Origin of the sequence: Krasilnikoviella flava (assembly GCF_900167525.1) — a bacterium.
GTDB lineage: Bacteria > Actinomycetota > Actinomycetes > Actinomycetales > Cellulomonadaceae > Isoptericola > Isoptericola flavus.
In genome coordinates this window covers 965953-1021935 of sequence record NZ_FUZQ01000001.1, presented here as the reverse complement: position 1 = coordinate 1021935, position 55983 = coordinate 965953, and the positions used below count along the sequence as shown (strand labels likewise).

At 74.7% G+C, this 55983-nt stretch carries 52 protein-coding genes and 2 pseudogenes (2 of these 54 cut by a window edge); 24 read left to right on the top strand and 30 right to left on the bottom strand.

Annotation, left to right across the window (positions count from 1 at the left end):
• The 4 genes in view from B5Y66_RS04505 to B5Y66_RS04490 are tightly spaced (at most 5 nt apart) and all read left to right on the top strand, a layout consistent with a single transcriptional unit that may run on beyond the window.
• Window positions 1-1170, top strand: the 3' portion of a protein-coding gene (locus B5Y66_RS04505; protein ID WP_217700714.1) for an ABC transporter substrate-binding protein. The gene continues 159 nt to the left of window position 1, outside the view; 1170 of the gene's 1329 nt are visible here — the last part of the coding sequence; its start codon lies beyond the left edge, outside the window; the stop codon is at window positions 1168-1170.
• Window positions 1171-1175: 5 nt separating this feature from the next.
• Window positions 1176-2102, top strand: coding sequence for a carbohydrate ABC transporter permease (locus B5Y66_RS04500; RefSeq protein ID WP_079571846.1), 927 nt, complete (start codon window positions 1176-1178; stop codon window positions 2100-2102).
• Complete coding sequence (locus tag B5Y66_RS04495) at window positions 2099-2995, top strand: carbohydrate ABC transporter permease (RefSeq protein WP_079571447.1); 897 nt, start codon at window positions 2099-2101, stop codon at window positions 2993-2995. Before B5Y66_RS04500 ends, B5Y66_RS04495 begins: the two co-directional genes overlap by 4 nt.
• 5 nt (window positions 2996-3000) lie before the next feature.
• Window positions 3001-4329, top strand: coding sequence for a cellulase-like family protein (locus B5Y66_RS04490; RefSeq protein ID WP_245806912.1), 1329 nt, complete (start codon window positions 3001-3003; stop codon window positions 4327-4329).
• A gap of 17 nt (window positions 4330-4346) precedes the next feature.
• Here B5Y66_RS04490 and B5Y66_RS04485 read toward each other — a convergent pair whose 3' ends face one another.
• The gene (locus B5Y66_RS04485) at window positions 4347-4943 is read right to left on the bottom strand and encodes a TetR/AcrR family transcriptional regulator (protein WP_079571445.1); all 597 of its coding nucleotides are present in this window, start codon (window positions 4941-4943) and stop codon (window positions 4347-4349) included.
• 97 nt (window positions 4944-5040) lie between these two features.
• Between B5Y66_RS04485 and B5Y66_RS04480 the strand changes: the two genes are divergently transcribed.
• Both B5Y66_RS04480 and B5Y66_RS04475 read left to right on the top strand, forming a co-directional pair.
• Window positions 5041-6249 carry an MFS transporter gene (locus B5Y66_RS04480; RefSeq protein WP_079571442.1) on the top strand — a complete coding sequence of 403 codons (1209 nt, stop codon included), beginning with the start codon at window positions 5041-5043 and terminating at the stop codon, window positions 6247-6249.
• 39 nt (window positions 6250-6288) lie between these two features.
• Complete coding sequence (locus tag B5Y66_RS04475; protein WP_079571440.1) at window positions 6289-6717, top strand: GNAT family N-acetyltransferase; 429 nt, start codon at window positions 6289-6291, stop codon at window positions 6715-6717.
• A 64-nt stretch (window positions 6718-6781) separates the two neighbouring features.
• Here the strand turns inward: B5Y66_RS04475 and B5Y66_RS04470 are convergent, their stop codons facing one another.
• From B5Y66_RS04470 to B5Y66_RS04450, 6 genes and pseudogenes are all read right to left on the bottom strand, one after another.
• Window positions 6782-7765 carry an aldo/keto reductase gene (locus B5Y66_RS04470; protein WP_079571438.1) on the bottom strand — a complete coding sequence of 328 codons (984 nt, stop codon included), beginning with the start codon at window positions 7763-7765 and terminating at the stop codon, window positions 6782-6784.
• 61 nt (window positions 7766-7826) lie between these two features.
• A pseudogene (locus tag B5Y66_RS23255) lies at window positions 7827-7916 on the bottom strand (hypothetical protein); the annotation flags it as partial.
• A 38-nt stretch (window positions 7917-7954) separates the two neighbouring features.
• The gene (locus tag B5Y66_RS04465; protein ID WP_079571435.1) at window positions 7955-8320 is read right to left on the bottom strand and encodes a DUF2255 family protein; all 366 of its coding nucleotides are present in this window, start codon (window positions 8318-8320) and stop codon (window positions 7955-7957) included.
• A complete protein-coding gene (locus B5Y66_RS04460) occupies window positions 8317-9048 on the bottom strand; it encodes a carboxymuconolactone decarboxylase family protein (RefSeq protein WP_079571433.1) in 732 nt (243 codons plus the stop codon). Before B5Y66_RS04460 ends, B5Y66_RS04465 begins: the two co-directional genes overlap by 4 nt.
• A 3-nt stretch (window positions 9049-9051) precedes the next feature.
• On the bottom strand, window positions 9052-9942 hold the full coding sequence (locus B5Y66_RS04455; protein WP_079571430.1) for an aldo/keto reductase: 891 nt from the start codon (window positions 9940-9942) through the stop codon (window positions 9052-9054).
• Window positions 9943-10284: 342 nt separating this feature from the next.
• Complete coding sequence (locus B5Y66_RS04450; RefSeq protein WP_079571841.1) at window positions 10285-11694, bottom strand: MFS transporter; 1410 nt, start codon at window positions 11692-11694, stop codon at window positions 10285-10287.
• 102 nt (window positions 11695-11796) lie between these two features.
• Here B5Y66_RS04450 and B5Y66_RS04445 point away from each other — a divergent pair, with 102 nt between their 5' ends.
• From B5Y66_RS04445 to B5Y66_RS04430, 4 genes are all read left to right on the top strand, one after another.
• Complete coding sequence (locus B5Y66_RS04445) at window positions 11797-12717, top strand: helix-turn-helix transcriptional regulator (protein WP_079571428.1); 921 nt, start codon at window positions 11797-11799, stop codon at window positions 12715-12717.
• Window positions 12718-12927: 210 nt separating this feature from the next.
• The gene (locus B5Y66_RS04440; RefSeq protein ID WP_079571425.1) at window positions 12928-13629 is read left to right on the top strand and encodes a flavodoxin; all 702 of its coding nucleotides are present in this window, start codon (window positions 12928-12930) and stop codon (window positions 13627-13629) included.
• Between the two features lie 155 nt (window positions 13630-13784).
• Complete coding sequence (locus B5Y66_RS22665) at window positions 13785-13967, top strand: Rossmann-fold NAD(P)-binding domain-containing protein (protein ID WP_217700713.1); 183 nt, start codon at window positions 13785-13787, stop codon at window positions 13965-13967.
• A 17-nt stretch (window positions 13968-13984) separates the two neighbouring features.
• Window positions 13985-14401 carry a (R)-mandelonitrile lyase gene (locus B5Y66_RS04430; protein ID WP_079571423.1) on the top strand — a complete coding sequence of 139 codons (417 nt, stop codon included), beginning with the start codon at window positions 13985-13987 and terminating at the stop codon, window positions 14399-14401.
• Window positions 14402-14408: 7 nt separating this feature from the next.
• Here the strand turns inward: B5Y66_RS04430 and B5Y66_RS04425 are convergent, their stop codons facing one another.
• On the bottom strand, window positions 14409-15719 hold the full coding sequence (locus B5Y66_RS04425; protein ID WP_079571420.1) for an anaerobic C4-dicarboxylate transporter: 1311 nt from the start codon (window positions 15717-15719) through the stop codon (window positions 14409-14411).
• The gene (aspA, locus tag B5Y66_RS04420; RefSeq protein WP_079571417.1) at window positions 15716-17302 is read right to left on the bottom strand and encodes an aspartate ammonia-lyase; all 1587 of its coding nucleotides are present in this window, start codon (window positions 17300-17302) and stop codon (window positions 15716-15718) included. Before aspA ends, B5Y66_RS04425 begins: the two co-directional genes overlap by 4 nt.
• A 144-nt stretch (window positions 17303-17446) precedes the next feature.
• Here aspA and B5Y66_RS04415 point away from each other — a divergent pair, with 144 nt between their 5' ends.
• Together B5Y66_RS04415 and B5Y66_RS04410 are read left to right on the top strand one after the other, a co-directional pair.
• Entirely contained in the window at window positions 17447-18046 is a 600-nt protein-coding gene (locus B5Y66_RS04415; RefSeq protein WP_079571414.1) for an NADPH-dependent FMN reductase, read from the top strand.
• Window positions 18047-18084: 38 nt separating this feature from the next.
• Window positions 18085-18447 carry an RNA-binding S4 domain-containing protein gene (locus B5Y66_RS04410; protein ID WP_079571412.1) on the top strand — a complete coding sequence of 121 codons (363 nt, stop codon included), beginning with the start codon at window positions 18085-18087 and terminating at the stop codon, window positions 18445-18447.
• 30 nt (window positions 18448-18477) lie between these two features.
• Here the strand turns inward: B5Y66_RS04410 and B5Y66_RS23250 are convergent, their stop codons facing one another.
• Both B5Y66_RS23250 and B5Y66_RS23245 read right to left on the bottom strand, forming a co-directional pair.
• A complete protein-coding gene (locus B5Y66_RS23250; protein ID WP_407656368.1) occupies window positions 18478-19392 on the bottom strand; it encodes a hypothetical protein in 915 nt (304 codons plus the stop codon).
• A gap of 168 nt (window positions 19393-19560) precedes the next feature.
• A pseudogene (locus B5Y66_RS23245) lies at window positions 19561-20397 on the bottom strand (GTP-binding protein); the annotation flags it as partial.
• A gap of 161 nt (window positions 20398-20558) precedes the next feature.
• Here B5Y66_RS23245 and B5Y66_RS04400 point away from each other — a divergent pair.
• Together B5Y66_RS04400 and B5Y66_RS04395 are read left to right on the top strand one after the other, a co-directional pair.
• Window positions 20559-21764 carry a dipeptidase gene (locus B5Y66_RS04400; RefSeq protein ID WP_079571406.1) on the top strand — a complete coding sequence of 402 codons (1206 nt, stop codon included), beginning with the start codon at window positions 20559-20561 and terminating at the stop codon, window positions 21762-21764.
• A 51-nt stretch (window positions 21765-21815) separates the two neighbouring features.
• Complete coding sequence (locus B5Y66_RS04395; RefSeq protein ID WP_079571403.1) at window positions 21816-22496, top strand: response regulator; 681 nt, start codon at window positions 21816-21818, stop codon at window positions 22494-22496.
• A gap of 31 nt (window positions 22497-22527) precedes the next feature.
• Here B5Y66_RS04395 and B5Y66_RS04390 read toward each other — a convergent pair whose 3' ends face one another.
• Complete coding sequence (locus B5Y66_RS04390; RefSeq protein ID WP_245806911.1) at window positions 22528-24216, bottom strand: sensor histidine kinase; 1689 nt, start codon at window positions 24214-24216, stop codon at window positions 22528-22530.
• 176 nt (window positions 24217-24392) lie between these two features.
• Here B5Y66_RS04390 and B5Y66_RS04385 point away from each other — a divergent pair, with 176 nt between their 5' ends.
• Window positions 24393-25265 (top strand): universal stress protein, encoded by an 873-nt coding sequence (locus B5Y66_RS04385; RefSeq protein WP_176168774.1) that lies wholly within the window; start codon window positions 24393-24395, stop codon window positions 25263-25265.
• A 92-nt stretch (window positions 25266-25357) separates the two neighbouring features.
• Here B5Y66_RS04385 and B5Y66_RS04380 read toward each other — a convergent pair whose 3' ends face one another.
• A complete protein-coding gene (locus B5Y66_RS04380) occupies window positions 25358-25666 on the bottom strand; it encodes a hypothetical protein (protein WP_079571397.1) in 309 nt (102 codons plus the stop codon).
• Between the two features lie 107 nt (window positions 25667-25773).
• Here B5Y66_RS04380 and B5Y66_RS22160 point away from each other — a divergent pair, with 107 nt between their 5' ends.
• Entirely contained in the window at window positions 25774-27861 is a 2088-nt protein-coding gene (locus tag B5Y66_RS22160) for a gluzincin family metallopeptidase (protein WP_139820711.1), read from the top strand.
• Here B5Y66_RS22160 and B5Y66_RS04375 read toward each other — a convergent pair.
• On the bottom strand, window positions 27742-28245 hold the full coding sequence (locus tag B5Y66_RS04375) for a GNAT family N-acetyltransferase (protein WP_079571836.1): 504 nt from the start codon (window positions 28243-28245) through the stop codon (window positions 27742-27744). The two genes, B5Y66_RS22160 and B5Y66_RS04375, sit on opposite strands and share 120 nt — an antisense overlap.
• Before the next feature lie 75 nt (window positions 28246-28320).
• Window positions 28321-28902, bottom strand: coding sequence for a 1-acyl-sn-glycerol-3-phosphate acyltransferase (locus B5Y66_RS04370; RefSeq protein ID WP_176168773.1), 582 nt, complete (start codon window positions 28900-28902; stop codon window positions 28321-28323).
• Window positions 28903-28964: 62 nt separating this feature from the next.
• On the opposite strand from B5Y66_RS04370, the gene B5Y66_RS04365 reads away from it, so the two are divergent.
• A complete protein-coding gene (locus B5Y66_RS04365) occupies window positions 28965-29345 on the top strand; it encodes a VOC family protein (RefSeq protein ID WP_079571395.1) in 381 nt (126 codons plus the stop codon).
• A 28-nt stretch (window positions 29346-29373) separates the two neighbouring features.
• Complete coding sequence (locus tag B5Y66_RS04360; protein ID WP_217700712.1) at window positions 29374-29970, top strand: formyltransferase family protein; 597 nt, start codon at window positions 29374-29376, stop codon at window positions 29968-29970.
• A 9-nt stretch (window positions 29971-29979) separates the two neighbouring features.
• On the opposite strand, the gene B5Y66_RS04355 is transcribed toward B5Y66_RS04360, so the two are convergent.
• A complete protein-coding gene (locus tag B5Y66_RS04355) occupies window positions 29980-31170 on the bottom strand; it encodes an SLC13 family permease (RefSeq protein WP_245806910.1) in 1191 nt (396 codons plus the stop codon).
• 91 nt (window positions 31171-31261) lie between these two features.
• Here B5Y66_RS04355 and B5Y66_RS04350 point away from each other — a divergent pair, with 91 nt between their 5' ends.
• Entirely contained in the window at window positions 31262-31849 is a 588-nt protein-coding gene (locus B5Y66_RS04350) for a hypothetical protein (protein ID WP_176168738.1), read from the top strand.
• A 906-nt stretch (window positions 31850-32755) separates the two neighbouring features.
• Here the strand turns inward: B5Y66_RS04350 and B5Y66_RS04340 are convergent.
• The 9 genes from B5Y66_RS04340 to B5Y66_RS04300 all read right to left on the bottom strand — a co-directional run bounded on the left by B5Y66_RS04340 (window position 32756) and on the right by B5Y66_RS04300 (window position 47353).
• The gene (locus B5Y66_RS04340; RefSeq protein WP_079571389.1) at window positions 32756-36118 is read right to left on the bottom strand and encodes an ATP-binding protein; all 3363 of its coding nucleotides are present in this window, start codon (window positions 36116-36118) and stop codon (window positions 32756-32758) included.
• A gap of 79 nt (window positions 36119-36197) precedes the next feature.
• Window positions 36198-39134, bottom strand: a complete 2937-nt coding sequence (locus B5Y66_RS04335) for an FG-GAP repeat domain-containing protein (protein WP_079571386.1) — start codon at window positions 39132-39134, stop codon at window positions 36198-36200.
• Window positions 39135-39136: 2 nt separating this feature from the next.
• On the bottom strand, window positions 39137-41668 hold the full coding sequence (locus B5Y66_RS04330) for a S8 family serine peptidase (RefSeq protein WP_079571384.1): 2532 nt from the start codon (window positions 41666-41668) through the stop codon (window positions 39137-39139).
• Between the two features lie 100 nt (window positions 41669-41768).
• Window positions 41769-43127, bottom strand: coding sequence for a hypothetical protein (locus B5Y66_RS04325; RefSeq protein ID WP_079571381.1), 1359 nt, complete (start codon window positions 43125-43127; stop codon window positions 41769-41771).
• On the bottom strand, window positions 43124-43687 hold the full coding sequence (locus B5Y66_RS04320; RefSeq protein WP_079571378.1) for an RNA polymerase sigma factor: 564 nt from the start codon (window positions 43685-43687) through the stop codon (window positions 43124-43126). Before B5Y66_RS04320 ends, B5Y66_RS04325 begins: the two co-directional genes overlap by 4 nt.
• Window positions 43688-43775: 88 nt before the next feature.
• Entirely contained in the window at window positions 43776-44219 is a 444-nt protein-coding gene (locus B5Y66_RS04315) for a universal stress protein (RefSeq protein ID WP_079571375.1), read from the bottom strand.
• Window positions 44216-45787, bottom strand: coding sequence for a tripartite tricarboxylate transporter permease (locus tag B5Y66_RS04310; RefSeq protein WP_079571373.1), 1572 nt, complete (start codon window positions 45785-45787; stop codon window positions 44216-44218). The genes B5Y66_RS04315 and B5Y66_RS04310 overlap by 4 nt, the downstream gene beginning before the upstream one ends.
• Before the next feature lie 13 nt (window positions 45788-45800).
• Window positions 45801-46346 (bottom strand): tripartite tricarboxylate transporter TctB family protein, encoded by a 546-nt coding sequence (locus B5Y66_RS04305; RefSeq protein ID WP_245806909.1) that lies wholly within the window; start codon window positions 46344-46346, stop codon window positions 45801-45803.
• On the bottom strand, window positions 46343-47353 hold the full coding sequence (locus B5Y66_RS04300; protein ID WP_079571370.1) for a Bug family tripartite tricarboxylate transporter substrate binding protein: 1011 nt from the start codon (window positions 47351-47353) through the stop codon (window positions 46343-46345). The genes B5Y66_RS04305 and B5Y66_RS04300 overlap by 4 nt, the downstream gene beginning before the upstream one ends.
• 171 nt (window positions 47354-47524) lie before the next feature.
• Here B5Y66_RS04300 and B5Y66_RS04295 point away from each other — a divergent pair, with 171 nt between their 5' ends.
• Both B5Y66_RS04295 and B5Y66_RS22155 read left to right on the top strand, forming a co-directional pair.
• A complete protein-coding gene (locus tag B5Y66_RS04295) occupies window positions 47525-49210 on the top strand; it encodes a sensor histidine kinase (RefSeq protein WP_217700711.1) in 1686 nt (561 codons plus the stop codon).
• Window positions 49207-49896 carry a response regulator gene (locus B5Y66_RS22155; protein ID WP_245806907.1) on the top strand — a complete coding sequence of 230 codons (690 nt, stop codon included), beginning with the start codon at window positions 49207-49209 and terminating at the stop codon, window positions 49894-49896. Before B5Y66_RS04295 ends, B5Y66_RS22155 begins: the two co-directional genes overlap by 4 nt.
• A 33-nt stretch (window positions 49897-49929) precedes the next feature.
• Here B5Y66_RS22155 and B5Y66_RS04290 read toward each other — a convergent pair whose 3' ends face one another.
• Genes B5Y66_RS04290 through B5Y66_RS04280 form a run of 3 tightly spaced genes read right to left on the bottom strand, consistent with a single transcriptional unit; the run spans window position 49930 to window position 52455 of the window.
• Window positions 49930-50916, bottom strand: coding sequence for a hypothetical protein (locus tag B5Y66_RS04290; protein WP_079571368.1), 987 nt, complete (start codon window positions 50914-50916; stop codon window positions 49930-49932).
• On the bottom strand, window positions 50916-51512 hold the full coding sequence (locus B5Y66_RS04285; protein ID WP_079571365.1) for an RNA polymerase sigma factor: 597 nt from the start codon (window positions 51510-51512) through the stop codon (window positions 50916-50918). Before B5Y66_RS04285 ends, B5Y66_RS04290 begins: the two co-directional genes overlap by 1 nt.
• A gap of 52 nt (window positions 51513-51564) precedes the next feature.
• Window positions 51565-52455, bottom strand: coding sequence for a LysR family transcriptional regulator (locus tag B5Y66_RS04280; RefSeq protein WP_079571363.1), 891 nt, complete (start codon window positions 52453-52455; stop codon window positions 51565-51567).
• A gap of 73 nt (window positions 52456-52528) precedes the next feature.
• On the opposite strand from B5Y66_RS04280, the gene B5Y66_RS04275 reads away from it, so the two are divergent.
• From B5Y66_RS04275 to B5Y66_RS22150, 3 genes are all read left to right on the top strand, one after another.
• Window positions 52529-53791 (top strand): MFS transporter, encoded by a 1263-nt coding sequence (locus tag B5Y66_RS04275; RefSeq protein ID WP_079571361.1) that lies wholly within the window; start codon window positions 52529-52531, stop codon window positions 53789-53791.
• A gap of 4 nt (window positions 53792-53795) precedes the next feature.
• Complete coding sequence (locus B5Y66_RS04270) at window positions 53796-54458, top strand: histidine phosphatase family protein (RefSeq protein ID WP_079571358.1); 663 nt, start codon at window positions 53796-53798, stop codon at window positions 54456-54458.
• A gap of 443 nt (window positions 54459-54901) precedes the next feature.
• Window positions 54902-55123 (top strand): hypothetical protein, encoded by a 222-nt coding sequence (locus B5Y66_RS22150; protein ID WP_139820708.1) that lies wholly within the window; start codon window positions 54902-54904, stop codon window positions 55121-55123.
• Between the two features lie 35 nt (window positions 55124-55158).
• On the opposite strand, the gene B5Y66_RS04260 is transcribed toward B5Y66_RS22150, so the two are convergent.
• Both B5Y66_RS04260 and B5Y66_RS04255 read right to left on the bottom strand, forming a co-directional pair.
• Window positions 55159-55824: a hypothetical protein gene (locus B5Y66_RS04260; RefSeq protein ID WP_079571352.1), complete on the bottom strand. Its 666-nt coding sequence runs from the start codon at window positions 55822-55824 to the stop codon at window positions 55159-55161.
• A 64-nt stretch (window positions 55825-55888) separates the two neighbouring features.
• A protein-coding gene (locus B5Y66_RS04255; RefSeq protein ID WP_079571350.1) for a hypothetical protein crosses the window boundary here: on the bottom strand, window positions 55889-55983 show its 3' end. Its footprint extends 103 nt past the window's final position; only the last 95 of its 198 coding nucleotides appear in the window; its start codon lies off the right edge, out of view; it ends in the stop codon at window positions 55889-55891.

Genomic DNA, 55983 nt, shown 5'->3' with positions numbered 1-55983 from the left:
GCGAGCTACTTCACGCAGGCGGCGACGGACGCCGCCGTCGTGGGCGGCAGCGCGTGGACCTTCGGCGTCGACGTGACGTCCGTGGCGCCGGCCGACATCGTCTCGCGCCTGGTGACGCAGGCGGTCGCGCAGCGGCCGCTGCCGGACCTGGCCGGCCTGGTGATCGACCAGTTCCCGCGGGTCATGCGGGCGGGGATCGCGGAGAACCTGTTCGTCGACCTCACGGCGCTGACAGCGCCGCTGGGCGACCGGCTGCTGAAGACCCAGCCGTACACGGTGGACGGCAAGGTGTACGCGCTGGAGTCGGACAACTCCATCTCGGTGATGTTCTACCGGGCCGACCTCTTCGACGAGCTGGGGATCCCGGCGGACGTCGGCACCTGGGAGGAGCTGCTCGAGATCGGGGCCGAGGTGGCCGCGGACACCGGGCAGGCGATCGGCATGGTGGCCAACGGCGACAACGGGTCCATCGTCAACGGGTTCACGCAGCTGCTGCTGCAGCGGGGCGGGAACCTCTACGACGCCGAGGGGAACCTCGCCGTGCTGTCGGACGAGGCCGTCGAGGTGCTGGAGCTCATGGCCGAGGGCGTCCGGACCGGCGCGTTCGTCGCCCTGGCGGACCCGTACGGCGGCGCCGCCGCGGCGGCCCTCAAAGGGAGCCGGCTCGTCGCGACCGTCATGCCGAACTGGTACGAGGTGTACGGCCTCCAGGCCAACGCCCCCGACCAGGAGGGGCTGTGGCGGGCGCGCACGATCCCGCGGTTCGCGGGCGGCGGGCACGTCGCGTCCACGATGGGCGGCACCGCGTTCGCCGTGCTCAAGGACCAGCCGCTGACCGACGCGGCGACCGACTTCCTCCACCGGTCGTACCTCACCGAGGAGGGGCAGCTCGCCCGGTACTTCGCGGGCGCCTACATGCCCACCCTGGTCGACCTCTACGACGCGCCCGAGTTCCAGGAGATCACCGACCCCTACCTCGGCGGCCAGCGCGTCTTCGAGGTCTTCTCCGCCGCCGCGGCCGACATGCCGCTCTTCTACCAGTCCGCAGGCGCCTCGGTGCTGCGCGACAGCCTCGGCGGCCCCGTCCTTCGCGCCATCACCGGGCAGGTCGGCGCCGAGGAGGCGCTGCGGGCCGGGGTGCGTACGTACGAGAGGCAGGTGCAGCCGTGAGCACCATGACCAAACCGTCGCCGACGACGGACGCATTGCGCACCCCGGGCATTCCCCGACGACGTGACCAGCGGCAGTGGGCGCCGTACCTCTTCATCTCCCCGTTCTTCCTGCTGTTCACGGTCTTCATGGTCGTGCCGGTCGGCGCGGGGATCTACCTGAGCCTCACCGACTGGGCCGGCCTGGGCAGCCCGGAGTACGTGGGGCTGGCGAACTACTCCCGCCTGCTGCGCGACGCGAGCTTCGGCGCCGCCCTGGCGAACACCGCCTTCTACACCGTCTTCGCGATGGTCGTGGTGCTGCCGCTCGCGCTGCTGATCGCGCTGGCCCTCGACGCCAAGGGGCTGCGGCTGCGGGACTTCTTCCGGCTCACGTACTTCATGCCGGTGGTCCTGTCGCCGATCGTCATCGCCCTGATCTTCGGCCTGGTCTTCGACGGGGAGTATGGCCTGCTGAATGCCACGCTCGAGGCCCTCTTCGGCGTCGGCGGCGTCTCCTGGCTGACCGACCCGTGGTGGGCCCGCGTGGTCGTGGTCGTGCTGGTGCTGTGGCGCTGGACGGGGTATCTCACGATCTTCTTCCTCGCCGGCCTGCAGAACATCCCCCGCGAGCTGCACGAGGCCGCCGAGCTCGACGGCGCGGGCGTGGTGCGGCGCTTCTTCGCCGTCACCGTGCCGCAGCTCAAGCCGGTCACGGCCTTCATCGCCGTGACGATGCTCGTCAACACCGCACAGATCTTCGAGGAGCCGTTCCTGCTCACGCAGGGCGGCCCCGGCGAGGCGACCCTGTCGGTCTCGATGTTCGTCTACCGGGCCGGCTTCCAGCGCCAGGAGCTCGGCTATGCCGCGGCCGCCGGCGTCGTCATGTTCGTCATCGTCTTCGTGCTGGGCCGGCTCGGCACCCGCGCGTTCGGCGTCGGGAGGAACCGATGAGCACTCCGACCCTCGCGCGGGCGCCCCGCGCCGGCGGGCCCGCGACCGTCCCGGTGGCCCGCACGCACCGACGCCTCCGTCCCGGCCGCGTCGCGCTGTACGCGGTGCTCGGGCTCCTGACCGTGGTCTACGTGGCGCCGCTGCTGTGGGCGGTGTCGTCGTCGTTCAAGGACCGCAGCGACATCTTCGCGTTCCCGCCGGCGCTCGTCCCGGACCCGGCCACGCTGGACAACTACGTGAACCTGCTGGCCACGCAGCCGTTCTGGCGGTGGATGCTCATGAGCACGGTCGTCGCCGTGGTCAGTACCGTCGCGACCGTCTTCCTGTGCTCCCTGGCCGGCTTCGGGTTCGCCAAGTACGAGTTCCGCGGCAAGCGGGTGCTGTTCGACGTGATGTTCTCGTCGCTGGCCATCCCGTTCGCGGTGATCGTCGTGCCGCTGTTCGTCCTCGTCGCGAAGCTGGGGCTGGCGAACCCGTTCTTCGCGCTCGTGGTCCCGTGGGTGGCGCCGGCGTTCGGGATCTTCATGATGCGCCAGTACACCGAGCAGTCGGTGCCGGACGAGATCCTCGACGCGGCCCGCATCGACGGGTGCTCCGAGCTGCGGACGTTTCTGTCCGTCGTCATGCCGCTGCTGCGGCCGGCGGTCGGGGCGCTGGCGGTGTGGAGCTTCCTCAACTCGTACAACACGCTGCTGTGGCCGCTGGTGATCATCGCCGAGCCCGAGTTCTACACGGTGCCGCTCGGGCTCCAGGCGCTGTTCGGCGCGGAGGGACGGCAGTACGACCTCGTGATGGCAGGGTCGGTGCTCGCCGCGGTCCCCGCGCTGATCGTGTTCTTCGTGCTGCGCAAGCAGCTCGTCAACGGCCTGACGGCAGGAGCGGTGAAGGGATGAGACGCATGACGGACCCCCGGATGGTCACGGGAGCGGCGGCAACGACGGGCGGAGCCTCCGCGGGGGTGCCCGCGCACCTGCCACGCCGGCTGGCGATCACGCTGTGGGACTTCTCCTGGTACGTGCGCACCGGGCCGGGGGAGCCCTTCGAGGACCTCGACGCCGCGTTCGCCCGCGCCGCCGAGCTCGGGTACAACGCCGTGCGCGTCTGCGCGATGCCGTTCCTGCTGTTCCGCTCCGGGATCGACACGACGGCGCTGCGGCTGGGGCCGATCGGGGGCGGCTACGCGTCGCGGGTGCGCTGGTACGACGTGCGCGAGCCGACGACGATCGACGCCCGCGCCCACCTGCTGGAGCTGTTCCGCGGCGCCGACCGGCACGGGCTGACCGTGATCGCGTCGTCGTGGGAGTACCAGCAGAGCCCGGCCTTCGCGGTCGACCGCGCCTGGTACGACGCCCTGGACGCCGTGGACCCCGAGGAGCGGCTGACGGTGCTCGGCGAGGCGATGGCCGACCTCGTGGACCTGCTGCGGGACGAGGGTCTCGACCACGTCCTCGCGTACGTCGAGCCGCACAACGAGGTCCAGGCCGGGCATCTCACCGCCGGCCTGCCCGGCGTCGAGGACCCGGTGGTGGAGCTGCGAAACCGCCTCGAGCGCGGCATCGCCGCCTTCTCCGCGCGCCACCCGGACGTGCTCTGCGGCCCGAACTACGCCGCCGTCCCGGTCACCGCGATGCGCGGCCTGCCGCGCAACGCCCAGGTGCTCGGCGTCCACCCCTACGTGTACGGCGTGCTGGACGACCTCGTGCTCGAGTTCGCGCTGCGCGGCGAGGCCGCCGACTTTCCGCAGGAGCGGGCGGACGCCGAGCTGCTGCGGCCGGGCGCGCCCCGGCTCGGGGAGTGGGCCCCGCCGGCCGACGAGGAGTGGAAGCGGCACGCGTCGATCGTCGGCCACACCGAGATCTACGTGCACGACTGGTGCGACCCGGAGGCCGTGGACCGGTGGCTGTACGAGCGTTACGGCGCGCACCGCATCGCCATGGCGGAGCGGCTGCGCGAGTGGATCGGCGTCGCCGCCGACCATGCCGCACGGCTCGGGATCCCGCTGGTGCTCGGGGAGGGCTGGGTGGGCTACACCCCGCGAGACACCCGCTTCGAGGAAGGGCCGGTCGGGGCGCAGATCTGCCGCGATGCCGTGCGGCACGCCACCGACGTCGGGGCGTGGGGGTCCGTCGTGTGCTCCAACGCGGCGCCGCAGCACGCCATGTGGCTCGACGCGGACCTGCAGCGCGAGTGCACGGCGGTGCTGCGCGGGAGAGACGACCCTCGATGAGCCGCGACTGCGTCAGGTCACGCCGCACCACCGGAGGGTCCGCCGCCTCCTGACGTGCCGAGCCCCGTGACCACCGCGTGGACGGTCGCGGCGACCAGCGCCCGGTCCAGCGGGGCGTCGTCGAACGCGCGGTGCATGGGCCAGCCCTCGACGAGCGCGTCGAGGGCTCGGCACGTGGGCTCGGGGAAGTGCAGGCCGAGGCTCTCGCGGCTGCGCAGGAGCCAGGCGCGCATCGTCACGCCCACCTCGGGGTGGTGGTTGGCGTACGCGTACATCTCGAACAGGAGCGTCACCTCGCGCGTCGTGGCGTACGCGGGCCCGCAGATGAGCTCGACGACGGCGTCCTCTGCCTCGGCGGGCGACGCGGCGTCGGCCAGGGTGCGGCGGTAGAGGACGGACATGGTGTCGGCGAGGCGGCCGAACGCCTGGGCGAGCAGGTCGTCCATGCCGTTGAAGTAGTAGGTGACGGACCCGAGGGGCACCTCCGCGCGGGCGGCGATGCGGCGGTGCGTGGTGCGGTGCACGCCCACGTCGGCGACGACGTCCAGCGCGGCGTCGAGGATGCGCCCGGCGCGCCCGGGATCGTTGGGGACCTCTCGCCGCGTGCCGCTCACGCGCCCATGATCCCCGACGTCGGGCCCGCCACCAAGTGTGTACGCTTGTACAGCCCTGCATCGCCTTGCCCAGCACGTCCCCAGGAGCCCCACCCCCGTGACCGCCAGCCTTCGCGCGCGCCGCAACGCGCTGTTCGCGCTCTTCTTCCTCAACGGCATCGCCATCTCCTCCTGGGTCACGCGCACCCCGGACGTGCGCGACCTCGTCGGCGCCTCCACCGGGCAGATGGGGCTCATCCTGTTCGGCCTCTCCGTCGGGTCGATGATCGGCATCGTGGTGTCGGGGCCGTTCGTGTCGCGGTGGGGAACCCGGCCCGTCATGGGGGTCGGGGTCGCCACGATGGCGGTCGGCGTCGCCGTCGTCGGCGTGGGTGCGGCGCTCGGTTCAGGCCCGCTGGTCGCCCTGGGGCTCGGCCTCGTGGGCTGCGGCATGGGCGGCGGCGAGATCGCGCTGAACATCGAGGGCGCCGAGGTGGAACGGCTCCTGGGCCGCTCCGAGATGCCCGCGATGCACGGCTTCTTCAGCCTCGGCACCGTCGTCGGCGCCGTCGCGGGGATGGTGCTCACCGCCGTCGCTTTCCCGGTCGTCGCACACCTGCTGATCGCCGCCGTGGTGATGCTCGCCGGGCTGGCGGTCGCGATCCGGTCGGTCCCGGCGGGGGTCGGACGGCGCGTGGCGGCCGGCGGGGTCGCCGCCGGCCCGGCCGAGGTCGAGAAGGCGCCCGCGGTCTGGAAGGACACGCGGCTGCTGCTCATCGGCGGCATCATCCTGGCGCTCGCGATGGCGGAGGGCACGGCCAACGACTGGCTGCCGCTGGTCATGGTGGACGGGCACGGCTTCGACGCCGCCCTCGGCTCCGCCGTGTACGCGGTGTTCGCGGCCTCGATGACGATCGGCCGGTTCGTCGGCGGCCGGTTCGTGGACCGGTACGGGCGCGCCGCCGTGCTGTGCGCGAGCGCGCTCGTCAGCGCCGCGGGCCTCGCGCTCGTCATCTTCGTCGACCACCAGTGGGTGGCCGCGGGCGCCGCCGTGCTGTGGGGCCTGGGCGCCTCGCTCGGGTTCCCGGTCGCGATCTCGGCGGCGGGCGACTCGGGCGAGAACCCCGCCGCCCGCGTGTCCCTCGCCGCCACCCTCGGCTACGTCGCGTTCCTCGTGGGGCCGCCGGTGCTGGGCTTCCTCGGCGAGCACTACGGGCTCCGGTCCGCGCTGATCGTCGTCCTCGTGCTGGTCGCCGCCGCGGCGTTCCTGGCCCCCGCGGCCCGCACGCTCCCCAGGCCGGCGGAGAAGGTCGCCGAGCAGGTCTGAGCCCGCCGCGTCGCCGGGACGTCCTTCTAGGGTGGGGCCATGGCCGACGCGAACGAACCGTACGAGCTCGTCCCCACCGCGCCTGACGTCGACGCGTACCTGCGGCTGCGCCGCGACTCGGGCCTGAGCCCGAAGACGTCCGAGCAGGCCGGGTTCGCTGTCGCGAACAGCTGGGTGTTCACCCATGTGCGCCACCGGGAGTCCGGCGAGGCCGTCGCGATGGGACGGGTGCTCGGAGACGGCGGCTGGTACTTCCACCTCGCTGACATGGCGACGCTGCCGGCGCACCAGGGGCGGGGGCTGGGCCGTCGGGTGCTGGAATGGCTGCTCGCCCAGATCGACGAGCGGGCACCCGCCGACCCGTACGTCACGCTCATGGCCGACGCGCCCGGGCGGCCGCTGTACCGCAGCGTCGGCTTCGTCGAGTCCGCGCCGCAGAGCGTCGGGATGGTCCGGGCGGCCCGGTAGCGAGAGGATCGACGTCGGACGTCGTGGAGCGCTACCTCGAATGGTCACCCACCGGCCGGCCGGCTCAGCGCCCGACGAGCCCCAGGTGGTGCGCGTTGTAGCGGTCGCCGTGCACGCCCACGGTGGTGGCGAGCGCGTCGAGGTCGGCGCGCTCGTCCGCGGACAGGCCCACTGTGGTGGCGGCAGCGTTCTCCTCGACCCGCTCGATCCGGCGGGTGCCGGGAATGGGTACGACCCACGGGCGCTGCGCGAGCAGCCAGGCGAGCGCGACCTGCCCGGGCGTGACGCCCTTCCCTGCGGCGAGCTCCTTCACGTGGTCGACGAGGGCCTGGTTGGCGGCGAGGTTCTCCGCCTCGAAGCGGGGGACGCGACGCCGGATGTCGCCGTCGGCGAAGGTGGTGGAGGTGTCGACCGTGCCGGTGAGGAACCCCTTGCCCAGCGGGCTGAAGGCCACGAGGCCGATGCCGAGCTCGGCGAGGGCGGGCAGCACCTCCGCCTCGGGGTCGCGGGTCCACAACGAGTACTCGCTCTGCACGGCGGTCACGGGGTGCGCCGCGTGCGCGCGGCGGATCGTCGTCGCCGAGGCCTCCGAGAGGCCGAGGTGGCGCACCTTGCCCTCCGCGACCAGCTCGCCGACCGTGCCGGCGACGTCCTCGATCGGCACGTCGGGGTCCACGCGGTGCTGGTAGAACAGGTCGATCCTGTCGGTGCGCAGCCGCCGCAAGGACGCGTCGGCGACGCGGCGGATCTGCTCCGGCCGGCTGTCCAGACCGCCCTGGCCGCCGGCGATGTCGAACCCGAACTTGGTGGCGATCACCACCTGGTCGCGGACGGGCTCGAGGGCCTCGCCCACGAGCTCCTCGTTGACGTACGGGCCGTACACCTCGGCCGTGTCGACGAAGGTCACGCCGCGGTCGACGGCGCCGCGCAGGACGTCGATCATGTCGTCGCGGCTGCCGGGGTTGGGGCCGTAGGACTGGGACATGCCCATGGCCCCGAGGCCGATCGCCGAGACCTCGAGCCCCTGTCCGAGGGTGCGGGTGTGCATGGTGCTGTCTCCTGGTCTGCCGGTGGTCTGCCGGTGGTCTGCTGGTGGTCTGCCGGTGGTCGGCGTAGTCCGCCGCGAAGTCGGTGACCGCCACGTCGACGCGGTCGCTGTGGCCGAGATAGGCGGCGATGGCGACGCGGTCGCCGGAGCGGGCGTGCGCCCGCGGTCACGACCGATGACGCCGGAAGGTCAGCGCGGATCCACCCGCAGGGTGGTCGACGTCGCGGCGGGGGTGGTGATCGACCGCACGGCCGAGCCGTCGCCGTACTTGGCGTGGTACGCGAGGTCGATCGCGTCGTCGTGGGCGTCGTCGCGCGTGAACGTCACCTCGGTGTGGATGCCGCCGGCGTCGATCGTGCCGGTGCCGGTGCGCTGCACGCCTCGGTACCAGGCACCTTCCGCGCCCCGGACCGAGCGCACGTACAGGGCGCCGTCGACGACGACGTGCCACACGATGCGGGGCGTGCGCAGCGTGCCGTCGGGCCGGTGCGCGGCGACGCGCAGCTCGCCGTCGCCGTCGATCGCGGCGAGGTCGTCGGGGTTCCAGCCGGTCATGACTCCTCCTCGGGGGTGGGCGGCGCGACGTCGTCGAGGGCGCGCAGCGCGTTCAGCGTGCGCGGGTACCCGACGACAGGCAACAGCTGGGTGAGGACCGCGAGGAGCGTCGCGCGGTCGTTGCCGACGTTGAGGTTCGCCCGGACGTGGCCGGCGACCTGCGGGTCCGCACCGCCGAGCGCGACGAGCATCGCCAGGGTGAGCAGCTCGCGGGTCGGCACGTCCAGGCCGCCGCGGGTGTAGTGGTCGCCGAAGCAGTGCGCGGACAGGTAGCGCTGCACGTGCTGCTCGTCGGCCGGGGCGTTCGCGTACATCGCGTCGACGACGTCCGCGTCCACGATGCGCTTCTGGACGGCGAGCCCGTCGGTGGCCCGGGTCGCGCGGGTCACCGTCGCCTGCCCGGGCAGGGGCAGCTCGACCTCATGGTCGGCGAGGAGCTCGTTCGCCACGACCAGGACGTCGACCGCGCGCCCGAGCCCGACGTACGGCACAGCCTGGTACAGCAGCTCCTTCAGCTCGACGGGCGTCACCCCCGCCGCGAGCGCGTCGTCGAGCTCGACCCGCAGGGCGGCTGTGCCGCCCGTCGCGACGAGCGCGGCGAGGCGGACCAGCGCCCGGGGCCGGGCGTCGAGCGGCGCGTCGCGCGGCACGTCCTCGGCTGCGAAGCGGTCGACGACGGCGACGAGCTCGGGGTCGGTGGTGGCGAGCGTGGTGGCGCTGAGGGGCATCGGTCAGGCCTCCGGGATGTCGCGGCCGAAGGTCTCCAGCGTGATGTCCTCCGGCTCGGGGCCGCCGCGCACGCCGGTGTCGAGGCCGTCGATCGCGGTGAGCTCGTCGCCGGAGAGCTCGAAGTCGAGCACGTCGAAGTTCTCGGCGATGCGGTGCGGGGTGACGGACTTGGGGATCGCCGAGCGGCCCTGCTGCAGGTGCCAGCGCAGCATCACCTGGGCGGCGGTCTTGCCGTGCTTCTCGCCGATGCCGAGGATCGTGGGGTCCTGCAGGGTGCTGGTGTGCTCGCCGTCGCGGTAGAACGTGATGCCGCCGATGGGCGACCACGCCTGGGTGAGGATGCCGTGGGCGGCGTCGGCGGCGAGCACGTCGGGCTGGCGGAAGTAGGGGTGCACCTCGACCTGGTTGACGGCGGGCACGACGGTGGTCCTGGCCTGCAGCTCGTCCAGGTGCTCGGGCATGAAGTTGCTGACGCCGATCGCGCGGACCTTCCCGTCGGCCAGGAGGGTCTCGAGGGCCTTGTAGGCGTCGACGGTGAGGTCGAAGCGGCTGGGCAGGGCCTGGTGCAGGATCAGCAGGTCGATGGTCTCGACGCCGAGCTTGCCCGCGGACTTGTCGAACGCGTGCAGGGTGGCGTCGTAGCCGTAGTCGCTGATCCAGACCTTCGTCTCGAGGAAGACGTCGTCGCGCGGGACGCCGGAGCGGCGCAGCGCCTCGCCGACCTCGCGCTCGTTGCCGTACGCGGCGGCGGTGTCGATGTGCCGGTAGCCGACGCGCAGCGCCTCGGCGGTGGCCGCGACCGTCTCGTCCGGCGGGGTCTGGAAGACGCCGTACCCGAGGGCGGGCAGCTCGACGCCGTTGTTCAGGGTGAGGGTGGGGACGGAGTTCGTCATGCCCTCCACGCTACGAACGCGTCGCCGGTCCTGGGAGACCCTGCTGGTACCCCGCTGAATCCGCCCCCTGTCGACCGGGGGAAGGCGCTTCGGTGCGAGCAACGAGCCAGATGCTGCGAAACCACGAGAAAGGTGGTGCGTATCCACGGGAAGGACGTCGTCTCCTGGGCATGGCGAGGGTCTCCCGGAACGTGCAACCGTCAGCTGGGATGGTCCGGGCAGGCGGCACGGATCAGTCACTCACCGGGGGGGACGCGCGGACCGTTCGGCGACCGGGTCAGCGCCGTGCCCGTGGACGGGCTCTGGACGGCATGACCGCATCACGTCCGGCGACGAGCGGGCTCACGCACCTGAGCGTCGGCGTGCCGAGGGCAGCACGAGGAGGACGGCGGCGGCGAGCGCGGCCAGCAGCAGCACCGCGCCGGCGGTCATGGCTGCGGCGTACGTGCTGGTCAGCGCCAGCACCAGGCTCATGCCCAGCGCCCCGCCGAGCTGGTGCACGGAGTTCACGACGCCCGACGCGGCACCCGCCAGAGACGGCTCCACCCCGGCGATCCCGGACGCGGTGAGCGGACCGAAGGCGAGTCCCTGCCCGGCACCGATCAGCATCATGGGCAGGGCGATCCCGGCGACGTAGGAGGCCGACGCGTCGATCGACCCCAGCCACGCCATGCCGGCCACGGCGAGCACGAGCCCGGCCACGAGCAGCACCGGGCCGCTGGTGCGGCGCTGCAGCCGCGGGACGGCGAGCGCCACCACGAAGTTCACGGCCGTCATCGGGAAGTAGGCGAACCCGGCGGCCAGCGCACTGAACCCGCGCTCGTCCTGCAGGTACTGGCTGGTGAAGAGGAAGAAGCCCATCATCGCGCCGATGAACAGCAGCCGGGCGACGTAGGCGCCCACCCGCTCGCGGCTCGCGAAGAGGCCCAGCGGGAGCACGGGCTGGGCGGCCCGGCGCTCGACGACGACCAGCGTGACCAGGAGCCCGACGCCGAGGCCGAGCGCGGCCGCCGTCCCGGCGTCCGCCCACCCGGCCCCGCCCGCGCGGACGAACCCGTACACGAGCGCCGTCGGGCCGAGGGTCGCGAGCAGCGCCCCCGCGACGTCGAACCGGCCGGGGGTGCGCGGCGTCTCGGGCAGCACCCGCAGCCCGGCGACCAGCATGACGACGCCGACCGGCAGGTTGACGAGGAAGCCGGCCCGCCACGAGACCAGGTCGGCGAGGAGGCCGCCGACGACCAGCCCGACGCTCGCGCCGATGCCGGCGACGGCGCCGTAGGCGGCCGTCGCGCGGGTGCGCTCGGGGCCCTCCGGGAAGCTCGCCGTGAGCAGCGCGAGGGTCGACGGCGCGAGCACCGCCGCCCCCACGCCCTGCACCGCGCGGGCCGCGACCAGCAGCCCGCCCGTCGGCGCGAGGCCCACCGCGACGGAGGCGAGCGTGAACACCGCCAGGCCCGCGACGAACATGCGGCGCCGCCCCAGGACGTCGCCGGCGCGGGCGCCGAGCAGCAGCAGCCCGCCGAACGCGAGCAGGTACGCGTCCTGCACCCAGGCGAGCGCCGTCGACGTCATGCCGAGCTCGTCCTGGATGTGCGGCAGCCCGGTGATCACGATCGAGTTGTCCAGGATCACCATGAAGTAGCCGACGAGGATGATCGCCAGGATCGCGGTGGTGCTGCGACGCGCGGTCGGGGCCGGGGTCGGCGGCGCCGTGGTGGGCGTCGCCGCGGGAGCGAGGGGTGTGCTGGTCATGGGGACCATCAGACGGCGGCCCGCGCGGACGGGGGAGTCCTGGGCGTCCCCGGTAACGCCAGTACCTCCCGCGCCCGACGGCGCCGACGTACCGTCGGGGGCATGGACCTGAAAGCCGAGACGCGCGAGTTCCTGGCCACCCGCCGGGCGCGGATCACCCCGGACAAGGCCGGTCTGCCGGCGTACGGCGGCAACCGCCGGGTGCCGGGGCTGCGCCGTGAGGAGGTGGCGATGCTCGCCGGCGTGAGCGTCGACTACTACACGAGGCTGGAGCGCGGGAACCTCGGGGGCGTGTCCGAGGAGGTGCTCGAGGCGCTCGCGGAGGCGCTGCAGCTCGACGACGCCGAGCGTGCCCACCTGTTCGACCTCGCGCGGGCCGCGAACGCGTCCGGCGCGGCCCGTTCGCGCGCCCGCAGCGCCCCGGCGCCGGCGCTGCGCCCGGCGGTCCAGCGCGTCCTCGACGCGATGGAAGGGGTGCCCGCGTTCGTGCGCAACGGCCGTCTCGACGTGCTCGGCTCCAACCTGCTGGGCCGCGCGCTGTACGCGCCGCTGTACGACTCGCCCGAGCGGATCGCGAACCAGCCGGTCAACAGCGCGCGCTTCCACTTCCTCGACCCGGACGCGGCCCGGAGGTTCTGGGGCGAGCGGGCCGAGCGGATCGCGCACGACGCCGTCGCGATCCTGCGGGCCGAGGCCGGGAAGAACCCGTACGACAAGAAGCTCACCGCCCTGGTGGGCGAGCTCTCCACGCGCAGCGAGGACTTCCGGCGGATGTGGGCGTCGCACGACGTGCGGTTCCACCGCTCCGGCACCAAGGCCTTCCATCACCCCGGCGTCGGGTTCCTGGAGCTCGACTACGAGGCCTTCGAGCTTCCCGCGGACCCCGGCCTGCAGATGAACGTGTACACGGCCGTGCCCGGCTCGCCGTCCGACGACGGGCTCAAGCTGCTCGCGTCGTGGGCGGCCACGACGCTCGCCGCGGAGCCCGAGCGCAGCTCCGGCAGCGGGCGGACGAGCGGCTGAGACGGCGTCGAACAGCGCGGTGAGGATCAGCGCCAGCGCCGGGTTGAGGAACGCGTGCTGCAGGCCCCACAGCAGGGCGGGAGTGGAGACCAGGAGGTGCTGTCGCATCGCCGCGACGGGAGGACGGGCGGCGCGACCCCGGGAGGTACTGCCAGTACCCGGGACGTCCGTCACTCCCACGAACGGCGAGCCCGGTGTGGACTCGGAGGCATGACGACGACCAGCCCACCGAGCCGCAGGGCCCTGCTGCGAGCCGGGCTCGCCGGCGCCGCGGTCCTCACGGCGGCGTGCGCGAGCCCGGAGACGTCGAGCCCGGACAGATCCGTGGCGTCGACGCCCGAGACGTCGGAGGGCCGGACCCCGGCGAACGTGCTGCTGGTCTACTTCTCCCGGGCGGGGGAGAACTACTACCAGGGGGGCCGCCGGGACCTCGAGGTCGGCAACACCGCGGTCCTGGCCGGGATGATCGCCGACCGGATCGGATGCGACGTCGTCGAGATCGAGGCGGCGGACCCGTACCCGGAGGCCTACGACCCGACGGTCGAGCGCAACCGCCGCGAGCAGCAGGCCGACGCCCGCCCAGAGATCGCCGGCGAGCTGCCGGACGTGTCCGGCTACGACGTCGTGCTGCTCGGCAGCCCGGTGTGGAACGTGCGGGCGCCGATGATCATGTCCAGGCTCGTCGAGTCCGTGGATCTGCGCGGCAAGACCGTCCTGCCGTTCGTCACGTACGCCGTCTCGGGCCTGGCCGGCATCGACGAGGACTACCGCGACGCGCTGCGGGGCTCCGACGTCGGCACCGGGCTCGCGGTCCGGGGCGAGGACGTCGCGGACGCGGGCGCGGAGCTCGACGCCTGGCTGGCCGGCACCGGCCTGACCGGGACGAACACCCAGGACGAGGGAGCACGATGAACGAGAACACGTCACGCGTCGCGGTGTGATCACCGGGGCGTCGTCGACGTGCTGGTGAACAACGCCGGCACCATGCTGCTGGGCCCGTTCTCCGCCGAGCAGCGCGCCGACTACCGCGCCATGATCGAGGTGAACCTGCGATCGAGCCCGGGGTCGTGGACACCGAGCTGCCGTCCCACATCACCCACGAGGCCACCCGTGAGGCGGTGCAGCAGGGCTACGGCCAGGCCACCGTGCAGCCCGAGGAGGTCGCGGAGATCATCGCCTTCGCCCTCGCCCGCCCTCGCCACCTGGCGATCAACGAGATCCTGCTGCGCCCCGCCGACCAGCGGGGCTGAGCCGAGGAAGGACCACCATGAAGAAGCTCCCCCGCCCCGCGACCACCAAGAACCCGCCGGAGATGTTTGCCGGCGACGTGTGGCTCGACCCCATCGCCGCCCCGCAGGATCCCGGCCAGCGCATGGTCGTCGCGCTCGTGCGGTTCGCGCCCGCCGCCCGCACCGCCTGGCACTCGCACGCCCGCGGCCAGACGCTGCACGTGGTCTCCGGGGTGGCGCTGGTCGGCACGCGCGACGGCGTCGTCGTCGAGGCCCGTCCGGGCGAGACGGTGTACTGCCCGCCGGGGGAGGAGCACTGGCACGGTGCCTCGCCGGACGACTTCATGGAGCACCTGGCGATGCTGGAGAACGCCGACGACCCGGCCACCACCACCACCTGGCTGGAGCACGTCACGGACGCGGAGTACGCCGCCGCGCCGTGGCTGGACGTCTGAGACCCGCTCAGATCAGCAGCGGCGCCAGCCCGAAGCCGACGGCGACGGCGGTCGCGACGGACACCAGCCCCGGCACCATGAACGAGTGGTTGAACAGGTACTTCCCGATGCGGGTGGTGCCGGTGTCGTCGAGCTCGATGGCGGCGACGACGGTGGTGTAGGTGGGCAGCAGGAACAGGCCGGTGACGGCGGGGAACGACGCGACCAGCGTCGTCGCGGCCACGCCCATGCCGGCGGCGACGGGCATGAGGGCGATCGTCGTCGCGGCCTGCGAGTAGAGGAGCGCGGAGGCGAGCAGCAGCACGACGGCGAGCATCCACGGGTAGCGCTGGATGATGTCGCCGCCCAGCTCCTCGATCTGGGCGGTGTGCCCCTGCACGAACGTGTTGCCGAGCCATGCGACGCCGATAATGCAGACGGCGGCGCTCATGCCGCTGCGGAACGTCTGCTGCGTGATGACCGTGCTGACGTCGATCTTGCAGAAGACGGCGATGAGCAGGCCCGCCAGCAGCATGAACGTCATGATGGCGCCGCTGCGGGTGATGGTCGGGTCCTCGATGAGGCCCACCGAGTCGGACACCGCGGTCGAGTAGAGCACGACGACGAGCAGCGCAGCGGCGAAGATGACCAGCGACAGCAGCGCCCGCGGCTTCGCGACGAACCCGGCGCGCTCCTCGCGCCGCTTGACCAGCCCCTTGGCGAGCCGCTCCTGGTACACCGGGTCGTCCTGCAGTTCCACGCCCTGCCGGGACGCGACGACCGCGCCGACCATGCAGCCCACCAGCGTCGAGACGCCGGCCACGGTGAGCAGCGTGAGGTAGTCGACGCCCAGCGGCTCCACGACGGCCGCCATCGCCACGACGGCCGCGGAGATGGGCGACGCGGCGATCGCCATCTGCGACGCGACCACCGCGATGGACAGCGGCCGTGACGGCCGCACGTCCGACTCCTTCGCCACCTCCGCGATCACCGGCAGGGTGGAGAACGCGACCTGGCCCGTGCCGGCGAACACGGTCATGAAGTACGTGACCAGCGGCGCGAGGAACGTGATGTTGCGGGGGCGCGCGCGCAGCACCACCTCCGTCTTCGCCACGAGGTAGTCCAGACCGCCGGCGGCCTGCATCGCGGCGATGGCCGCGATGACGCACATGATGATGCCCAGCACGTCCCACGGGACGCCCGTCGCCGGGTCGACCTCCAGGCCCAGCAGCCCGAGGACGATGACGCCGGCGCCGCCCGCCAGCCCGATCCCGATCCCGCCGAGACGAGCACCGATGAAGACGAAGACCAGGACGACGACGAACTGGACGACGATCACCGGGCGGCCTCACCCGGTCCGTCGTCGTGCTCGTCGACGTGGTCGTCGTCGTGCTCGTGCTGCGGGTCCGACGGCGCCCCGGTCGCGTCGTCGGACTCCACGACGTGCGACGACCCGCCCTCCTCGCCCAGCGGGGGGATGCCGCGCTCGTCCGGCGGGTAGAAGCGGCCGCTGTAGCGCGGGTGCAGGAAGTTCTCCGTGGTGAGGATGGTGTCCACCTCCTCGGCGGTGAGCAGGCCGCGCGCGACGACGACGTCCCGCACCGACGCGCCGGTGCGGGCGGCCTCCTTGCCCACGAGGTCGCCGTTGTGGTGGCCGATCACCTCGTTGAGGTACGTGACGATGCCGATGGAGCCGAGCACGTGCTGCCGCATCACCTCGGCGTTCGCGGTGATCCCGACGACGCACTTGGTGCGCAGCGCGTCGCACGCGTTGGTCAGCAGGCGGATCGACTCGAACATCGACTCCGCCAGCACGGGCTCCATGACGTTGAGCTGCAGCTGCCCCGCCTCGGCGGCGTGCGTGATGGTCACGTCGTTGCCCATCACCTTGAAGCAGACCTGGTTCACCACCTCGGGGATCACCGGGTTCACCTTGGCGGGCATGATCGACGAGCCGGCCTGCAGCTCGGGCAGGTTGATCTCGTTGAGCCCCGCGCGCGGCCCCGAGGACAGCAGGCGCAGGTCGTTGCAGATCTTCGACAGCTTGGCCGCCAGCCGCTTCACCGCGGAGTGCACGGCCAGGTAGGCGCCGTTGTCGTACGTGGCCTCGACGAGGTTCTCCGCCGGCACGGTGGCGAGCCCGGACACCTCCGCGAGCCGCCGTGCCGCCACCTTCGGGTAGCCCGGCGGGGTGTTGAGGCCCGTGCCGATCGCCGTCGCGCCCAGGTTCACCTCGAGCAGCAGGTCGGCCGCGATGCGGAGGCGCTTGACCTCCTCGGCGACGTTCACGGAGAAGCCCGCGAACTCCTGGCCCAGGCTCATCGGCACCGCGTCCTGCAGCTGGGTGCGACCCATCTTGGGCAGGTTCGCGAACTCCGACGCCTTCTCGTCCAGCGACCGCGACAGGCGGCGCACGGCGACGACCAGCGCGTCGACGAGGGCGTGCACGGCCAGGCGGAAGCCCGTGGGGTAGGCGTCGTTGGTGGACTGCGACTTGTTGACGTGGTCGTTCGGGTTGATGACGTCGTAACGGCCCTTGGGGAAGCCGGACAGCTCCAGCGCGAGGTTCGCCACCACCTCGTTGGTGTTCATGTTGACGCTGGTGCCGGCACCGCCCTGGAACACGTCGATGGGGAACTGGTCGAGGCACCGGCCCTTGACCAGCACCTCGTCGCACGCACCGATGATGGCGTCCGCGACGTCCCGCTGGATGGCGCGCAGCTCCCGGTTCGCGAGCGCCGCCGCCTTCTTCACCATCACCATGCCGCGGATCATCTCCGGCACGTCGTTGATGGTCGTCCCGGAGATCGGGAAGTTCGCGATCGCCCGGACGGTGTGGATCCCGTAGTACGCCTGCGCAGGGACTTCTTGCGGTCCGAGCAGGTCTTCCTCGACGCGCACGTCGGCCTGGGGTTCAGCCATGGGGCAGACGCTAGCAACGGGGCCGCCCCGACACCTGCCGGGCGTCCCCAGCGCGCGCCTGCGCCGACCTGCCCGCGCAGAATGGGAGAGGCCTGCCGACGTCCGCCGTCGGGCCTTCGGTCACCGAAGGAGCAGGGAGTCACCATGACGCACCAGATCGGCTACATCGTCGGGAGCCTCGCCAGGGGGTCGATCAACCGGACGCTGTCGCAGGCGCTCGTCCGGCTGGCACCGGCGGACCTCGAGTTCACGGAGATCCCCATCGGCAACCTCCCGCTCTACAGCTGGGACTATGACGCCGACTACCCGCCCGAGGGCCGGAGCTTCAAGGCGGCGGTCGAGGCGTCCGACGGGCTGCTCATCGTCTCCCCGGAGTACAACCGGTCCATCCCGGGGGCACTGAAGAACGCGATCGACTGGGGCTCGCGGCCCTGGGGACAGAACTCCTTCGCGCGCAAGCCCGTCGGCATCATCGGCGCCTCGCCGGGCGGCATCGGCACCGCGGTGATGCAGTCGTCGATGCGCGCCGTCCTCAGCTTCCTCGACGCCCCGCAGCTCAACTCCCCGGAGGCGTACATCACCTACGTCGCCGACGACTTCGGCGTGGACGGCGAGGTCAGCAACGACAGCACCGCCGGGTTCCTGCGGCACTACATGGACGAGTACTGCGCGTTCGTGCAGCGCGTGCTCGCCGTCACCGCGCCCGGGCACATCGGCGACAGCGACCCGGCGTCGGCCAAGTAGCCGGTCGGAGCCGGGGCGCCCCGTGAGAGGCTGACGTCGTGCGCGTGGACGTGTGGCTGTGGGCGGTGCGGCTCTTCAAGAGCCGGTCGTCGTCCGCCGCGCTGCTCCGGGCGGGGCGGGTGCGGGTGAACGGCACGGTCGCGAAGCCCGCGACGTCGGTCGCGGTGGGCGACACGATCACCTGGCGCGACCCGCTGCGTGACCGCAAGGTGGTCGTCGTCGAGCTGCTGCCCAAGCGTGTGGGCGCGCCGCTGGCGGTGAAGGCGTACCGCGACGAGAGCCCGCCCGCGCCCACGCGGCAGGAGCGGGAGGCCGTGGGCGTCCGCGACCGCGGGGCCGGCCGGCCCACCAAGCGCGAGCGGCGCGAGATCGACCGGTTGCGCGGCGACCGCCGCGGCTGACGGGCGCGCTGCCCGGCGGGCGGCGGGAGGTCAGGCCTGGCGGCCGACGGACCGCAGGTACTCCTCGCGGTGCAGCGGGTCGGCGCCACGGCGCCGCCGGACGGGCGCCTCGCCCCGCACGGGGCGGTAGCGGGCGAACACCGAGTCGAGCACGCCCTCGCCGCGCGTGGCCCCCGGCAGCTGCTGGTGCAGGCGGTGCAGGCGCGCCGCCGGTACGTCGCCCTCCACCACGGCGCGGTCGCCGCGCGTCACGGTCGACAGGGGGACGGCGTCGGACCGGGCCAGCAGGGGCAGCACCGCGGTGAGGGTGTCGTGCGGGACGTCCAGCGTGAACCCGTGGACCGGCTCGAGCACCGTGGTGCGGGCGCGGCGGAGCGCCGTCAGGAGCACCAGCGGCGTCAGGCGGCGGAAGTCGCTCGCCGAGCTCGAGTACACGCTCCACCCGTACGGGGGCGGCGGCACGTACCCGGACTCGGTGAGGACGACCGTGCAGTCCGCGACCTGCCACCCGCGCAGCCCTTGCTGCAGCGTGCAGAGCACGGTCTCCTCGACCGCGCGCCGGAACGCCAGCGTCAGCGAGCCGGGCTCGATGCCGAGCCGGAAGCGCACGCCCGACCCGACCGGGGCCGGCTCCACGCGCAGGCCGACGGTGGCGTTGAACGGGTTGACGTCGTCGCCCATGCGCTCGACCGCGGACCCGACGCCGACCGGCCGTTCCACGTGGAACGTCGTCGTCTCCCGGAACGACACGGCGACGCCGAACTCCTCGGCGAGCGTCGCCCCGACCACCTCCTTCTGCACCTCACCGTAGAGCGAGAGGGCCGCGTCGCCGGTGTCGTCGAGCCGCAGCCCGATGAGCGGGTCCTGCTCGGCGAGCTGCGTGAGCGCGGCGTGCAGCGCGCCCCGTTCGGTCGGCTCGTCCGGCACGACGACCGTCTCCAGCACGGGCGGGGAGAACCGGAACCGGTCGCCGTCGTGCGGCTCGCCCAGGTCGTCGCCGACCCGGACGCCCGCGAGCCCCCACAGCTGCGCGACCTGGCCGGCGCGCGCCTCCGTGCGCTCCACCGCGCTCCCGCGACGCACGACGCGCACCGCGGTGACCTTGTCCGCGCCCACCTGGTCCCGCTCGCGCAGCGTGCCGGACCAGAGCCGCGCGTACGCGACGCGCTCGCCGGCGGGGCCGCGCTCCACCTTGAACACCCGGCCCGACAGCGGCCCGTCGGGGTCGCCGTCGGCCGCGGGCAGCAGCTCGGGCAGCGCCGCGAGCAGCTGGTCCACCCCGGCACCGGTGATCGCCGAGCCGCCCAGCACGGGGAGCACGAGCCCGCGCCGCGACAGGTCCGCGACGGACGCACGCAGGCGCTCGGCACCCACGGCGCCGGTGCGGACGTATTCGGCGAGCACGCCGTCGTCGTGGTCGGCGACGACGTCGAGCGCGCGGTCGGCGTCGAGCCGCGGCCGCCAGGCGGCTGCCGGAGTGCCTGCGGCCTCGACGACTCCCAGCGGGACCAGGGGGAGGCCGTCGAGCTCCAGGTCGGCGCGGGCCCCCGGCCGGTCGATCTTGTTGACGAACACCACCGTGGGGATGCGCGACCGGCGCAGGGCGCGCACGAGGACGCGGGTCTGTGCCTGGACGCCCTCGACGGCGGAGACCACGAGGACCGCACCGTCGAGCACGCCGAGGGCGCGCTCGACCTCGGCGACGAAGTCGGGGTGACCGGGTGTGTCGACGACGTTGACGGTGGTGTCGCCCACCGCGAACGAGGCGACCGCCGAGCGGATGGTGATGCCGCGGCGTCGCTCCAGGGCGAGGGTGTCGGTCTGGGTGCTGCCGGCGTCGACGCTGCCGACGGCGTCGATGGCTCCGGCGGTGTGCAGGAGCCGCTCCGTGAGGCTGGTCTTACCGGCGTCGACGTGCGCGAGGATCCCGAGGTTGAGCGTGCGTGCCAAGCGTCCTGTCCTTTGCGTGGGTGGGTGCGTCGATGTGCGGGGACATGACGGCTGCACGCATCGGAGGGCTCCTTCGCTCGGTCTGCTCGGACGGGGTCGACACCCATTGCACCAGGGCAGCGCCAGGGCGCCAAGGGTTTTCCGGTCGGTAGGGTCGCGACATGACGACCGAGCAGACCGACAGGATCGCCGCCCTCCTGCGCGAGCACCCCGTCTGGGACGGGCACAACGACCTCCCGTGGGAGGCGCGCGACCAGGTCGCGTACGACTGGTCGCGACTGGACGTCGAGGCCGGTACCGAGGGCCGCACGCACACCGACGTGCCGCGCCTGCGGGCCGGGGGAGTGGGCGCCCAGTTCTGGTCGGTCTACGTGCCGTCCAACCTGCCGGGCAGCGCTGCGGTCACGGCGACCCTGGAGCAGGTGGACGCCGTGCGCCGCATGGTGGCGCGCTGGCCGGAGCACTTCCGGCTCGCGCTGACCGCGGACGACGTCGTCGCCGCGTGGGCCGAGGGTCGGATCGCGTCGCTCATGGGTGCGGAGGGCGGGCAGTCGATCGACTCGTCGATGGGCGCGCTGCGCATGCTCCACGAGGTCGGTGTGCGCTACATGACGCTCACGCACAACCACCACAACCCCTGGGCGGAGTCCGCGACCGACGCCCCGGCCGCCGACGGCCGGTTCGAACGGGGCGGGCTGACCGCGTTCGGGCGCGAGGTGGTGCGCGAGATGAACCGGCTCGGCATGCTCGTCGACCTGTCGCACGTCTCGGCGGGCACGATGCGCGCGGCGCTCGACGTCTCCGAGGCGCCGGTGATCTTCTCGCACAGCTCCGCGCGCGCCGTCTGCGACGTGCCGCGCAACGTGCCCGACGACGTCCTCGCCCGCCTCGCCGACAACGGCGGCGTCTGCATGGTGACGTTCGTGCCGAGCTTCGTCACCCCGGCGATCGGGGAGTGGCGCGCGCAGACCGGTGAGGCCGCGAAGGCGGCCGGGATCGCGCCGAACGACCATGCCGAGTTCGACCGGTTCGCCACCGCCTGGGCCGAGACACACCCCAAGCCCCCCACGACGCTCGACGACGTCGTCGCGCACGTCGAGCACGTGCGGGAGGTCGCGGGGGCGGCGCACGTCGGGCTCGGGGGCGACTACGACGGGGCCGGCGGCTTCGCCGACGAGCTGCGCGACGTCTCCGGCTACCCGAGCCTGCTCGCGGCGCTCGCGGACCGCGGTTGGTCCGACGCCGACCTGGGCGGCCTCACCAGCGGCAACGTGCTGCGCACGATCCGCGCGGCCGAGGACGTCGCCGCGCGGCTGCAGTCCGAGCGGGAGCCGAGCGTCGCGCGCCTCCGGGACCTGGACGGCTGATCACCGCGCCGTCACCGCTCACGACGCGCCCCGGGGGTCTAGCGTGAGGTCATGACCGGCGCGCCCGTGCGGGTGTTCCTCGTCGACGACCACGAGGTGGTGCGCCGCGGCGTCGCCGACCTGCTCGGGATGGAGGACGACCTCGAGGTCGTCGGCACGGCAGCGACGGCGGCCGAGGCCCTCGCCCGGGTGCCTTCCGTGCGGCCGGACGTCGTCGTCCTCGACGTGCGCCTGCCCGACGGCGACGGCGTCACGGTGTGCCGGGAGCTGCGGTCGCGCACGGATGCCGCGGTCCTCATGCTCACGTCGTTCGACGACGACGAGTCGCTGTTCGACGCGATCCTCGCCGGCGCGTCGGGCTACGTGCTCAAGCAGGTGCGCGGCAGCGACCTCGTGTCCGGGATCCGGACGGTGGCGGCGGGCGGATCCATGCTCGACCCGCGCGCCGCGAGCCGGGTGATGGCGCGCCTGCGCCACCAGGGCGAGGACCACGACCCGCTCGGCGACCTCACACCGCAGGAGCGGCGCATCCTCGGGCTGGTCGGCGAGGGCATGACGAACCGGCAGATCGGGACCGAGCTGATCCTGGCGGAGAAGACCGTGAAGAACTACGTGTCGAGCCTGCTGGCGAAGCTCGGGCTCGAGCGTCGGGTGCAGGCCGCCGTGCTCGCCGCGCGGCTCGAGCAGACCGCCCGGCCCGGCGAGGCGGACCACTCGTCGCCCCCGTCCTGACCCACCGCTCTGACACGCCGGGACGGCACCGTCAGGACATCTTCGGCAGCGGCACCCGCCAGTGCACCGTGGTGCCCCCGGCGGGGCCCGGGCCGACCTCGAACGAGCCGCCGAGCTCCGTGGCCCGTCGGGAGAGGTTGGCGAGCCCGCTGCGCGGCGCGTCGGGGGAGGTCCCCGAGCCGTCGTCCGTCACGGTGAGCACCAGGTCGTCGGCAACACGCAGCCGCACGTGGACCCGCTTGGCCCGCGCGTGCCGTGCGGTGTTCGACAACGTCTCGCGCAGCACCGCGACGAGGTGCGCCGTCGTCGTCGAGGGCACCTGGGCGTCGATCGGCCCCTCGAACCGGACGGTCGGGGTGAAGCCGAGGGAGTGCGCCGCCGCCTCCACCTCGGCGAGCAGCAGCGAACGGGTGGCGACCCGGCGCGGGGCGTCGCTCCCCGGGTCGCGGAGATCGCGGATGGTGGTGCGGATCAGGACGATCGTCTCGTCGATCTGGTCGATCGCCTCGCTCACGCGCGACCCCAGGTCCTGCCGCCCGTCCGGGTCGAGGGGCCGAGGGTCCGCGAGGCGGCGGTCGATCGACTGCAGGGACAGACCCGTCGCATACAGCCGCTGGACGGCCAGGTCGTGCAGGTCGCGAGCGATGCGGTCCCGGTCGCGCACCACGGCCAGCCGGGCTGCGTCCGCGCGCCGCTCTGCCAGCTCGAGCGCCACCGCGGCCTGGTTGGCGAACGCGCCGAGCGCCTCGATCACGACGTCGCGGAACGGTTCGGCACCCCGGACCCTCCCGACGGCCAGGACGCCGAGCACGCGGCGTCCTCGCCCGACGAGCGGGAAGACGGCGAGCGGGCCGACGGTGCCGTCAGGGTGCATGACGAGCTGTGCCCGGTCGTCCGCCGACGCGTCCGGGGAGACGATGGGCCGACCCTCGACGAACGCCCTCGCGAGGAAGGACCCGGCGCTGCGCAGCGCCCTGCCGCGCAGCGCCTCCGCCCGGATCCCGACCGCCGCCCGGATGGTGAGGGTCGGGACACCACCGGCCGGGCCGTCGTCCGAGGGGACCGCGATCCCTGCGGTGTCGGCTGCCGCGACGGTGGTCGCCCCCGTGGTGACGAGGTCGAGCACCGCGTCGGGTTCCTCCCCGGCGAGCAACCGGCGGGCGATCTCGTCGTCCGCCCGCGACCATCGTTCGCGCAGCCGCGCCTCCTCGTACAGGCGGGCGTTCTCGACGGCCACGCTCGCGGCCGACGCGAACGCCTCCAGGAGCCGCTGGTCGTCCTCCGTGAACTCTCCGCCGCCGCGCTTCTCGGTGAGGTAGAGGTTGCCGAAGGGCTTCCCGTGGACCTGGAGCGGCATGCCCAGGAAGCTGTGCATCGGGGGATGGTTCGGCGGGTAGCCGACGGAGCGGGGATGGGCGGCGACGTCCGGCAGGCGCAACGGTCGCCGGTGGCGGATGACGTCGCCCAGGATCCCGTGCCCGGTCGGGCGGGGTCCCACCGCCTCGACCTCGGCCGCCGTCATCCCGACGGTGAGGAAGCGGGCGATGCGCTCGTCGTCGCCGAGGATGCCCAGGGCCGCGTAGCGGGCGTCGACGACCGTGGCGGCGGCCCGCACGACCTGCTGCAGCGTCGTCTCCAGCTCGAGGCCCCGGCCCACCGACACGACCGCGTCCAGCAGGACGTCGATGTCCTGGTCCGCGCGTGGCCGCCGCGAGCTCACCCTCTCACCGTAGTCCTCGACGGCCCCGAAGGTCCCGATCGGGACCTTCGGCCCGGGGGCGAGGGCCGACCGGACCGCGGCAGGAGGCGTTCGGCACTTCCGAGCGCGAGGGGTGCGGTGGCTCACTGTTGTCCTCGGGAAGGAGCGCGATGGATCTCAGCAGCAGGAGCGGGCGCGTGAGGACCGTGGTGGTCGGCGTGGACGGCTCGGAGGGTGGCAACCACGCCATGATGTGGGCGGCCGGCGAGGCGGCCCGGCTGGCGGCCGCGCTCGTCGTGATTCACGCGTACGCGGTCCCCGTCGGCGTGGGTGCCTGGGCGACCGCGTCGTGGTCTCCCGACCCGCGGGCCGACGCGGAGGACCTGCTCGCGCGGGCGCGGGCGCGGTTCGACCGCACGGCGCGGGTCGGCGCGCACTCGGCGGACAGCGCGGACGTCGGATTCGCGACGGTGCGCGGGGACGCGAGCGCCGTCCTCGTGCACGAGGCCCGCCACGGGGCGGTCGTCGTCGTGGGAAGACGTGGCGTCGGCACGTTCGACCGGGTCCACATGGGTTCGGTCTCGTCCTCGGTGGCGGGGGTGGCCCCGGGGACCGTGGTCGTCGTCCCGCGCGCAGCCCGCGTCCAGCCCCCGCGCCGCGTGGTCGTCGCCGTCGACCCGCGCGACGCGTCGGAGCGCGTGCTCGAGACCGGGTTCGACGCGGCCGACCGGGCCGGCGTCCCGTTGGTGGCGGCGCACGCGGTCGACGAGGGGATGTTCGTGGGCGTCACCGAGGGCGACCTGGCATGGCTCGGACGGCTCCGGGCCGAGGCCCGGGCCGACCTGGAGGCGCAGGCCTCGCGCTGGGGGGAGAAGTACCCCGCGGTCCGCTGGTCGGTCGAGTCGCGCGGCGGAGCCGTCCCCGGCGCCCTGCTGTCGGTGCTGCGCTCGGACGACCTCGTGGTGACGGGCGGGCACGAGCGCGCGCGCCGGGTCGGCCGGGTCCGCGGCTCCGTGCCCGACCGTCTCGTGCGGCACGCGCCGTGCGCCGTGACGGTGGTGCACGAGTAGGACTTGCGGCCGCGTGCCCGTCGACTCCCCCGGCGGGCGCGCGGCCTCAGGACACGCGCGCGGCCTCAGGACACGGTCGAGGCGGCCCGGCGTCAAGCGCTGAGGGATCGCTGCGACCAGCTCGCCCCGAGGGCGCGCAGCACGGCCTGCGGGTCGCGCCGGGTGGCGTCGGTGTACGCGCGCAGGGACATCACCGACGCGGTCAGCATGGTGGTGATGACCTCGCGCGCGAGGCGCGGGTCGCCGCTGGCCTCGTCGAGCAGCTCCTGCACCACCCGCGCGCGGATGCCGAGGTCGGGCTCGGAGCACGCGGTCAGCAGGGCGATCGTCATCGACCCGGCGTCCGTGACCTGACGGACGCCGCCGCCGGTGCCCTCGTCAGTGCTCTCGTCAGTGCTCATGGCGTCCCCCTCCGCGGCCCGACGGTCACCGGTCTACCGCACGCGGCGGCGTCGCGCACGCGGACGGGCGCTTGCGACGCCCGGACGGCGCACGCAAAGATGCGCGCGTGACCCCCCTGCCTGCGCGCCGCCGTCGCGCCGCGCCCACCGCCGCGCTGCCCACCGTGCTGGGCGCCGGCCTCGTCGCGGCGCTGCTGCTCGCAGGCCCGGCCGCCGTCGCCGACGAAGGGCTCACGGAGGAGTCGCACAGCCGCTACGTGCTGCGGGCGAAGGACACCGAGGTGCGGGCGACCATGACCACCACCATCGGCAACGTCACGCCCGACCGCGGGCTGACGTACTACTACTACACGAGCTACGCGGTGCCGGTCCCGGCCGGAGCCCAGGACGTGCGCGCCACCAGCGGCGGGGCGTCGCTGCCCGTGCGGCTGGAGGGGACCGACGACCCGAGCACCCGGTACGCCGTGGCGACGTTCGCGCCGCTGCGGTACGGGAGCACCCGCACCATCGAGTGGAGCTTCGTCGTCCCGGGCGAGCCGGTGCGGTCGGAGGACTACACGCGGGTGGGGGACGGGTTCGCGACGTTCGCGACGCCGGGCGTGGGCGACGCCGGGCGCACGACGGTCGAGGTGGTGCTGCCTGCGTCGATGACGTTCGACGCGACGTCCGACGTGTTCACGCACGAGCGGTCCGGCAAGACCGTCACGTACACGGCCACGGAGAACACCGACAAGGACGGCATCTGGGCGGTCGTGTCGGCGCGCGACCCGAAGAAGGCGGACGAGAAGGCCGTCGAGGTGGGGGACACCACCCTCACGCTGCAGAGCTTCCCGGGGGACGAGCGGTGGACCCGGTTCGTCGCGAAGCGCCTGACCACGGGGCTGCCCGTGCTGGAGGACCTCGTGGGGCGGCCGTGGCCCGGCGGCCTCGACACGATTCGCGAGGACGTGTCGCCCAAGGTGCTCGGCTACGCGTGGTTCGACCCGGACAACGACGAGATCGTCATCCCGGAGGACCTGGACGAGGCCACGCTGTACCACGAGCTCGGGCACGCCTGGCTGAACCCGGACCGCCTGAAGGAGCGCTGGCTGTCCGAGGGGATGACGGAGGTGGTCGCGCACCGTGTCGTGGCCCTGACGGGCGGGAAGTCCGACCCGTGGGACGCGCCCGACCGCGACGCCGACGTGGCCGTGCCCCTGTCGGCGTGGGACGCGAGGCCCGGGGAGCTCGACGAGGACGCCGAGGCGTACGGGTACGCGGCGTCGTACACGGTGGTGCAGAAGCTGCTGGGCAACCTGGACGACGACACGTTCACCGCGGTGGTCTCGGCGGCCCAGGCGGGCCAGAGCGCGTACGAGCGGCCCGGGTCGACGGACGAGAACTGGGGCCGCACCGACTGGCGCCGGTTCCTCGACCTGGTCGAGACGCGCGGCGAGGTCGCCGGCGCGCCGAAGGTGCTGCGCACGTGGGTGCTCGATGCCGACCAGCGGTCCGCGCTGAAGCCCCGGGCCGCCGCGCGCGACGCCTACGCGGCCCTCGACGACGCCGACGGTGCGTGGTCCCCGCCGCTCGGGCTGCGCACCGCCATGACCGACTGGGAGTTCGGCGACGCGAAGGACGTGCGGGGCGCGCTCGACGGCGCCGCGCAGGACGCCGGCGCCGTGCAGGCCGCGGCCGAGGCCGCCGGGCTCGACGTGCCGGCGCCGGTGCGCGCGGCGTACGAAGGGGCGTCCGGCGCGGACGACTACGCGGGGCTCGCCACCCTGCTGCCCCGGGCGGCCGCCGTCATGACCCGGGTCGGCGAGGCCGGCCGCGCCGCGGCGGCCGACCGCGACCCCGTGTCCGGGCTCGGGGCGCTCGTCCTCGGCGTCGACCGGGCGTCGGCGCGGGCGCAGGCCGACCTCGCCGCGGGCGACCTGGACGCGGCCGCCTCCCGGGCCGACGCCGCCGCGGGGCGCGCGGACGCGGCGCCCTGGGTGGGCGCCGGGCTCGTCGTGCTGGTGCTCGGCGCCGCCGGCGGGGTGGCCGCGCTCGTCGTGCGGAGGCGACGGCGGGCCGGGTCGGCCGCCGGCGCGTCAGTCGTCGTGGAGGATGCGCTGGAAGAGGGCGTGGTCCTGCCAGCGGCCGGCGATCCGGAGGTACCGCGGAGCGGTGCCGATGCGGTCGAACCCGGTCCGCGCCAGCACCTTCTGTGACGCCCCGTTGTGCAGCAGCGTCGCCGCTTGGACGCGGTGCAGCCCCAGGTCGTCGCGGGCGTGCGCGCACGCGGCCGCCACGGCTGCGGTCATGACGCCCCGCCCTGCGAGCTCGCCGTCCACCCAGTAGCCCAGGTGGGTGTTGCAGAACGCCCCGCGCACGATGTCGGAGAGGTTCGCGCGCCCGACGATCGCGCTGTCGCGCTCCAGGACCAGGGGCACGGACCGGCCGGCCTCGTGCGAGCTCAGCTCCGTGGCGGCCAGCTGGGTCTGCCGCTCCGCCTCGTAGAACTCCGCCGGCCGCACGGGCTCCCACGGCTCCAGGTGGGCGCGGTTGCGGGCGTACGCGGCGGCGAGCGCTGGGCCGTCGTCGTGGCGCAGCATGCGCAGCGCGACCCCGTCGGGCAGTGCGGTGGTGGGGGGCGTGGTCTCCGGCACGACGGCGAGCCTAGCGGCGGGTCAGGCCGGCCGGTCCTCGTCGCGCAGGCGCGGCTCGGTGCGCAGGGCGGGTCGCAGGCCCGCCTTGTCGGCGTAGAACGCGCGGATGACGTCCATGTCGGCGCGCACGTCGCCGGTGAGGTGGACCGTCGGCCCGAGCCCGGTGGTCATGGTGGTGCGGTCCACGTACCCGAGCGTCACGGGCAGGTCCGCGGCCCGGGCGATGCGGTAGAACCCCGACTTCCACCCGTCGCCCGAGCGCGTGCCCTCGGGCGTGACGACGAGGTGGAACACCTCGCCGGCGCGGACGTGCGCGAGGACGTCCTCGACCACGCGGCTGGGGTCGCGCCGGTCGACGGGGATGCCGCCGAGGGCGCGCATGATCGGGCCGCGCCAGCCGGAGAACAGGGTGTGCTTGCCGAGCCACCGCACGTCCAGGCCGAGCTGCCACGAGATGGCGAGCATGAGCACGAAGTCCCAGTTGGACGTGTGCGGTGCGCCGACCAGCACGCCCGCCTGCGGCGGGACGGGCTCGCTCCGGAGGGACCAGCGGCTGAGCCGCCAGTACGTGCCGGCGAGCGCTCGCCGCAGGTTCTTGAGCATCGGGCGAGCCTACCGGCCCCGCTGGTCAGGAGGCTGTCGGAGGGCCGCGGGATGCTGCCGGGATGAGCGAGCACGCGCACGGCGTCCACCACACCATCGACTACCTCGAGCTGCCGGTGACCGACCTCGCGGCGGCGCAGGAGTTCTACGCCGCGGCCTTCGGCTGGGAGTTCGTCCCGTACGGCCCCGCGTACGCGGGCATCCGCACGGCGGCGGAGCAGGCGCCTGCCGAGGCGGGCGGCCTGCGCCTCGCCGAGGCCTCCGACATCTCCCGCGGCGGCCCGTTCGTCCTGCTGTACTCGGACGACCTCGACGCGACGCGCGACGCGGTCACCGCAGCGGGCGGGCGCGTCGTCGACGGGCCGTACGAGTTCCCCGGCGGCCGCCGCTTCCACTTCCTCGACCCGAGCGGGAACGAGCTGGGGGTGTGGGCCACGGCCTGACGGTGCCCGGGTCTGGCAGGCTCACGTCGTGACCGCAGCGCAGCCCCCTCGTGCCCCCGGCCCGCTGCGCATCGCCCTGCTGGGTTCCGGCGCGGGCAGCACGGCCGCGCACGTCCTCGCGTCCGGCGCCGTCGACGTGCGCGCGGTGGTCGGCAACAACAGCCGGTCGGGGATCTTCGACGTCGCGCGACGCCACGGCGTCCCCACGGCCCACCTGAGCGGCGCGACACATCCCGACCCGGGAGCCCTCGACGCCGCGATCCTGGACGCGCTCGTCGTCGCTGACGTCGACGTCGTGGTCCTCGCCGGGTACATGAAGAGGCTCGGCCCGCGGGTCCTCGCCAGGTACGACGGCCGGGTCGTCAACACCCATCCCGCCCTGCTGCCGGAGTTCGGCGGCGTCGGCATGTTCGGGGACCACGTCCATGCCGCGGTCCTGGCGGCGGGCCGGACGGCGTCAGGAGCGACGGCGCACGTCGTGACCGCGGACTACGACGAGGGACCCGTCCTCGCCCAGGTCCAGGTCCCGGTGCTCCCGGACGACGACGTCCCCGCCCTGCGCGCGCGGGTGCAGGCGGCAGAGAAGGAGCTGCTGGTCGACGTGCTCCGGACCTGGCGGCCATGAGGCCGGGCGTCAGCCTCCGACCACGAGCGCGAGGATGCCGGCGCCGACCGCGAGCGGGGCGACCACGACGCCCTGCACGACGGCCCGGCGCACCAGGCCGCCCGGCGCGGAGAACGTGTGGCGGCGGTACTGCTGCAGCCACAGCAGCGTGGCGAGCGACGCCCAGGGCGTGACCAGCGGCCCGGCGTCGACGCCGACGAGCAGCGCCGCCAGGCGCGTGTCGTCGCCTGCCACGGTCGGGGCGAGCGCCAGGTAGGCGGGCAGGTTGTTGACCGCGTTCGCCGACGCGGCACCCACGGCCGCCACCTGGGCGAGGCTGCCGGCGTCGTCGCCCGTGCCCACGAGCGGGGCGAGGACGTCGGTGAGCCCGTGCGCGTGCCAGGTCCCGACGACGGCGAACAGGCCCGCGGTCACCACGACCGTGCGCCACGGCACCATCTCCCGCACCGGGACGAGCAGCGGCGCGCGGCGCCACGCCGTCGCCGTGCCGAGGGCGACGACGGCGGCCAGGGCCACGAGCAGCACCGGGAGCCCGGCGGCGAAGCCGGCGCCCATGAGGACCACGACGACCGCCGCCACCCGCAGGAGCACCGGGTCGGCGGCCCGGCGGCGCTCCGGCACGGCGTACGCGCCGCGCAACGCCGGCGCGTGCAGGACGGCGAGCGCGGCGACCACGACGACGACCACCGCGGCGGCGGGCGCGGCCATCACGCCGAGATAGCCGCCGTCGAACGAGGGCGCCGCCATGAGGTTGGTGAGGTTGGAGACGGGCAGCAGGAGCGACGCCGTGTTGGCGAGCGCGAGCACGGTGAGCGCCAGGGGGAGCGGGTCGCGGCCCACGCGGCGCGCGACCGCCACGACGGCTGGGGTGAGCAGCACCGCGGTCGTGTCGAGGGACAGCACCACGGTGCACGCCGTCGCGACGGCGGCGACGAGGAACCACAGCGCCACCGCTCGCCCGCGCGCGAGCCGGGCGGCGCCGTCCGCGACGGCGTCGAACAGTCCCGCGCCGGCGCAGAGCTCCGCGACCACGGTGAGCAGCACGACGAACCCGAGCACCGGGGCGGTCAGCGCGGCGAGGGATCGTGCCTCGTCCGCGGGCAGTGCGCCCGTGAGCGGCAGGATCACGACGAGCAGCAGCGCAGGGACCCACAGGGGCGGCAGCAAGGCCTTCGCCGGACGGCGGCCCGAGCCGGTCACGGCCGGCTCGCGGGGCGTGTCACGGTGCGAGCGTAGACGGCGGGTCGCGGGTCGGAGGTAGCGATCGGGACGCTGCCGGCAACTCAGAGGTATGAGCACTCGACGTCGGCGTCCCGGGGACGCCTCAGCGGCCGTGATCTTCGCCCTCGTGGCGCTCGGCTGCATGAGCACGTGGGGGGTGTGGGCCGCCGTGCTCGTGCTCGTGGACCCCGAGGGCTCGCGGGCTGTCGGCTGGGCCTGGACGGTGACGGCGCTCGCGGTGCTGGTCGCCGTCGCGCTGCTGGTGGCGTCGCTGCTGCGGGGCCCGACGCGCATCGTGGCGCACGACGCCTCCGGCGCGCGCTGGTCGCTGCGCGCGGCCCCGCTGCCGCTGCGGCTGGCGAGCTCGGCGCCCCTGGCGCCGGGCTCGCGGGGCGAGGCCCTCGCCGCCCAGGTGGTGCGGGCCGCCACCCGAGCCGGGACCGCGCACCGCGTCGACCAGGCGCGGGCGGTGCTGGTGCTGCAGCAGATCCTCGAGACCGAGCAGGGCCCGTCGGGCGGGCCGGGCTCGTCCGGCGGGGACGCCGAGTGGGCCCGGGTGCGCGCGGCAGTCGTCGACCTGACGCTGCGGGCGTCCGACCACCCGCCGCACCCCGTGACGCTGCTGCCGTGGGAGGAGCACCTCGCCGCCCCGCGGTGAGCTATCCGCGGGCGTCGGCCAGCACCTCCGCGACTCGGCGGTGTCCTTCCGCCTCGAACGCCTCGTCGCCCACCTGGTACGCCCACACCGCGGTGCCGATCGCCTCGCGCACCCGGGAGCGGAACCAGGCCTCCGCTCGCGCGGGTCGTGCCCGTACCCGGCGAGGAACGCCTCCTCCGTCCCCGGGTACCGGCGGAACTCCCGCGCGGCGAGCCGGTCGAGGTCGCTCATGGCCGGCCGCAGCTCGGCGCGACCCAGGTCGATCACGCGCACCGTGCCGGCGTCGTCCACGAGCCAGTTGCGCCCCTGCCAGTCGCCGTGCGTCGGGACGAGCACGGCCGGCGGCGCGGGCCAGGAGCGGATCAGGGCGCGCAGCCGCTCGACGTCACCGGCGGCGATGCGGTGCTCCTGCGCCAGGCGTCGTTCCGCGTTCGCGTCGGCGCGGGCCTCGTGCCCGGCGTCCTCGACGGCGAGCTGCGCGTGCAGGGCGGCGAGCAGGCGGCCGGCCTGCTCGTACGTGGCCGGGTCCGCCGCCGCGGGGTCGTCCTGCACCAGGCGGCCCGGCTGGTAGGTCGTGACCAGCACCCGGGCGTCGACGTCCGCGTGCACGAGGCGCCCGACCCGGTCCTCGTCGGGCCCGGCGGCGGGCGCGCCCGCGAGCCACGGCGCCGTCCACTCCCGGTGCGCCCGCACCTCCCGCGCGATGTGGTGGTCGCGTGCGCCCCCGGCCTTGACGACGAACGTCCGGCCGCCCGACGCGACCTTCAGCACCGTCGTCTCGACCAGCCCCCAGCTCATGTCCGCGTCCACGGCCAGGTCCGGGAACCACGAGGTCAGCACGTCGCGCTGGCGGTCGGAGAGCGAGCCGGGGCCCGGGGCGTGGTCAGGCATCCGGGCAGGGTAGCGCTACGCGGAACGTCCCCAGCGGGTGCGGGCCTCCGCCACCGCGGTGACGCCGGCCGGGTAGGGGAGGTCCCGGGCGAGGTCGCCCGCCTCGTCGAGCACCGCGTCGCCGCGCGCCGGTTCGCCCGTGCCGTGCAGGGCGGCCGCGTGCGCGACCTGCGCGTCGACCTCCGCGAGGCGCTCCCCGGCCGCACGGGCGCGCGCGACCCCGGCCGCAGAGACCTCGAGCGCGCGCCCGGGGTCGCCGGCGCCCAGCGCGCACCAGGCGGTCAGGGCCGGTGCGCCGGCACCGGCGTCCTCCAGCGCGCGCAGCGCGTCCGCGGGCCGGCCGGCGCGCAGGACGGCCTCGGCCAGCGCGATGCTCGCCTCCTGCTGGGCCTGTCGGTCGGCGAGCCGGGCTGCGGACTCGACGGCGCGGTGGAGCAGGTGCTCGGCGTCCTCGACCTCGCCGGTCGCGGTCTGCACCCGCCCGAGCGCGGCGAGGGCGTAGGGCAGGACCCAGGTCGCCTCGCCCTCCGCGCCGGCCGCCGCCTCCTGCGCCAGTCCGCGGGCCTCGTCGACCTCGCCCAGCAGCAGGTGGATCTCGGCGAGGTTGGCGCGCTCGAACGCCGTCAGGACAGGGTCGCCGGACTGCGCGACGAGGTCGAGCGCGCGGCGGCCGATGCCGACCGCTTCCCGCAGCCGCCCGCCGCGCCGGGCGTTCTCGCGCTGGGTCGACAGGATGCTGCCCAGCAGGGTCGGGTCCCCGTAGGCCTCGGCGTGGGGGAGCGCGGCGGCCGCCGCCGCGGCCGCCTCGCCGATGCGGCCCGCCATCCCGAAGTGGGTCGCGCGCAGCGCGTGCGCGCGGGCGACAAGGCCCTGCCCCGTCGCCCCGCCCACGCGGCCCGCCTCGGCCAGGGCTCGGTCCGCGGCCGCGAGCCCGTCGTCGTGCCGACCCTGCATTCTGAGCAGCGCGGACCAGGCCACGTGGTGGGCGGCGGCCTGCTCTGGCGACGTGCTGTCGTCGGGCGGGTGTGCGCGCAGCAGCTCGGCGCCGCGGCCGGGGTCACCGGTGCGTACCAGCATCTCGGCGAGGCGGGCGGCGGCGAGCACGGCGTGTTCGTGGTCCCCCCGGCGGACGAACTCGCCGAGCGCAGGCCGCAGCACGGCGGCCGCCTCCTCGAACTGGCCCATGCGGCGCAGCACCTGGCCGTGGTCGAGCCTGGCCCGCGCCGCGTCCACGTCGAGCCGGGCGACGAGGTCGCGGTAGTACTGGTCGGCGGAGTCGTTGGCGTACAGGGCGGCGGCGCGCTCGGCGGCCCGGCGCAGGTACTCCGCGGCGCGCGGGTCGTCGGTGCGGGCGAAGTGGGAGGCAAGCACGTCCACGGCCTCGGGCCGGCGGCGCAGCACGGTCTGCGCGAATGCGACATGCAGCCGGCCGCGGCGGACGCCGCTCAGCCGGTCGTAGCAGGTGAGGCGCACCAGCGGGTGCCGGAAGGCCAGCCCCGTCTCGGCGCGTCCGTCGACCACGACGGTGCGTTCCTCGACGAGCGACGCCGCGAGCGCGCGCTCGACGGCGTCGGCGGCTTCCGCCCCCGCGAGCGGCGGGTTCAGGCCGGTCGCGGCGACGTCGAGCAGCTCGGTCAGCGGGGCTTCCCCGCCGGCGGCCGAGAGCGCCTCGATGACGCGGCGCGTGTCGTCGTCGAGCCGCCCCAGGCGCTCCGCGACGAGCTGGCGCACGCCGTGAGGCGCGACGTCGCCGCCGCGCAGGACGTCGGGACGACCGGGCTCGTCGGGGCTCCCGGCGTCGGCGGGGGCGTCGCCGAGGCCGCGGGCGAGCTCGGCGGCGAACAGCGGGTTGCCGAGGGAGAGCTCCCAGACCCGCCGGAGCCGGTCGGCGCCGGCGGCGTCCCCGGCGGCGTCCGCCGCGACGGCGAGACAGGCGTCGCGGTCGAGGCGTTCCACCTCCTCGCGGACGGCGAGCCCGCCGCGCTCCAGCGACGTCAGCCCGACCCGGCGGGGGTCCCCCTCGGGCAGCTCCTCCGGTCGCAGCGTCACGAGGAACCGGAGCGGTACGCCGGCGCGGGCGGTACGGCGCGCCAGGTGGCCGAGCAGCTGGAACGACCCGGCGTCGGCCGCATGCAGGTCGTCGAGCACGAGGACGACGGGGCGGGCCGCGGCGAGGTCCCCGAGCAGCGCGGCCGTGGCACGGAAGAGCCGGTCCCGCTCCTCCTCGGGGCTGCGTCCGTGGGTGTCCGCCCGCCCGAGCGAGGGCAGGAACGCGACCAGGTCGGGGTGCTCCGCGCCGACGCGCGCCCGGGAGTCGGCGTCCTGCTCCGCCAGCCAGCCGTCGAGGGCCTCGGCGAACGCGCCGTACGGGGTGTGGCCCTCGGCATCGTGCCCGCCGCCCCACAGCACCGCGGCGCCGTCGGCCGCGGCCCGCCACGCGACCTCCGCGACCAGCCGCGTCTTGCCGATGCCCGCCTCGCCGGTGAGCAGGTGCACCGGCGGGCCGCCGTCCGACCCGATGCCGCCGAGGAGCCGCCCCAGCTCGGCGTCCCGGCCGCGCAGCGGCGTGGCCGCCGGGATGCGCAGCGGTGCCGGGAGGGCGGCCCCGGTGGGCGTGCTGCCCGAGGAGACGTCCAGCGCGAGCTGATGCAGGCGTTCGGTCTCGTGGCCGGGCCGGACGCCGAGCTCGGTGTCGAGCGCCTCGCGGCACGCGTGGTACTGGTACACGGCACGCCGCCGCAGGCCCTGGCGGAGGAACGCCTCGATGAGGACGCGGTGCGCGAGCTCCTCCGCGGGGCTGTCGGCGAGCACGTCCTCGGCCGTGGCGACGGCGTCCGCGACGTCGCCCGCCGCGAGATGGGCCGCCGCGAGCGCGAGCCGCACGCGGTCGCGCAGGGCGCCCGTCCGCTCCCGGCGGGACTGCGCCCAGGCGGCGAAGCGGTCCTCGGGCAGGAGCTCGCCCGTGAACAGGCCGAGGGCGGCGGCGAGGTCGGACCGTGCGCCCGAGGCGAGCGCTTCCCGTGCGGCGGCCTCGGCGTGGTCGGCGTCGATCCACACGGTCGCCGGGTCGAGCTGCAGCATGGCGCCGTCCGACACGAGGTACGACGACGCCGCCCGCGACGGGAGCTCCGGTTCGAGGGCGTGGCGGGCGGCGTGCAGCGCCACCCGCAGGCTGCCGACCGCGGCGGAGGGATCGGCGTCGGGCCAGCAGACGTCCGTCGCCTGCTCGCGGTGCAGCCGGTGGTCGCCCGCGACGGCGAGCAGCTTCACGAGCGTGCGGGCGCTGGGACGCGGCCAGCGCTCGGGGAGCTCGGGACCGCCGTCGCGGGTCACCCGGAACCCGCCGAGGAGATGCAGCCGCAGCAGGGGTGCGGTCATGGGGTCGAACTGTAATCGAGGGACGACGAAGGACCCCCCGACCCGGGGAGTGGGTCGAGGGGTCCGGTTCAGTGGCGCCTCAGGAGAGCTTGAACGTGGTCATCTGGTGGGTGTCGTCGTCCAGCGACAGCACCCGGCTGCCCAGCTCCTGGGCCATGCGGTCGTACCCGTGGTGGTCGAAGCCGAGCGAGATCATCTCCTCCGCGCCGTCCCCGTCCAGGTCGACGGCGAGGTAGTTCCGCCCGCCGAGGGAGGAACCGCTGCCGACGCCGTACTGGAACGCCCAGCCGGTGGTCAGCACCGACGGGTCCCAGGCGCCGACGCCGCCCTCGGTCCCGCCGGCCAGCAGCCGGCGACCCCCCGGTCCGGTGATGAACTGCACGCCGCGCAGCGGCTGGATCACCGAGCTGGAGGTGTCGGCGCCGTCGGCGCCGAAGCCCCGGAAGGTGCCGAAGCTGAGCGCGTACAGCGGGTCGCCCGGGCCGTCGATGAAGAAGTTGTCGTGCGACCACGGGCCGCCGGTCGGCTGCTGGAGCAGCAGCTCGCCCGTCCGCCCGTCGCGGATCTCGACGACGACCCTCGGGGTGGCGACGGCCGACTCGTCGGCCGTGTTCGGCGCGATGCTCGCGATCCAGGTGTAGGCGACGGCGTGACCGTCGGCGTACGGGATGTTCGGCGACGCGAACACGGCGTTGCGCAGCAGCGCGCCGTGCAGCTTGCCATCGGCGGCGCCGGCCGGCGCGACGGGGTCGGCGGTCCAGTTCTCGGCACCGGTCCTCCCGTCCAGGGCGACGCCGTTCTCCACGGCGTCCGGGAGGCTGAGCGCGCCGGCGCTCGCGTACTGGGCGTACACCTGGCCGTCGCCGGTGACCGCGTCGGAGAAGACCACGTCGCCGGCGGCCGCGGGCGCCGCGTAGGCCCACACCTCCCGGCCGCGAGCGTCGTACGCGCGCAGCGCGTCGGTCGGGACGACGACCTCGTCCTTGCCGTCGCCGTTCACGTCGGCCACGGTGACGGAACGGATGTACTGCCCGCCACCGTCGATGGTCGTGAGGACGGTGCCGGTGGCCCCGTCGAGGACGACCGTCGCGGTGTCCGCCGCGACGATCACCTCGGGCTTGCCGTCGCCGTTCACGTCACCGGTCTCGACGTCGTGCACCTCACCGGGGACGGTCGCGCGCCACAGCTCCTTCGGCGTGCCCGTGACCAGGGAGCGCCCGGTCCAGGCCCACACGCCGTGCGAGCTGCCGCCGGCGACGACGTCGTCCTTCCCGTCGCCGTCGAGGTCCGCCGCCTGGGCGAAGCTGAGGTCGCCCTGCAGCGGCGTGAGGCCCTTCTCCTTGCCCCTGGCCACCGTGTAGGTGCGGACGTTCTGCCCCTGGTCGACCACCCGGACGTAGTCCGTGCCGCCCGACCGGTAGACCTGCTGGAACATGGGCGACGCGGCGACGCCGTCCCGGCGCCACGTCGTCTTGCCGGCGCTCGTGTACGCGGTGAGCGCGCCGTAGCGCAGCCCGCCCGGGTTGTCGGCCGTCGATATACCGGCGTCGTCCTGGGCCGACGCGACCAGCAGGCCGCCCGCGACGTCGAGGGTCCAGACGCTCGGGGCGTCGCCGTGGTTGTCGGCGTCGCGCTTGGTCGTCGACGTCCAGCGGACGGTGGTGCCGTCCTTGCCGCTCAGCACCCGGATCGTGGCGGCGTTGACGTAGCGGTTCGCGTCGAGCGTGGACTCGCTGACCACGTACTCGGTCCCGCCGCCGGCCGCGGCGTCACCCACGGTCATCGCCGTCGCCAGCGCGTTGACCCGCGTGCCGAGCACGGTGCGCTCGCCCGTGGCGAGGTCGTACGACACGACCGAGTACGACACGGCGTCGGAGGTGTCGGGCTGCTCGAGGGCGACCAGCCGGCCGCGCGCGGCGTCCAGGTGCAGCTGGCGGCCGTAGAGGTCGCCGTCCGCCTGCCACGCCACGGACCCGTCGGCGGCGCCCAGCACGAGGGTGTGACCCCGCGGGGCGGCCGCGTCCGTCTTGCGCTGGTTCCACGAGACGGCGACGCGCCCGTCGCCCAGGTCGGCGATCCCTCCCCAGGTGGCGGCCGCCGTCTGCGCCGTGTCGAAGGTCCATGTCTCCGACGGCGTGAGCACGCCGTCCGCGGCGGTGAAGCGGATTCCGGTCAGCGTCGCCGTCTCGGCCGCGGGGGCGTACTGGTTGTTCCGGGGCGCGTTCGCGACGAGCAGCGTGCCGTCGACGACCTCGACCATCGAGGCGTACGAGTACACCGACGACCATGCCGTGGCACCGGTCGCGCCGTCCAGCACGGTGACCAGCGTGCCGGCCTTCATCGTCGTGCCGGGGATGGTGGCCCCGACCGGCGGGTTCATGCCGACCGCCGCCGAGAAGACCAGGTCGGGGGTCCCGTCGCCGGTCAGGTCGGCGGTGTCGTATCCCGCGTCGGAGGCCGGCGAGAACGGGCTCACGGCGTTGTAGCCCATGAGCACGTTCGGCGGGTACATGGTCTTCTCCCACACCCGCGCGGGCTTGACGCCCCAGTCCGCGTACAGCGACGCGTTGGTGCGCTGCCAGACCGTGCTGCCGTCCGGCTGGTGGAGCTGGACGTTGCCCAGGCTGTGCAGCGTGAAGTACTGCTGCCCCTTCGCGGGGAGGGTGACGCCGAGGCCGCGCACGCCCTCGAGCGACGACGTGGCGGTGAACGTCACGGGGGTCGTCGGGTCGACGTCCGCCTCGGGGGCGGCCTCCGCACCGGCTTCGGCGGCCCCGGCGCCGGCCTCGGCGTCGACGGACGTCCCGTCCTCGGTGTCCGACGTGCCGTCGTCCGCGGCGTCGCCGTACAGCCCGGCGCCCATGCGGTCGGCGAGCTCCTGCGCCTGGTCGGCGGTGAGGGTCATGGCGTCGTCGCCGTCGGCGGCGAGCGCCTGCGGCGCCGCGGACAGGACGAGCCCGGCCGCGAGGAGGGTGGAGGCGAGCCGGGTGGCTCGCCGGTGGTCGGTGAGTCGCATGGTCAGTCTCCCTGCGCGAAGCGGATCGCCGAGCCGGCCGCGAGGACGGGCTGGTCGAACGAGTACTGGAGGGCGTCCGAGCCGGCCTGGTTCTCGAGGCCGACGGTCGCCGAGGCGCCGCCGTCGGGCACGGACTGGTACTGGAAGGTGACGTCGCCCGTGGCCTCGTCGAAGAGGACCTCGAAGGTGACGCGGCTCCCGTCGGAGGCGAGCTTGGCCTTGTTCCAGACGACGGCGAACGTGCGCTTGCCGGCCTTGCCCTTCGTGGCCGTCTGCACGCTGGACCTCTTGTCCAGGGTCAGGTCGTCCCAGAACGGGGCGACGATGCCGTTGGGCGCACCGGCCTCCGGAAGGGCGGTGTTCTCGTAGTCGCCCAGCCGGGGCCCGAGCACGTTGATCAGGCCGTTCGTCGTGACCGACGCGCTGGAGTAGTCGACGCCGTACAGGCTGACCCAGAACGGCAGCGCGATCGTCGCCGCGTCCTCGTCGCCGCTGAGGGCCACAGTGTCGGTGCCCTTGACCCACGAGTACGCCGCAGGCACGCAGCTGGTGCCGGAGGCGTCCGTGCGTGCCGGGAGCCGGACCGTGCGGGTCTCGACGCCGTCCACCGTCAGGTCGCTGCGCGAGACCCCGTTGCACAGGACGGGCTCGGCGGGCGAGACCGTCAGCGTGTAGTCGCCCTCGGCGACCGCCGGCAGGGTGAACGAGCCGTCGGTGGCGGTGGTGACCGCCTCGACCGGCGTGCCCGTGACCTCGACGGTGGCCCCGGCCAGCGGGGCGCCGGCGACGTCCAGGACGGAGCCGGTGACCGGGTGCGCGGCGGTGGCGGCGAGCGTGACGTCCTGCGTCAGCTCCTGGCCGTCGGCGAGCTCGACGTCGGCGACCGTCGCGGTGCCGTACCCGTAACCGCTGAACGCGAAGTCGTACGTGCCCGGCAGCAGCGCGATCCGGTAGGTGCCCCTCGAGCCGGTGGTGACCGTGCGGGTGCCGGTGGTCGCGTTCGTCACCGTGACGACGACGTTCGGCAGCGCCGCGCCCGTCGTCTCGTCCGTGACCGTGCCGGTGACCGTCGCCGCGGTGTGCGGGGCCTGGTCGACCGACGCGAGGATGTCGAGCTTGCCCTCGCCCCACACGTTGTTCGCGTCGACGGTGCCGCCGCAGTGCGTGTCGTCGACGTCGCGGGCTCCGGCGGCGAGCGCCTCGCGCGTGCCGGCGATGTCACCGATGAGCGACGGCGCCGCCGACCACAGGAGCGCCACGGAGCCGGCGACGTGCGGCGCCGCCATCGAGGTGCCCGAGATCGTGTTGTACTCCGAGCCGGGCCAGGTCGAGCGGACGTCGACGCCCGGCGCCGTGATGCTCGGCACGGCGGACCCGTCGATCAGCGAGGGCCCGAACCCGGAGAAGCCGGCGATCGTGCCGGTCGCGTCGTACGCGCCGACGCCGTAGACGGACGCCTGCGCGCCGGGCGCCTCCGCCGTCGAGCAGGTGACGCCGTCGCCGGAGTTGCCGGCCGAGAACGTCGCGAAGATGCCCGCCGCGTCCCACGCCGCGATCGTGTCCGCGTAGAAGGTGGTGTAGCCGCCGCCCCACGAGTTGTTCACGATGTTCGGCGCCAGCTCCGGGCGGGGGTTCTCGCCGTTCGCGTCGGTGGGAGCCAGGATCCACTGCCCCGCCTTGAGCAGCGACTCTTCCGAGCATTCGCGGGCCTCGCAGCCCTTCGCGGCGATCCACGTCGCGTTCGGCGCCACGCCGATGCCGTTCTCGGCGACCATCGTGCCCATCGTGTGGGTGCCGTGGCCGTTGTTGTCGCACGGGGCGCCGTCGGTGCAGGTGCCCGTCGCGTCGTAGAAGTTGTAGTCGTTCGTGAACGTGCCGTCGCCGTTGTTGCCGCGGTAGCTGCCGACGAGGTCCGGGTGGTCGTACTGCACGCCCGAGTCGACGTTGGCGATGACGATGCCCTCGCCGCGGTCCTCGTAGCTCGTCCACACGTCGTCCGCGTTGATGTCCGCGACCCCCCACTCGGGTGCCCCGTCGGCCTCGGTGGTGTCCGCCACGCCGACGGCGCTCACGGTGCTGTCGAGCTGGTACGTCCGTTCCTTGACGATGGTGGCGACGTCGGAGCGCTCCGCCAGCTGCGCGACCAGGTCGGCGTCGCCGGTGACCTGGACGGTGTTGGCGATCCAGTAGTCCTGGTGCCCGACCTTCTGCGCGTCGAGGAACGCCGTGAGCGAGCGCTGGCTCGTCTCCGCGTGGCTCTTCAGCTCGGTGTAGGTGGCCTTGGCCCGCGCGGCGTGGGACTTCTTCGCGCGGGGCGCGGCGAGGTCGGCCTGGTCCTTCAGGACGACGAAGAAGGTGGCGTCCTTGCCACCCTTGACGGCGCTGGCGAGCGCCGTGTCGACCTTCGGGCTGTCGCCGGCCGTCGGGTCCGGGTCGGCGGTGGCGGACAGCGGGCTGGCGAGCAGGGCGACCGCGGTGAGCGAGGCCGCCGCCCACACGGCGTGTCGGCGCCGGGTTCGTCGGGGCAGGTGCATCGGAGCACTCCTCAGGGACAGGGGCAAGGTCCCTGCACGCTAGGAAGGCGCCGTTACTGCGGCATTACCGGGTGAAAGATGCGCGTCCCGCCGGGGGCGGTCAGGAGGACTCGGGCCCCTCGTGGCGCGAGCCGTCCTCGAGGTACCAGACCAGTCGTGCCTCGTCCCAGGCGGCCTCGCCCACGGTGGTGCTCCAGGCGACCCAGTACCCGTCGGCCAGCTCGGCCGGGATCACGGTGCCGTCCTCTGTCTCCAGCTCGACGCTCGCGACGTCGTCGCCCGCGAAGCCCGTCAGCATCCGGGCGCGGTCCGTCGAGCCGCCGACGTATGCCGCCGCCACGTCGCGCGCCGGCGCGGAGTCGGCCGGGCCGCTCGTCGTGTTCCAGGAGTCGTAGGGCGGTTGCGCGTCCTGGATGCACACGACCACCTCGCGCCGGTCGTTCATCATGGCGGTGAGCCCGAGGTCGTCGTACCGCTTCTCGATCAACGGCCGCAGCCCGGGAACGTCCGAGTCGTCGGTGCACGCCCGCCGACGCTGCTCGGTGAGCGCGGTGGCGGACTCTCCGTCCTCGAGCCAGGCGCTGTCCAGCGCCAGGGACCGCTCGGTGCCGTAGGCCGTCCAGACGAGCGAGACGCGAGCGTCGGGCGGCACCTCGTCGCCGGGCAGGAACACCGACCAGCCGTCGCCGTCCAGGACGGCGTCGACGATGCGCGTGGAACTGTCTGAACGGTCGTCGTCGTCCGGCTCCACCTGGAGCCGGACCGCACGGGCCCCCGGCCCGACGGGTCCCCAGGCGACGTACCACTCGTCGTGCACCGTTCCCCCGAGCGAGACCTCCCCGTGCAACGGCGCGGGCGCGGCATCGGTCCACAGGGTGCTCGTCGAGGTCGAGCCCCCGGCATCCGTCGCGTCCGAGCAGAAGCCAGTCATACCCGTGGCGGGCGACCGGAGCAGCGTCAGGTCGGTACCGTCGATGTGCTCCTGGGCGAGCAGGCTCCAGGCCGGGTCGAGGTCGAACTCTTCGGGGACCGCCGACGCCGTGAGGCTCGCGGCGCACGAGGCCTCGGTCGTGGAGGCAGGTCCTGCCGCGGGGCTCGGCGCCAGCACCAGCCCGACGGCCACGACGCCGACGACGCCGGCAGCGGCGGCGCCGAGCTGCACGCGCTGCCGGCGGCGCTCGCGAGCGGTGCGGCCGCGGCGCAGCGGGACGACGACCGCGTCGTCGAGCGCCGGGTGCGGGGCGCCGTCGTCGAGGCCGGGTCGCGCGGCGTCGAGGTCCAGCACGTGCGCGCCACCGACCCACCGGCTACGGGTCGGGCCCGTCCCGTCGTCGGTGCCGTCGAGCGCGCGGTCGAGGGCGGCGCGGGCGGCGTCGAGCCGCTCCGGGTCGGGGGAGGTGGTGGGGGCGAGTCGGGCGAGCCGCTCGTCCACGTCTGCGCGGCGGTCTGCGGTGCTCATGCCGTCCTCCTCGAGGGCGCGGGGGAGCGCGGGGCGCCGGGCCGGTCGGCGGGGTTGTCGGCGAGCGCGGCCAGCCGCCGCCGGGCGCGGTGCAGGCGCACGTGGAACGTGGCGGTGCTGCAGCCGGCGACGTCGGCGGCGTCGGCCGGCGTGAGGCCGTCCCACGCGACCAGGAGGATCGCCTCCCGCTCGCGCTCGCCGAGGCGGGCGAGGCCGCGCAGCAGGGCGTCGCGCTCGACGGCGAGCGCCTCGGGGGCGGCCTCCGGCAGCGGCGCGGAGGCTTCGAGGGCGGCGAGCTCGTCGTCGAGCGTTCGCCGCCGCCGGGCGGCACGGTGCGCGTTGCGCACGAGGTTGCGGGCCACGACGAGCAGCCACGGCAGAGCGGGGTCGGGGACGTCGTCGAGGCGGCGCCACGCCACCAGGAAGGTCTCCGACAGCACGTCCTGCGCCGTGTCCGGGTCGGTGCGCCGCCACAGGTACGCCTGGACGCGGACGGCGTGCGCGCTCCACAGCGCGGACAGTCGTTCGCGCCGCTCGGCGGCGTCGTCGGGGGTGCTCACACGACGTAGTGTCCCGGGCGGACCTGTTCTTACGCTCCGATCGGCGGTCGAGTCCCGGGGTCTCGACAGGCTCGACCGCCGAGCAGCGTCAGGCGGGGCGCTCCCCGGGCTTCACGGCGAGCACGGGGCACTCGGCGGTGAGCAGGATGCGCTGCGCGACGGAGCCCATGAGCAGCTTGCCCACGGGGCTGCGGTGCCGCAGGCCCACGACGACGAGGCGCGCGGACAGCTCCGCGGCGACGTCGAGCACCTGCTCCGCGACGTCGCGCCCCATCTCCTGCCGCACGACGTGCGGCAGGCCGGTGCCCCGCAGCCGCTCGGCCAGGTCGGCCAGCCCGGCGGGGGCGGCGAACCGCTCGTCCACGAGGGCGTCGCCGCGGGTGCCGTTGACCACGGCCACGCCGCGGCCGCCCTCGCGGGCCCAGGCGATCCCGTGCTCCAGCGCGGCGTCGCCGAACTCGTCGGGCGTCCACGCCACCACCACCCAGCCGTCGGCCGGGGGCGGGGTCTGCTCCTGATCCTGCTCGCTCATCGCGCGCTCCCTTCCGTCACGGCCTCGGTCTCGGCCTCGGCGACGATCCGCGACTCCGTCCGCGACCGCCACCGCGACAGCAGCGGCCGGGTCACCAGCACCAGGAGCAGCACCGCGTAGATGGCGACGGCCAGCGGCTCGCTCCACAGGATGGCGGGGTCGCCGCCGGAGATGGTGAGCGCCTCGCGCAGCTTGGTCTCCATGAGCGGGCCCAGGATGACGCCGAGGATGAGCGGCAGCACCGGCAGGCCGAACCGTCGCATCGCCATCCCGAGCAGGCCGAACACGAGCAGCAGCGCGATGTCGAACGGGTCGAGGTTGGTGGCGTAGGCGCCGAGGCAGGCGAAGAACAGGATGCCGGCGTACAGCTGGGGCCGCGGGATGCGCAGCAGCCGCGCCCACAGGGGCGCCAGCGGCAGGTTGAGCACCAGCAGCAGCAGGTTGCCGACCAGCAGGCTCGCCAGCAGCGTCCACACCATGTCGGCGTGCTCGGTCATGAGCTGCGGGCCGGGCTGGATGCCGTACCCCTGCAGCGCGGACAGCATCACGGACGCCGTCGCCGTCACGGGCAGGCCGAGGGCCAGCATCGGCACGAGCATGCCCGCGGCCGACGCGTTGTTGGCGGCCTCCGGGCCCGCCACGCCCTCGATGGCGCCCCGGCCGAACTCGTCCTCGTCCTCGGTGCCCCGGCCCTTCGTGGCCGAGCGCTTCGCCAACCGGCGCTCGGTGACGTACGACAGGAAGGTCGGCAGCTCGGCGCCGCCCGCGGGCAGTGCGCCGAACGGGAACCCGAACGCGGTGCCGCGCAGCCACGGCCGCCACGAGCGGCGCAGGTCCTCGCGGCCCAGCCACGGCTGCCCGACCGGCACGACGCGCGCGGGCTTGCGGCGCAGGTGCGCCGCCACCCACAGGGCCTCGCCGAGGGCGAAGATGCCCACCGCCACGACCACGATGTCGAGGCGGTCCACGAGCTGCGTGACGCCGAACGTCAGCCGTGGCTGGCCGGTGTTGAGGTCGAGCCCCACGAGGCCGATCGTCAGGCCCACGAACAGGGAGAGCAGGCCGCGCAGCGGGCTCGCGCCCAGCACGGTCGCGGTCATCACCAGCGCCAGCACCATCAGCGCGAAGTAGGACGGCGCGCCGATCTCGACGGCGACGTCGGCCAGCGCGGGCGCGAACATCGCGACCAGCAGCGTGCCGATCGTGCCGGCGACGAACGACCCGACGGCAGCCGTCGCCAGCGCCTGCGCGCCCCGCCCGGCCCGCGCCATGCGGTTGCCCTCGAGCGCCGTCATCACGGACGCCGACTCGCCGGGGGTGTTGAGCAGGATCGACGTCGTCGACCCGCCGTACATGCCGCCGTAGTACAGCCCGGCGAACATGATGAACGCCTGGGTGGGCTCGAGCCCGAACGTCACGGGCAGCAGCAGCGCGATCGCCATCGCCGGCCCGATGCCGGGCAGCACGCCGACGAACGTGCCGAGCAGCACGCCCACCGCGGCGTACAGGAGGTTCATGGGGGTGAGGGCGGCGCCGAGGCCGTCCCACAGCAGTCCGAGGTTCTCCATCAGTCCTGCCGCCTCAGAGGATTCCGTCGAGGACGCCGGGGGTGAGCGGGATGCCCAGCCCGACGACGAAGCCGTACCAGCTGCCCACCGCGAGCACGAGGCCCACCAGGACGTCGCGGACCACCGTGCGGCTGCCGAGCGCCCACGCCGCGCCGGCGAACAGGATCGCGCCCGCGAGCGCCCAGCCGAGCCAGGTGACGGTCGCGATGGTCAGCAGGATGACGCCGACCAGCTTCAGCACCGTGCGCCAGTCGGCGGGGGTGGTGACGTCGACGTCCTCGCCCGCCTCCGGCTCGGGCCGCGAGCCGCGCGCCGTCGCCACGGCCAGCAGGACGCTCGTCACGACCAGCCCCGCGCCGATGACGAACGGGAAGATGCGCGGCCCCACGGGGTCGGCGAACCCGACCTCGAGGGTCGCGGCGTCGACCACGGTGTACGCACCGACGACGAGCAGCACCGCCGCCAGCCCGTACTGGGCGGCGTCGACGCGTCGGGTGCCGGGCCCGCCCGGGCCCTCGCCCGCGGCCCCCGCGGCGGGGGTCTCCACCTCGGTGCTCACAGCAGGTTCAGCTCCTTCAGGGTGGTCGACACCCGCTCGTCCTGCTCGCGCAGGAACTGCTCGAAGTCGTCGCCGGTGGTGAAGGCGTCGGTCCAGCCGTTGTCGGCCAGCGCCTGCTCCCACTCGGGCGAGTCGTGCATGCGGGTGAGGTCGTCGATGAGCCGGTCGCGCGCCTCGTCGCTGATGCCGGGCGGGGCGACGACGCCGCGCCAGTTCGTGAACACGAGGTCGATGCCGGACTCGGTGAGGGTGGGGACGTCGGCGAGGACGTCGCCGGCCACGCGCTCCTCGCCGGAGACGGCGAGCACGCGCAGCTCGCCCGCCGCGATCTGGCCCTCGAACTCGGCGAGGCCGGAGAACCCGACCTGGATCTTGTGCCCCAGCAGGGCGCTGGTCAGCGGGCCGCCGCCGTCGTACGACACGTACCGCACGTCCTTCGGGTCGACGCCCGTCGCCTTGGCGAGCTGCATGGGGAACAGGTGGTCGGGGCCGCCGGGCGAGGACCCGCCGCCCACGACGACCGACCCCGGGTCCTTCTTCCACGCGGCGACCAGGTCGTCGATCGTCTCGAAGGGGGAGTCGGCCGGGACGAGCACGCCCTCCTGCTCTTCGATGAGCTGCGCGAGCGGGGTCGCGTCGTGCGGGCGGGCGTCCACGCCGAACGAGTACGTGGACCCGACCACCCCGAGCCCGAGCGTCATCATGAGCCGCTCGTTGCCCTCCTCGCCCATGAGCCGCGACATGGCGACCGAGCCGCCCGCGCCCAGGATGTTGGTGACCTGGATGTCGCCGCCGGTGATGTCGTCGCGGTCCAGCACGCCGACGGCCGCACGGCCCGTCTGGTCGTAGCCGCCGCCCGGGCTGTTCGGGATCCACATGTCGATGTCCGCGGAGTCGTCCCCGCGCGTGACGCCGCAGGCGGCGGTGACGGCGACCAGGGCGGTCGCCAGGGCCGCGGCGACGGCGGCGCGCACGCCGCGTCGTCGGCGGGATGTCGTCGTCGACACCGTGTACTCCAGACTGTCGGTGCTGCGGGGCGGCTGTGCCCCGGGTGAGATCGTCACAGGTGATCCCGGGTCGCGTCATCATTGGACAACCAAAGGAGGTTGTGGAACTTGCGGTCACGGGGTTCACAGGGGACACGGCGAGGGCGCGGGCACCTCACGCTCGGCGGGCAGGTGCTGGCGCTGCAGCTCGCCGTGCTGCTGGTGGTGGTCGCCGCGGCCGCCGTCGTCTTCCTGGGACAGGCCGACGCCGCGTTCCGCGACGACCGTGCCGACCGGCTCGAGGTGGCGGCCGAGGGGCTGGCGGGCATCCCGGCCGTGCAGGCGACGCTCGCCGCGGACGCGCCCGACACCCGGGCGCTCGCGTTCTACCTGCAGTCGCGGGCCGCGTACGTCGACGCGACCAACGCCTACCTCACGGACCTGGACGGCGTCATCGTGGTGGCGACGGACCCCACGCGCACGGGCGAGCACCTGGACCTGCCCGCCGACGCCGGCTCGGTGGCCGGCAGCGGCGACGTGACCGACGTCGACGGCCGGTCCATCGCCGCCTGGGTGCCGGTCTACGGGGGCCCGACGCCGCACCCGGTGGCCGTCGTCGTGCTGGCCGACCCGTACCCGCCGCTGACCGAGCGGCTCTCGAGCGCCGGCGGCGACGTGCTCGTGGTGCTCGGCATCGGCACCGCGCTCGCGGCCGCCGGGTCGTGGCTGCTGTCGCGCCTGGTCAGGCGGCGCACGCGCGGCCTGGAGCCGGCGCAGATCGCGGCGCTCGCGGACCACCGGGAGGGGGTGCTGCGCTCGATCCGCGAGGGCGTCGTCGTGGTGGGCGACGACGGCCGCGTGAGCCTGATGAGCGACAGCGCCCGCGAGCTGCTGGGCCTGGCGCCGGCCACCGACCCGGCCGCCCCCGACCCGGCCGGCCGGCGGCTGGACGACCTGGGGCTCGACCCCGCCGTCCTCGACCTGCTGCGCGGCACGGACGAGGTGCACGACGCCGTGCTCGTGGCCGAGGACACGGTGCTGGTGCTCAACCGCCGCCGCGTGCTGCACGACGGCCGCCCGGCCGGCACGGTGACGACGCTGCGCGACCGCACGGAGCTGCTGGCGCTGCAGAGCGAGCTGCACGCCCGCGAGAGCGTCACCGAGACGCTGCGCGCGCAGACGCACGAGTTCAGCAACCAGCTGCACACCGTCTCGGGGCTCATCGAGCTGGGCGAGTACGACGAGGTGGGCCGCTTCGTGGACCGGCTCACGCGGCGGCGCGCCGACCTCAGCGACGTCGTCACGACGCGGGTCGCCGACCCGGCGGTCGCCGCGCTGCTCATCGCGAAGGCGACCCTCGCCGACGAGCGGCACGTGGAGCTCCTCGTCGACCCGGCCAGCGCGCTGCCGCGTCTGGACCCGGACCTGTCCGCCGACGTCGGCACCGTCCTCGGCAACCTCGTCGACAACGCGGTCGACGCCGCGGCGTGGGCCGCCGGGCCCGACGCGCGGGGTGCCGCGGGGCCGGCCGTCCCGGCGATGGTCCGGGTGCGCCTGGCCGTGGACGGGCCCGCGCACGACGTCGTCGTCGAGGTCGCGGACAGCGGGCGCGGAGTGCCGCCCGAGCAGGCCGCCGCCATCTTCCGGCGCGGGTGGAGCACCAAGCCGCACGGCCCGACCGGCCGGGGGGTGGGCCTCGCCCTGGTGCACGTGCTGGCGCAGCGCCGCGGCGGGGCGGTGACGGTGCACAATGGCGACGCCCGCGCCGGGGAGGGCGGCGCCGTGTTCATCGCGCGGCTGCCGCAGGCCGTGGTGGGCGCCGGTCCGGCGGCACGGTCGACCGGCGACGCGGACGAGCAGGGGGTGCAGCAGGCGTGAGCCTCGACGTGCTGGTGGTGGAGGACGACTTCATGGTCGCGTCCATCCACCGCCGCTTCGTGGAGCGGGTGCCGGGGTTCCGGGTGGTCGGCGAGGCGCACTCCGGCGCGGACGCGCTCGCCGCCGTCGAGGCCCTGCGCCCCGACCTCGTGCTGCTCGACGTGCACCTGCCCGACATGAGCGGCATCGAGGTGCTGCGGCGCCTGCGGGCCGCGGGCCACGACCTCGGCGTCGTCGTCATCACCGCCGCCCGCGAGGCGGACACCGTGCGCGCCGCCGCGGCGGGCGGGGCGGCGCACTACCTCGTCAAGCCGTTCGCGTCGGACGACCTGAGGGCGCGGCTCGAGGCGTTCCGTCGCGCGCACGAGGCGCTCGACGGGCTCGACCGTCCGGGCGGCGCCGGGCAGGCCGAGATCGACGCGCTGCTCGCGCCGCAGCCCTCGCGCCACGGCTCGGCGGAGCGCCCCGCGCTCCCCAAGGGCCTGAGCCAGGAGACGGCGGACGCCGTGCTGGCGGCGCTCGCCGGCGGCGCCGAGCACAGCGCCGCCGAGTGCGCCGACGCCGTCGGTGTCAGCCGGGTCAGCGCCCGCCGGTACCTGGAGCACTTCGCGACGACGGGGCGCGCCGCGGTGCGCCTCAACTACGGCACCGCGGGGCGCCCCGAGCGCCGCTACCGGCTGCGCTGAGCCGGTAGCGGCGCCGCCGTGCCGCTGCCGTGGTCAGTCGGCCGCGCTCGGGCCGTACACGGTCACCTTGACGGTGCCGCCGAGGAAGACGTCCACCCGGGCGCACTCGGCCGACTCGTCGGCCATGTCCGTCGTCGGGACCTCGACGTCGAACGGCGCGACTGCCTCGTCGACGACCGCACCCGCGGCGTCGAGGAAGAGGCACCCGTCCACGACCTGGTCCCGGAGAGCGTCGATCATTGCGTCGGCCTCAGGGGTCGACAGGGCCTGGTACGGGTCGTCCGATGGAGAGACGGTGACCGTGCGCTCACCGACGTTGATTTCGACGGTCGAGCACGACGGCGAGGTCCCGCCGGCCTCCTGCGGGATGACCGTCCAGTCCTGGAGACCGAGCCGGTCGATCTCCCCCTGCGCCCAGGCGGCGCCCTCGGCGACGGAGCGACACTCGCTCCAGCCGCCGTCCACCGGATCGATGACGCTCCGCTGCAGCTCGACGACGCCGGACTCGACCGCCTGTGGTCCCTCCAGGCGCTGCACGCCCTCGGGCACCTGGTCGGCGGGGGCCACGATCGTCTGGCCGTCCCACGCGAAGGCGACGGGGTCCTCGATCGGGGGCAGCCCTTCGTCGGCGAGCAGGGTGGCGCAGTCGGCGTACGGGTCGCCGGTGATCCAGGAGCCGGTGGCGTCGATGTCCAGCCCCTCCGCGGTGTCCTCGTTCCAGGCGTGCACGCAGGTGACGCCTTCGCCGCTGGACCCCTGGAACATCTGGATCGCCGCGTACGCCACGCCGCCCCCGGTGAGGACGGCGGCCAGGCCGATCGCCACCGAGCCACGGCGTCCGAGGCGGCGTCGCCGGCGGACCGGGTCGCCGTCGGCGGGGAGGGCCGGCGCGGTCGCGCCGCGGGTGCTGGTCATGGTGATCTCCTCGCGCAGGGCGGCGAACGCCGCGCCGTCGACGGAGTCGAGGTCCGCCCGGCGGGCGGGGTCTGCGGCGCTCAGCCGCTTCATCAGGTCGCTCATCACGCCTCCTCGGTTCCGGGGCGGGCCGGTGCCCACCCGCTGATCACGTGTCCGGTCGGGACGACCCGTTGCACCCGAGGCACGTCGTCCGCCGCGGCGAGGGCGGCCAGCTGGTCGGCGAGCCGCCGCCGGGCACGGTGCAGCCGGACGCGGACCGTGGCCCGCGAGACGCCGAGCACCAGCGCGATCTCGTCCCGCGCCAGCTGCTCCCACGCGACCAGGCGCAGCAGCTCCTGGTCCTCGTCGCCGAGGCGCGCGAGCGCCTGCTCGATGTCGCCGGCGTCGCGGTCGGGCGGTGGCGCCGTCTCGACGACCTCGGCCCGCAGGCGGTCCGCGAGGGCGAGGCGGCGCCGGCTCCCACGGTGGTGGTTCGCCAGGACGCGGCGCGCCACCCCGAACATCCACGGTCGCGCGTCCGTGCCGGCGGGGACGTCCTCGATGCGCCGCCAGGCGACGAGGAACGCCTCCGCGACGACGTCGGCGGCGTCGCCGGGGTCGGCCACGCGCCGCACCGCGTAGGCGAGCAGGGGGCGGTGCGTGCTCTCGAAGAGCGCGGTGAAGCGCGCCTCGTGGTCGGGAGGTTCGGGGACTGGCATCGGTGGCCCTTCGACAGGGAGACGGTGACGACAGTGCCATGTCCGGCTCGGGTCAGAGCGTTGCAGCCCGGTCCGAGGACCGGCCCTCGCCCAGCACGCGGGCCGTGATCCGCGGCAGCGCCTCGGTCAGCGCGGCGGGCTGCGGCGTCCGGGTGACGAGCGTGATCCGCACCGCGCCGGGCACCGGCGAGGGCACGATGCGGTCGCCCGGCGCGGCGTACCAGCGCGCCGTGAGCTCGGGCATGAGCGCCGGGCAGCCCAGCTCGCGCGCGATGCGGAGGGTCGCCTCGGTGGTGGGGCCGCGGCGCGGGACGGCGCCCAGCGCGGACAGCCGCCGGTGCGTCGCCTCGCCGGCCAGGTCGATCAGGCTGTAGACGACGGTGCGGCCCGCGAAGGGGCGGCTCCCGCCGGCGAGCGGGGGAGCGCCGTCCGGCAGCACGACGACGCGCGGCGACTCGCCCAGCGGCGTGCGCTGCAGGCCGCGGGGGATCGCCATCTGCTCCGCGACGGTGACGATCGCGGCGTCCAGGGTGCCGTCGTGCACCTGACGCACCAGGACCGGGCCGTGGTCGACCTCCGGCAGGATCGTGACGCCGTCCAGCTCGAGCTCGACGGCGGTCAGCACCATGGGGCTCAGCGCCTGGATGGTGCCGACCGACAGGGACGGCGCGTCGACGGCGGCGAGCACCTGGTCGGGCAGGGCGTCCAGGTCTCCCAGGAGCCGCGCGGCCAGGCGGGCGAGCTCGCGCCCCGCCGGGGTCGGTCGGGCGCCGGTGGTGTCGCGGTCGAACAGGGGCGTGCCGAGGCGGCGCTCCAGGGTGGCGAGGCGGCGGCTCGCGGACGGCTGCGCGACGAGCAGCTCGCGCGCCGCCGCGCCCACCGAGCCGTGCCGCGCGACCGCCTCGGCGAGCTGCAGGTCATCGACCGTGAGACGGGAGGCCATGCCCTCAGCGTATGAGCGCTGCCGCTCCTCGGGCGGCTACCGGCGCCGCCGGCCGCCGCCGAGGATCGAGGGCATGCGCCGCGCCCTGCTGACCCTCACCGCCATCACGTTCCTCACCTGGGTGGGCGCCCGGGTCACCGCCGTCGCGCTGCCGCTCGTCGCCCTCGCCGAGACGGGCGAGGCCTGGGCCACCGGCCTCGTGGGCGGCATGTCCGGGCTGCCGCTGCTGACGGTCGGCTGGTGGGGGCGCGGGCTGCGCGAGCGGCTGGTGAGCGGCCGGGCGCTCGCCGTCGTGATGCTCGTGCAGGCCGCCGGGCTCGCGATCGTCCCGGTCGCGGCGCTCCTGGGTCAGGTGGGGGCGGTCAGCCTGTGCGCGTCGGGCCTCGTCACCGGCGTGGCGGGGGCGCTGCTCGGCCCGGCGGAACGCGCGCTCGTCGCCGACCTCGCGGACGCCGGCGGTCCCGCGGCGGGCGGGACGTCGGCCCGCTGGCTCGCGTGGCAGGACCTGGCCCACCGGGTATCGATGATCTTCGCGCCGCCGCTGGGGGCGTGGCTCGTGGTGGCGTGGGGCGCGGAGCCGCTGCTGTGGTGCCAGACGGTCGTCGCGCTGGCCGCCGCGGTGGCCATGCTCGGGGTCCCCCGGGCGGACGGCCGCGCGACAGGGCGGGGCGAGGCGGGCCCGGCGGTCCGGGTGCTCGCCGTCCTGCGGGCCCACCCGCAGGTCGCCGTCGCGATCGCGACGGCCGGCGTCGGCGGCCTGTGCTGGTTCGGCTTCAGCCTGGGGCTGGCCGTCCTCGGTGTCGAGCACGGGATGCCCGGCGCCCTGGTCGCCGCCGGGATGAGCGGCTACGGCGCGGCGTCCGTGGCCGCATCCCTGGTGGCGCCGCTGCTGGTCGACCGGCTGCCGCGGCTCGCGACGGCCGTCGGCACCTGGGCGGTGCTCGGCCTGGCGTTCGTGGCGCTGCCCGCCGTCGTGCCGAACCTCCTCGCCGTCGCCCTCGTGTCGGCGGTGGGCGGTGCGGCGACGCCGTGGGGGATCGCGGCGCTCAACGCGCTGATCAGCGAGCGCACGTCGGGGGCCGCGCGACGGGCCGCGTTCACTGCCGAGACCGTGCTGCACTCGGGCGGCGCGTCGCTGGGGCTGCTCCTGGGCGGCGCACTCATCGGGTGGGCGGGCGCCGGCCCGGTGCTCGTCGCCGCCGGGGCGGTGCAGGTGGTGGCCGCCGTCGTGGGGCTGCTGGCGGCCTGGCGGCTGACGGCGCGGCGTCCCGGGGCGCGCGGGCGGGTCGCGCCGCGCCCGGCGGTCGTCCGAGCGGGCGGCGATGCCGCAGGCTAGGACCATGCGTCTCCTCCTGCTGCGGCACGGCCAGACCCCCTCCAACGTGGCGGGGCTGCTCGACACCGGCGCCCCCGGCCCCCGGCTGACCCCGCTGGGGGAGCAGCAGGCCGGCGCCGTGCCCGACGCGCTGCAGGGGCGGCGGATCGACGCACTGGCGGTCTCGTCGCTCGTGCGGACGTCGCTCACCGCGGGTCCGCTGGCCGCCGACCGAGCCCTGCGCCCGACGGTGCTCGACGGGCTGCGCGAGATCGAGGCGGGCTCGCTCGAGATGTCCGCCGAGCTCGCCGACCACCACACCTACCTCGAGACCGTGTTCGCCTGGTCGCGCGGCGACCGGTCGCGTCGCATGCCCGGCGGGCCCGACGGCGACGCGTTCCTCACCCGCTTCGACGACGCGGTCGCGGCGCTCGCGGTGCGCGACCACGGCGTCGTCCTCGCGGTCTCCCACGGCGCGGCGATCCGCTCGTGGTCCGGTGCGCGGGTCCGTGGCCTCGACGTCGAGGAGCTGGCGCACACCCCGCTCGCCAACACCGGCCTCATCGAGGTCGAGGGCGACCCGGCGTCAGGCTGGCGGCTGGTGGACTGGCAGCGCGAGCCGGTGGGCGGCGAGCGGCTCGACGCCGTCGTCGCGAACGACCCCACCGGGGAGCCCGTCGACGACTGACCAGCCCCTGTGCGGTGCGCGGGCAGCGCGTCGGGGAGGTGCGGGGAGTCCGGGGCCAGACCGTCGCTGACCGAGGCTGCCCTGGACGTCGCCGACCCGGGCGACGGCGGCACCACGACCGCGGACAACTTGGCCCACCTGTGCCGCCATCACCACGTGCTCGAGCATCAGGCCCGGTGGCGCGTCGCCCGCGCACCCGACGGCGTCCTGACCTGGACCTCACCTACCGGCCGCACCCGGCGCCGGCCGGAGGCCGCCGTGTCCGAGCCGGTGCCACCCGGACCGCGATCACCAGTCCGGGCGCCCGTACCACCCGACCCTGGGCCACCACCGTTCTGATCCGCGACGCTGATGCGGAGGCCGACGGCGACCGTTGGACGCGTGGCCGGTCGCCTCGTCGCGACCGTCCTGCTCGTGGCCGCCGACGTGCCACGATGTCGCCCGTGACGGCTCTGTGGATCGGTGGCTTCCTGTTCCTTGTCGGACTCGCGTTCACCTTCATGGGGAGCGACGGGGTCCTGATGATCCCGGGTGGCCTGCTCTTCCTGGTCGGGCTGATCCTGCAGTCGCAGGAGCGCACCCGCCGGGAGATCGCGCTCCTGCGGCGTCAGCTCGAGGCGACGGATGGTCGGCGGCCGGCCGACGACGGCCCGCCGGCAGCCTGACCCGCCCGCCCCGTCGGTTCGAGGGGCGACGGAGCTCAGCTCGCGACGTGCTCCGGACCTACCTCGCCGCCCACGGCGGCGGCGAGGTGCTCGGCGACGAACGTGGCGTTGGCAGACAGCACGTCCTCCGGGACGTCCGGGAGGTTCTCCGCCCAGTCGAGCAGCGGAGACCCCCGGAACTGCAGCACCCGCGCCGGCCGGCCGAGGAACGCCAGGTGCAGGTGGGCTCCGCCGTCGCCCCACTTGGCGAGCTGCACGCGCCCGACGCTCGGCAGCGCCTCGACCGCCGCCGAGATCGCGACGATCAGCTGCCCCATCTCCGCGGCGAGGTCCGGCGGCGCCGTGGGCAGGTCGCAGTGCGTGGCGACCGGCACCAGCGTGAGGAACACCGGCAGGCTCTGCGCGAGGTCGGCGGTGAGCACCCATCGCTCGTTGCGCCAGACGAAGCCTTCGAGGTGCTCGGGCAGCGCGTTCGCCGGCCCTTCGGCGACGGAGGCGCACCAGCATTCCGCGGGGTCCTCGCCGCGGCGAGGAGGCTCGGAGCCCGCCAGCGGGAGCAGCGGCTTCAGTCGCAGCGACTCGACCTCGTACGGGTAGATGTCCCAGCCGGGCATCTCTTCGACGGCGACCGCCAGCCGGCCCTCGGGGCCGAGGTGGGAGGCGATGCGGGCGTAGTACGCCTCGGGGGACTCGGGGAGCATGTGCCGATCCCATCACAGGCTGGCGGTGCGGCCGGGCGGTCGCGGTGGCGGTGAACGTGCCCGGTCACGGCCGTGGGACGGCGAAGCGAGCGATCGCGCGCACCAGCTCGTTGACCGAGTCGGTCCCGCCGTGTCCGTCGCCGAGGACGACGAGCTCGC

Excerpts from the sequence above, each read along its gene's own strand:
- B5Y66_RS04500 (WP_079571846.1), top strand. The coding sequence starts at position 1,176 with ATGACCAAACCGTCGCCGACGACGGACGCATTGCGCACCCCGGGCATT.
- B5Y66_RS04495 (WP_079571447.1), top strand. The coding sequence starts at position 2,099 with ATGAGCACTCCGACCCTCGCGCGGGCGCCCCGCGCCGGCGGGCCCGCG.
- B5Y66_RS04490 (WP_245806912.1), top strand. The coding sequence starts at position 3,001 with ATGACGGACCCCCGGATGGTCACGGGAGCGGCGGCAACGACGGGCGGA.
- B5Y66_RS04475 (WP_079571440.1), top strand. The coding sequence starts at position 6,289 with ATGGCCGACGCGAACGAACCGTACGAGCTCGTCCCCACCGCGCCTGAC.
- B5Y66_RS04470 (WP_079571438.1), bottom strand. The coding sequence starts at position 7,765 with ATGCACACCCGCACCCTCGGACAGGGGCTCGAGGTCTCGGCGATCGGC.
- B5Y66_RS04465 (WP_079571435.1), bottom strand. The coding sequence starts at position 8,320 with ATGACCGGCTGGAACCCCGACGACCTCGCCGCGATCGACGGCGACGGC.
- B5Y66_RS04460 (WP_079571433.1), bottom strand. The coding sequence starts at position 9,048 with ATGCCCCTCAGCGCCACCACGCTCGCCACCACCGACCCCGAGCTCGTC.
- B5Y66_RS04455 (WP_079571430.1), bottom strand. The coding sequence starts at position 9,942 with ATGACGAACTCCGTCCCCACCCTCACCCTGAACAACGGCGTCGAGCTG.
- B5Y66_RS04450 (WP_079571841.1), bottom strand. The coding sequence starts at position 11,694 with ATGACCAGCACACCCCTCGCTCCCGCGGCGACGCCCACCACGGCGCCG.
- B5Y66_RS04445 (WP_079571428.1), top strand. The coding sequence starts at position 11,797 with ATGGACCTGAAAGCCGAGACGCGCGAGTTCCTGGCCACCCGCCGGGCG.
- B5Y66_RS04440 (WP_079571425.1), top strand. The coding sequence starts at position 12,928 with ATGACGACGACCAGCCCACCGAGCCGCAGGGCCCTGCTGCGAGCCGGG.
- B5Y66_RS04430 (WP_079571423.1), top strand. The coding sequence starts at position 13,985 with ATGAAGAAGCTCCCCCGCCCCGCGACCACCAAGAACCCGCCGGAGATG.
- aspA (WP_079571417.1), bottom strand. The coding sequence starts at position 17,302 with ATGGCTGAACCCCAGGCCGACGTGCGCGTCGAGGAAGACCTGCTCGGA.
- B5Y66_RS04415 (WP_079571414.1), top strand. The coding sequence starts at position 17,447 with ATGACGCACCAGATCGGCTACATCGTCGGGAGCCTCGCCAGGGGGTCG.
- B5Y66_RS04400 (WP_079571406.1), top strand. The coding sequence starts at position 20,559 with ATGACGACCGAGCAGACCGACAGGATCGCCGCCCTCCTGCGCGAGCAC.
- B5Y66_RS04395 (WP_079571403.1), top strand. The coding sequence starts at position 21,816 with ATGACCGGCGCGCCCGTGCGGGTGTTCCTCGTCGACGACCACGAGGTG.
- B5Y66_RS04380 (WP_079571397.1), bottom strand. The coding sequence starts at position 25,666 with ATGAGCACTGACGAGAGCACTGACGAGGGCACCGGCGGCGGCGTCCGT.
- B5Y66_RS04375 (WP_079571836.1), bottom strand. The coding sequence starts at position 28,245 with ATGCTGCGCCACGACGACGGCCCAGCGCTCGCCGCCGCGTACGCCCGC.
- B5Y66_RS04370 (WP_176168773.1), bottom strand. The coding sequence starts at position 28,902 with ATGCTCAAGAACCTGCGGCGAGCGCTCGCCGGCACGTACTGGCGGCTC.
- B5Y66_RS04365 (WP_079571395.1), top strand. The coding sequence starts at position 28,965 with ATGAGCGAGCACGCGCACGGCGTCCACCACACCATCGACTACCTCGAG.
- B5Y66_RS04350 (WP_176168738.1), top strand. The coding sequence starts at position 31,262 with ATGAGCACTCGACGTCGGCGTCCCGGGGACGCCTCAGCGGCCGTGATC.
- B5Y66_RS04340 (WP_079571389.1), bottom strand. The coding sequence starts at position 36,118 with ATGACCGCACCCCTGCTGCGGCTGCATCTCCTCGGCGGGTTCCGGGTG.
- B5Y66_RS04335 (WP_079571386.1), bottom strand. The coding sequence starts at position 39,134 with ATGCGACTCACCGACCACCGGCGAGCCACCCGGCTCGCCTCCACCCTC.
- B5Y66_RS04330 (WP_079571384.1), bottom strand. The coding sequence starts at position 41,668 with ATGCACCTGCCCCGACGAACCCGGCGCCGACACGCCGTGTGGGCGGCG.
- B5Y66_RS04325 (WP_079571381.1), bottom strand. The coding sequence starts at position 43,127 with ATGAGCACCGCAGACCGCCGCGCAGACGTGGACGAGCGGCTCGCCCGA.
- B5Y66_RS04315 (WP_079571375.1), bottom strand. The coding sequence starts at position 44,219 with ATGAGCGAGCAGGATCAGGAGCAGACCCCGCCCCCGGCCGACGGCTGG.
- B5Y66_RS04310 (WP_079571373.1), bottom strand. The coding sequence starts at position 45,787 with ATGGAGAACCTCGGACTGCTGTGGGACGGCCTCGGCGCCGCCCTCACC.
- B5Y66_RS04290 (WP_079571368.1), bottom strand. The coding sequence starts at position 50,916 with ATGAGCGACCTGATGAAGCGGCTGAGCGCCGCAGACCCCGCCCGCCGG.
- B5Y66_RS04285 (WP_079571365.1), bottom strand. The coding sequence starts at position 51,512 with ATGCCAGTCCCCGAACCTCCCGACCACGAGGCGCGCTTCACCGCGCTC.
- B5Y66_RS04280 (WP_079571363.1), bottom strand. The coding sequence starts at position 52,455 with ATGGCCTCCCGTCTCACGGTCGATGACCTGCAGCTCGCCGAGGCGGTC.
- B5Y66_RS04275 (WP_079571361.1), top strand. The coding sequence starts at position 52,529 with ATGCGCCGCGCCCTGCTGACCCTCACCGCCATCACGTTCCTCACCTGG.
- B5Y66_RS04270 (WP_079571358.1), top strand. The coding sequence starts at position 53,796 with ATGCGTCTCCTCCTGCTGCGGCACGGCCAGACCCCCTCCAACGTGGCG.
- B5Y66_RS04260 (WP_079571352.1), bottom strand. The coding sequence starts at position 55,824 with ATGCTCCCCGAGTCCCCCGAGGCGTACTACGCCCGCATCGCCTCCCAC.